Raw genomic sequence first — 57671 nt, 5'->3', positions numbered from 1 at the left:
GCTGAACCAGAAGGTCGGCACGGTCGAGCCGGAATACCTGGGCGAACACGTGATCAACTACGTGGGCGAATACAACATCCAGGGCGATCAGGAGGTGATGATCGACTATTTCAACCGCATGGGCATTCAGGTGCTGTCGACCTTCACCGGCAATGGCAGCTATGACAGCCTGCGGATGATGCACCGCGCGCATCTGAACGTGCTCGAATGCGCGCGTTCGGCCGAATATATCTGCGACGAGCTGCGCGTGCGCTACGGCATCCCGCGTCTCGACATCGACGGCTTCGGCTTTGAGCCCTTGGCCAATTCGCTGCGCAAGGTCGCGCTCTTCTTCGGCATCGAGGACAAGGCCGAGGCGATCATCGCCGAGGAATATGCGAAATGGAAACCGCAGCTGGACTGGTACAAGGAACGGCTGAAGGGCAAGCGCGTCTGCCTCTGGCCGGGCGGGTCCAAGCTGTGGCACTGGGCGCATGTGCTTGAAGAGGAAATGGGCGTCAAGATCGTCTCGGTCTACACCAAGTTCGGCCATCAGGGCGACATGGAAAAGGGCGTCTCGCGCTGCGGCGAAGGTGCGCTGGCGATCGATGATCCAAACGAGCTGGAATCGGTCGAAGCCATCGAAATGCTCAAGCCCGACATCATCTTCACCGGCAAGCGCCCGGGCGAATTCGTGAAAAAACACGGCGTGCCCTATCTGAACGCCCATGCCTATCACAACGGCCCCTACAAGGGCTTCGAGGGCTGGGTCCGTTTCGCCCGCGACATCTACAACGCGATCTATGCGCCGATGCGGCAACTGGCGGCGCTTGATATTTCCGCCCCGGATGCCGCGATCACCTCGGGCTTCCGCACCGCCAGGATGAACGCCGATCTGACCGTCTCCGACGCGGTGAAGTTCAGCGAGGTGCTGCACGAATATACCGGCAAATACGACTCGATTGCCGAAGTGCGCGCCCGCAATCAGGCCTATGCCGCCGAGCAAAAAGCGCTCCGCGACGCCGTTCAACCTGCCGCCGAGTGAGGGACAGATGACCGATATCAGCGAAAAACTCGACCCGCTCGTCGATTACATCATGAAGAACTGCCTGTGGCAGTTCAATTCGCGCGGCTGGGACCGGCTGAAGCAGAATGCGGGCATCCTGTCGCAGACCTGCGAGATTCTCTGCGGCGAGGAGCCGGTGCATGAAACCGCGATGGACCGCTGCTACTGGGTCGATGCGGTGATCCTGTCGCGCGCCTACAAGGCCCGCTTCCCCTGGCTGATGGCGATGACCAAGCCCGAGATCAAAAGCCTGTTCAAGGCGTTGCACGAAAAGATCGACCATCTCACCGTTCACGGCTCGCTCAATACCGAGCTGACCGTCCCGCATTATTGAAAGGAAGACCCCAATGACTTGCCAGGTCACCCAGAAGGCGCGGGAAGGCACGATCAACCCGATCTTCACCTGCCAGCCCGCCGGGGCGCAATTCGCCTCGATCGGGATCAAGGATTGCATCGGCATCGTTCACGGCGGCCAGGGCTGCGTGATGTTCGTGCGGCTGCTGATCTCTCAGCACATGAAGGAAAGCTTCGAGATCGCCTCGTCGTCGGTTCATGAAGATGGCGCGGTCTTCGGCGCGCTCGACCGTGTCGAAACCGCGGTCGAGGTGCTGCTGACGCGCTACCCCGATGTGAAGGTGGTGCCGATCATCACCACCTGCTCGACCGAAATCATCGGCGATGACGTCGACGGGCTGCTCTCGAAACTTGAAGACGAGCTTCTGCCGACCAAGTTCCCGGGCCGCGAAGTGCATCTGCTGACCGTGCATTGCCCCAGCTTCGTCGGCTCGATGATCACCGGCTATGACAAGGCGGTGCATGATTTCGTAAAGAAATTCGCGACGAAGGACGAACCCAGCGACAAGATCAACCTGATCACCGGCTGGGTGAATCCGGGCGATGTGAAGGAGCTCAAGCACCTTCTCGAGGTGATGGAGGTCAAGGCCAATGTGCTCTTCGAGGTCGAAAGCTTTGACAGCCCCCTGATGCCCGATCTGGAGCATCACTCGCACGGCTCGACCACGATCGAGGATCTGCGCGATACGGCGAATGCGAAAGGCACCATCGCGCTCAATCGCTACGAGGGGATGAAGGCCGCCGAATATCTGCGCAAGAAGTTCAAGGTGCCCTCGGTGATCGGCCCGACCCCGGTCGGCATCCGCAACACCGATGCCTTCCTGAAAGCGGTGTCCGAGATGACCGGCCAGCCGATCCCGGCGAGGCTCGTCAGGGAACGCGGTCTGGCGCTCGATGCCATCGCCGACATCGGCCACATGTTCCTGGCCGACAAGCGGGTGGCGATCTATGCCAACCCCGATCTGGCCATCGGCCTGACCGAGTTCTGCCTTGACCTCGAAATGAAGCCGAAACTGCTGCTGCTGGGCGATGACAACTCGGGCTATGTGAAAGACCCCCGCGTGCTGGCGCTGCAGGAAAACGCGCCGGATCTGGAAATCGTGACGAACGCCGATTTCTGGGATCTGGAAAGCCGCATCCAGCAGGGGCTCGAACTCGATCTGATCCTCGGCCATTCCAAGGGCCGGTTCATCTCGATCGACTACAAGGTGCCGATGGTCCGCGTGGGCTTCCCGACCTACGACCGGGCGGGGATGTATCGCCATCCGGTGCTGGGCTACGGCGGGGCGATGTTCCTGGCCGAAACCATGGCCAACACGCTTTTCGCCGACATGGAGGCGAAGAAACACAAGGAATGGATCCTCAACGTGTGGTGACGGCATCGCCGCGCAACCTGCCGGGCCGCCCCGTGGCCCGGCCTTTTCCCTTTCGCGTCAGGAGCTTCCCATGCAGATCGCGGTTTTTCTGGACGACACCGGCCAGCCCGTCAGCCTGAACGCCCCGGGTCGGCTGGTCCTTTACGAGGGCAGCGGCGATGACTGGCGGCTTGTCGAGGACTGGCCGCTGGAATTGCCGCGCGCGGGCGGCATCGCGGCCCTGCGCGCCGCCGTCGAACGCATGGTCTTCGCGCTTGCCCCCTGCACCGTGCTGATCTCGGCCGAGGTGCGCGGCTATGTCTATTCGCTCTTGCAGGAACAATACGGGTTCAGCGTCTGGCGCTCGACCGGGCCCGTCGAGGCGATGCTGGCCTCGGTCTGCGCGGGCGAGGAGGAACGGGCCAATCAGGCCGCCTGCTGCGACGCGAAACCCGAAGCGGGCTGCGGCAGCTGCGGCAGCAGGGTGACGGCGCTTTCCCCGCCGCCCGAGGTGCGCCCCGAAGACCGCCCCGACGGCACCCGGTTCATCGATCTGGCCGCGACGCTCGCCGCCGACGCCCGGCACAATTCGCGTTCGGTTCTGGGTCCGATCCTTGCCGCGGAACCGTTTCGCCCGCTTCTCATCCGCATGGACCATCAACCGCGCTGGTTCGCCCGCACCCTTCGCGCGATGGGCCTGCGCTTCACCGAAGACCGCCGCGAGGGCGCGCTTTTCATCACCGTCGCACGGCAAAAGGAACACGCGCAATGAAACAGGTTCTCGTCTTTGCCTATGGGCTTGATCTGCACCCCGAGGAGATCGGCAAGCTCTGCCCCTCGGCGAAACCGCTGGCGCGGGCCAGCGCCAAGGGCTGGCGGATCGGCTTCTTCGGCCATTCGCGGGTCTGGGACGGGGCCGAGGAAAGTCTGATCCCCGATCCCGACGCCCATGTGCCGGGCGTGCTTTACGCCCTTGCGCCGTCCGAGGCCGAGAGGCTGGAAGCCGCCCGCGGCGTGAAGCTGAACGGCACCGGGCGTTATTTCCACACCCCGCTCGACGTGACGACCGAGGATGGCCTATCCTTGGGGGCGGTGGCGCTGATCAAGACCGAACGGCGCGCGGAAAAACCGCCCAGCCGCCCCTATCGCGACCGCATCGTCGAAGGGGCGCGGCTGCACGGCCTGCCCGCCGATTACATCGCGGCGCTCGCGGCGCTGCCCGCCACCGACCCGGCCTATCCGGTGCCGATGGCGATTACCCTGCCGATCTTCGCCGGCTCCTGCTGCTGAAAGGAAAGACCATGACCGAGACCCCCGTTCCCGCGCCGACCGACCGCACCCGCGTGAAGCGCTTCCACTGGCTGGCCGCCTATGACCGCCCGACCATCGACGCGATCATCGACGCGGCGCTGGTGTGCCAGATCGGTTATGTGGTGGACGGCGCGCCGATCGTGACGCCGACCTGCCATTGGCGGATCGGCGATCACGTCTATTGGCACGGGTCTTCCGCCAGCCGGATGCTGCGCAATCAGGAAAGCGGCGTGCCGGTCTGTTTCTCGGTCACGCATCTGGACGGCGTGGCGTTTTCCCGGGCGGCCTTTGATCACAATATCCTCTATCGCTCGGTCATGGCCTTTGGCAAAACCGAACTGGTCGAGGGCGACGACAAGAAGACCGCGCTCGAGGCCTTTGTCACCCGTCTGGCGCCGGGGCTGTGGGATTATGCCCGCCCACCGACCGAACAGGAATGGAAGGCGTCAAAGGTGATCCGGATGAAACTTGACGAGGTTTCGGCCAAGGTCGCCGCCGGTCTGCCCGACGAGGATGCGGCCGATCTGGCGCTCGATCTCTGGGCCGGGCATGTGCCGGTGCGGATGGTGACGGACGCCCCGGTGCCCGATCCGAACCTGCGCCCCGGCATCGCCATGCCCGATTTCGTCCGCACCTTCGGGCTCTGAACGGGCATTTCCGCAGAAAGGCGGGAGGCGTGCCTCCCGCCTTCCGCTTCAAGCACAGGCTGATGTCGTGACGGGCGAACTCCAGAAATTGGACGAGCGCTACAAGTGCCGCAACCGCAAACCCTGGTATAATGTGCCCCTGAATGCCTCGACAGTTGGGGAGGTGGAGACGACGTCACCTCGTAGCGAGCCGTTTCAGCCGCCCAATCGCAGTATTTACGCCCGTTTCTGGCAAGAGGCCAAACGCTGCCTGACGAAAGGCCAAACATTGGGTGCCAAAAGGACAAATTTAGACGGGCAGGACAGCGAGTTTTGCGGCGAATGGCAAGTTTGTCCCGCGCCGCAACCATTAGGCGCCCAGTCCAGCGTGACAAAAGTCCGCAAATCCACCAGACGCGCAAACCATTGATATAAAAAGAGACCACCGACGGGGCTGCCGCCGGTGGTCATTAATGCTGTGCCGGAATGGTCACATCATCCCGGAAATGGACATTTTATAGTGGGTCCAACAAGAGGCTCCCAAAGCTCTTCAACCCGAACACTTGGAATGGCCGCAGTCGGCGCAGGTCAGGCACCCCTCCACCTTGCGCAGCGCGTAGCTGCCGCAGGACGGACAGGCCTCTCCTCTCGGCGCCTCGCCCACCACCATCGCCTCGGCGCGGGGGTCGCTTTTCAGGCCCATCCCCTCGCCCGCGATGAAGCCCGTCGCCACCAGATGCCGCTCGATCACGCCGCCGATCGCCGCCAGGATCGAGGGGATGTATTGCCCCGCCATCCAGGCGCCGCCGCGCGGATCGAAGACCGCCTTGAGTTCCCCCACCACGAAGCTCACATCGCCACCACGCCGGAACACCGCCGAGATCATCCGCGTCAGCGCCACCGTCCAGGCGTAATGCTCCATGTTCTTGGAATTTATGAAAACCTCGAAAGGTCGGCGATGCCCGCCCTGCACGATGTCGTTCACCGTGATGTAGATCGCATGTTCCGACCCCGGCCATTTCAGCTTGTAGGTCGCCCCCTCCAGCGACGGCGGCCGGTCCAGCGGTTCGGTCAGATAGACCACTTCGGCGCCGGTCTCGGTCTCGGGGGTCTTTTCCGAAGTTTCGGAAACTGTCAAAACCGATCCCGTCACCTCGTTCGGGCGGTAGGTGGTGCAGCCCTTGCAGCCGCTTTCAAAGGCCGCCATGTAGACATCCTTGAAATCGTCAAAGCTGATGTCCACCGGGCAGTTGATCGTTTTCGAGATGCTCGAGTCGATCCATTTCTGCGCCGCCGCCTGCATCTTGACGTGATCCATCGGCGCCAGCGTCTGGGCGTTGACGAAATACTCGGGCAGGGCAACGTCGCCTTTCATGTCCCGCCACAGCTTCACCGCGTAATCGACCACCTCTTCCTCGGTCCGGCTCCCGTCCTTTTGCAGCACCTTGCGGGTATAGGCATAGGCAAAGACCGGCTCGATGCCCGAAGACACGTTGCCCGCATAAAGCGAGATCGTCCCGGTGGGGGCGATCGAGGTCAAAAGCGCATTGCGGATCCCATGCGTGGCGATCGCCTGACGGACATCGTCGTCCATCTGCACCATGTTGCCGCTGCTCAGATATTTCTCGGCATCGAACAGCGGGAAAGCACCCTTTTCCCGGGCCAGATCGACCGAGGCCAGATAGGCCGCCCGGGCAATCGCCTTCATCCAGGCTTCGGTCTGCGCCGCCGCCCGGTCGTCGCCATAGCGCAGGCCCAGCATCAAAAGCGCATCGGCAAGCCCCGTCACCCCAAGCCCGATCCGGCGCTTGTTTGCGGCCTCGGCCTCCTGTTGCGGCAGCGGGAAGCGGCTGGCATCGACGACATTGTCCATCATCCGCACCGAGGTGCGAACGAGTTCGTCCAGCGCCGCCAGATCCAGCCGGGCCTGATCGGTGAAGGGCGCCGTGACCAGCCGGGCGAGGTTGACCGAGCCGAGCAGACAGGCGCCATAGGGCGGCAGCGGCTGCTCGCCGCAGGGGTTCGTCGCCGCGATCTGCTCCAGATAGGCCAGGTTGTTCATCGCATTGATCCGGTCGATGAAGATCACCCCGGGTTCCGCGAAATCATAGGTCGCGCGCATGATCTTGTTCCACAGATCGCGGGCGTTCAGCGTGTGATAGACCTTGCCGTCAAAGACCAGCTCCCACGGCCCGTCGGCCTTCACCGCTTCCATGAAGGCATCGGTGATCAGCACCGAGAGGTTGAACATCCGCAGCCGGGCCGAATCCTGTTTCGCGGTGATGAAGGCCTCGATATCGGGGTGATCGCAGCGCATCGTCGCCATCATCGCGCCCCTGCGCGAGCCGGCCGACATGATCGTGCGGCACATCGCATCCCAGACATCCATGAACGAGAGCGGCCCCGAGGCATCGGCCGCCACCCCCTTCACCGCCGCGCCGCGCGGCCGGATCGTCGAGAAATCATAGCCGATGCCGCCGCCCTGCTGCATCGTCAGCGCGGCTTCCTTCAGCATGTCGAAGATGCCGCCCATCGAATCGGGGATCGTGCCCATGACGAAGCAGTTGAACAAGGTCACCGCCCGGCCGGTGCCCGCGCCCGCCAGAATCCGCCCCGCGGGCAGGAATTTGAAATCTTCCAGCGCGGCGTAGAATTTCGGCTCCCAGAGCGCCGGATCGGCCTCGACCGAGGCCAGATCGCGGGCCACCCGGCGCCAGCTGTCTTCGACCGACACATCCAGCGGCAGGCCATCGGCATCCTTCAGCCGGTATTTCATGTCCCAGATCTGTTCGGCGATGGGGGCGGCAAAACGGGTCATGAGGCATCCTTTGGCAGCGACCGGCGGGCGGAAAGAGGGTTAAAGATACGTTGACGAGGGCAGGGGGTCAACGTCGGGGTGAACCGCGTTGCCCTCGGGCGACGCACTCTATATTGTGGTGTGACGGGAAACGGAAGACCACTTGTAGCGTTTTTGACCGAATGGTCTGGGCGCTTGCGACAGGAAAGAAGGCAATGACACAACCGCTGCATATCCTCAAGCTTTGTGTTGGCGCAGAGGGCGTCGAGGATCTGATCGCCTGGCAGCGGGCGCATTTCGGCACCGGCCCGGCGCGGCATGTGACGCGGATGTGGCCCAAGCGCGCCGAGGAAGTTTTGGCGGGCGGCTCGCTTTACTGGGTGATCAAGGGGCAGATCCTGGCGCGGCAGCCGATTCTCGATCTGCAGCCGGTGACCGGCGCCGATGGCATCGCCCGCTGTGCGCTGGTGCTCGACCCGGCGGTGATCCGCACCGATGCCGTGCCGCGGCGGCCGTTTCAGGGCTGGCGCTACTTTTCCGCGACCGAGGCGCCGCGCGATCTTGCGGCCGGGCGCGGGCAGGAGGAGCCCTTGCCCGGCGATCTGCAGGCGGCTCTGGCCGAGATCGGGCTGCGCTGATGCAGACGCGGCTGAGCAATTCCGATGTGATCGAGTTGACCGCCTGGCGCCACGCGCTGCACCGCGCCCCCGAGGTCTCGGGCGAGGAGGCCGGGACCGCGCGGGCGGTGGTGGCGGAGCTGACGCGGTCCCGGCCCGACCGGCTTCTGACCGGGCTGGGCGGCCATGGCGTCGCGGCTGTGTGGGAAGGCTCTGCGCCCGGGCCGACGGTGCTGATCCGCTGCGAACTGGATGCCTTGCCGATCCTTGAAACCGGCACCGTCGCGCATCGTTCGCAGGTGCCGGGCAAGGCGCATCTGTGCGGGCATGATGGCCATATGGCGATTGTCGCGGGCGTTGCCCGGGGGCTGGCGCGGCAGCGGCCGAAACGCGGCCGCGCCGTGCTGCTGTTCCAACCCGCCGAGGAAGACGGCTCGGGCGCGGCGGCGGTGATCGCCGATCCGCGCTTTGCCGAAATTCGCCCCGATCTGGCGCTGTCCTTGCACAATTACCCCGGGCTGGCGCTGGGGCAGGGCGTCGTGCGTCCCGGGCCCGCCAATTGCGCTTCGCGCGGGGTGAAGATCCGTCTCGCGGGCCGCACTGCCCATGCCGCGCAGCCCGAGACGGGGCTGTCGCCGGGCCCGGCACTGGCGCGGCTGATCGACCGCCTGCCCGCTTTGGGCCGGGGCGGTCCGGTCACCGACCCGGCGTTTTCGCTGGTCACCGTCACCCATGCCCGGCTGGGCGAGCCCGCCTTCGGCATCGCCCCGGCGGTGGCCGAGCTTTGGGCCACGCTGCGCACCCAGACCGATGCGGGGATGGCGGCGCTTGTGGCCGCGACCGAGGCCGCGGTGGCCGGGGCCGCAGGCTCTTTGGGCGTGGCCATCAGCTATCATGACATTTTCACCGCCTGCACCAATGCGCCCGAGGCGGTGGCCGTTCTGCGCGCGGCGATGGCGGTCGAGGCGATCCCCGAGGGCGAGGCCGAAGTGCCGATGCGCGCCTCCGAGGATTTCGGTCGTTTCGGCGCGCTGGCCCCCGCGGCGATGCTGCTTCTGGGCGCGGGCGAGGCCAGCCCCAGCCTGCACAATTCCGATTACGATTTCCCCGACAGTCTCATTCCGGTGGGCGCATCGCTCTTCCTGCGCTGCCTGGCCGATCAGTTGGGCTGATCGCCCCGCCGCCGCCCCTCGATCAGCCAGGCGGCGACGGCCAGCGCCGCGACAAGGGCCAGCCAGGCCCAGCCCGGCAAAAGCGCCCTCAGCCGGATGTCGGTCGTGGCCGTGACCTCGCGCGGGGTGACGCCGATCCAGCCACGCCCGGCGGCGACGCGGCCCGGCCGCACCTGCCGCAGGTCGGGGATACCGTTTTCCAGCGCCACCTCGGACCCGCCCGAAGCCGCGATCAGGGGCGCCAGCGCCGCGCCCGAGGCGACCGGGGTTTCATATTCGCGCGCACTGGCCGGACCCAGCGCCACGACGCGCTCAAGATCATCCTGCTTCAGCCGGTAAAGCCCCTCGGCGGGCGCGGTCCAGCCCTGCGCGAACCGGCCCGGTTCGACCTGCGGCAGGGTCACGGTTTCGACCGTGCCATCGGGCCGGGTGATCTGCACCGGGCTTGCCCTGTCCTGCATCGTGCGGCGGGTGATCGTCACCGACAGGCTGCCCGGCTCGACCTCGGCCTGCAGCGCTTCTTCTTCAAGGTCCGGTTCCTTCATCGCCCAATGCGCGATGCGGCGCAGAAGTTCCAGTTGCGGCCCGCCGCCCTCGTAGCCGCGATCCCAAAGCCAGGCGTGATCGGAGGCCAGAAGCGCCACCCGCCCCTTGCCCGCCCGGTCCAGAACCAGCAGCGGCGCCTCCTGCGCGCCCTGCATCACCACCTCGCCGCGCGCGCCGGTCAGCTCGATCTGCCGCAGCCAGCGGCCCCAATGGTTGGCGCCCGGATCGCCCGCAGGCGGCGGCGCCCCCGTCAGCCCCGCCGTCACCGGATGGCGCAACCCAAGCACGGTCGGGCGCGGCAGGAAGGCGGTTGAGAGCACCCGACCGGTCGGCCGCGCGGGCAGGATGTCGCCCAGGGGCGTCTGCCACAGGCTTTCAACGGTGGCAAACTCTGGTCCTGCCGAAACCAGCACCGCGCCGCCGCGCTCGACATAGGCGCGGATATTCTCGAAATAGGCGGCGGGCAGGATGCCGCGCTCGGCATAGCGGTCAAAGATGATCAGGTCGAATTCGTCGATCTTGTCGAGGAACAGCTCCTGCGTCGGAAAGGCGATCAGCGAGAGTTCGGAAACCGGCGTGCCGTCCTGCTTTTCCGGCGGGCGCAGGATGGTGAAATGCACCAGATCCACCCCGGCATCGGATTTCAGAAGGTTGCGCCAGGTCCGTTCGCCCGCATGCGGCTGGCCCGAGACCAGAAGCACCCGCAGCCGGTCGCGCACGCCGTTGATGCTGACCACGGCGCTGTCATTCTGCGCCGTCAGCTGCCCCGGCGCGGCATCAAGACTGAACTGCACCACATTCTGCCCGGCATGCTCGAGCTGCAAGGGCAGTTCCAGATCCTGCCCCACCATCACCGGATAGTCCTGCGGCGCGGCGCCATCGATCGAGATCGTCAGCCGCGCCGTCGCCCCTGCCGCGGGCGGCACGGCGCCGCTGTCTTCAACCTTCAGACGGATCACCGTTTCCTCGCCGATGATGCCGAAAGCCGGGGCGGTTTCGATCACCAGCCTGCGGTCCCAGTCGCTGGCGTGACCGGTGCGCAGAAGATGCAGCGGCGCGGGCAGATCGGGCAGCGCCTCGGGGTCATGCAGGCGCCCGTCGGAAAGCACGACCACCCCGGCCACCCGCCCGCGCGGCTCGGCCGCGAGCGCCTCGGAGAGCACCGCGCCAAGCTGCGTGCCCGCGTTCTGCGCGCCGTCCCGCACGGTGGCGCGGCGCAATTCGGTATTGGGCAGCGCGGTGATGGCGGCCGAGAGCTGCGCCAGCGCCGCATCGGTCTGCGCCCCGCGGTCGGACAGCATTTGCGAGGCGGAGCGGTCATCGACCAGAAGCACGATGTCGGACAGCGCGGTCTTGTCCTCATGCTGGACCGAGGGCTGCGCCAGCCCGCCCAAAAGCGCGAGCAATGCCAGACCGCGCAAGGCCCAGCCCTTCAGCCCGCGCCAGAGCGCGACGGCCAGCAACAGCACGGCCAAGGCCGAAAGCCCGGCCAGCACCGGCCAGGGCACAAGCGGCGCAAAAACGACCGAAACCCCGTTCATTGCCCGAGCCTTTCCAAAAGCGCAGGCACATGCACCTGATCGGATTTGTAATTCCCGGTCAGCACATGCATGACCAGATTGACCCCGAACCGCGCGGCGATCTCGCGCTGACGCTCGCCCGCCTGACCGCGGCCCACCGGGAACATCGGCTGGCCGACCTCATCGACCGCCCAGGCACTGGCCCAGTCGTTGCCGCCGATCACCACCGGCGTTACCCCGTCGTTGAGGTTGCGAAACGGCATCCCCTCGGCCTGTTCGGCATCCGCGGGCGCGGCCTCGACCCAGATCGGGCCGTCATGGCGGCCGGGCATCGTCTGCAGCAGATAAAAGCTGCGCGTCAGCACATGATCGGCGGGCAGGGGTTCAAGCGGCGGAATGTCCAGCGGCGCGGCCAAGGCCTGCAGCCGCCGCCCGGCCCCGGTCGCCGCCCCCATCCCCGCCAGATCGGCATCGCGGGTGTCGAACAGGATCATCCCGCCGCCGCGCAGATAGCGGTTGAGTTTCGTATAGGCCGCGGGCGAGGGCGTCGGCGCGGTCTCGGTCACCGGCCAATAGATCAGCGTGAACAACGCCAGATCATCGGTCTCAAGGTCAAGCTGCATCGGTGCCGAGGGCTCGACGGTGGTGCGCCGCGTCAGCGTCTGGCCCAGCCCGCGCAGCCCCGCCATCGAGACCGCATCAATCGTCGCGTCGCCCGTCGGCACAGAGGCAAAAACCACGTTCGCGGCGGCTTCGATGGCGCGCGACTCGGGCATTGTCTGCGCTTGCGGCGGCGAGGGCAGCAGCAGCACGGCCAGCGCCGCCACCGCCGCCGCGCGCGGGCCGCGCAGCCGCCCCGACAGCGCCAGCGTCGCCAGAATGTCGAGCAAAAGTGCCACCAGCGCGAGGGCCAGCGCCAGCCCGGCCAGCGGCCGCTGTTTCGGCGCGGTCTCGCCCTCGAGCGTCACGCCCGCGGGCCAGAGCGCCGGGGCCAGCTGGCGCCCGCGCGGCAGGGCGTTCAGCGCCAGAACCTGATCCGTGGTCGCGTAAAGCCCGGGCGGCAGATCGGGGCCGGGGGGGCCCTCGGCCAGATCCGCGCCCTTGACCCCCGCCGCGGCCTCGCTCGCGGTCAGAAGCCCGAACCCGTCCAGCCGCTTGCGCGGGGTGAAGGTCTGCCCGGCCAGATCCTCGGCCGAGGGGGCGGCGGGCCGGGCAGAGACGGAAAGCCGGTCCAGCATCTGCGGAAACAGCCCTGAAAGCGGCAGGTTCGACCATTCCGCATTCGCGGTGACGTGAAACAGCACCACCGCCCCCTGACCCAGCGCCTTGCGGGTGACCAGCGGCGTGCCATCGGCCAGCGCGGCAATGCTGCGCGCGCCCAGATCCGGGTCGGGCTCGGCCAGAACCTGTTCGCGCACGGTGACCTCGTCGGGCAGGATAAGCCCGGCAAAGGGCGAGGTCTCGGCAAAGGGGGCAAGCTTGCGCGGCGCGCCCCAGCTCATCGTGCCGCCGACCGACCGGCCGCCCTGGCGCAGCCGCACCGGCAAGAGCGGATCATCACCGGTCCCGGCCGCGGCCAGCCGTGGCCCGGCAAAGCGGATCAGCATGCCGCCCCTTTCGACCCAGGCCAGAAGATCCGCCGTTTCCGCGACCTCGCCGACATCGGCCAGAATGATCACATCGGGCTTCACCGGCAGCGCATCGGCGAGCGTCGCCTCGATCAGATCGGCCGAAGGGGCCAGCGCCTGATGCAGATAATGGGTGGGGGAAAGCAGTTCGAGCCCCTCGCGCGCGGAGCCGGGCGCGATCAGCGCCACCTTGCGCCGCTTTTGCGCATCATCGGTCAGGCTGACCGCCCCGGCCGAGCGCAGGCCGGAAATCTCGAAGCGGGTGATGCGGTTGCGCAATTCGGGCGGCAGATCGAAGACCGCCTCGGCCTGCGCCTGATCGCGCAGCGTCACCGGCTGGCGGGCCAGCTCCCGTTCGAGGCCGGAGGGATCGGCCCCCAGCGCCGCCACCTCGACCACGCGATTGACCGGGGCCGAGGCGTGAAGCGGCAGGTTCAGCCTGGCGCCATCGACCGTCGCCGCGTCCAGCGCCAGCACCGGGCCTGCGGGCTGCCAGACCTTCAGCCTGCCATGCGCCTGCACGGCCCTTGCCAAGGCCGCGCGGCTGGTGCGGTCAAGCCCGTCCGAGAGCCAGAGCGTGTCATAGCTTCCATCGGGCAGGAGGCGCGCCGGATCGAGGTCGATCGAGGGCTCCCAGGCCTGCGGCTGCAGCCCGGGCAGGGAGGCCAGCAGATCGCGGGCCTCGGTGAAGGGCGGCGGGGCCGGGGGTGGATCGGCAAGCGAGATCAGCGCCACCGGCCGGCCCGCGGCCGCGGCCTCGGTCAGGGCGCGGGTCAGCCGCTCGATCCGGCGCGGCCAGCTGGCGGCCGAGGCCCAGCTGCCGTCTTCAAGGATCAAGAGCGGCCCGCGGGCGGGATCAAGCTTTGCCGGGTGCAGCACTGGCCCGGCAAAGCCGATGATCGCCGCGGCCAGTGCCAGCATCCGCAGCGCCAGAAGCCACCACGGCGTGCGCTCGGCCTGCACCGTTGCATCGGTCAGACCCAGCAGCAGCGCCACGCCCGGAAAGCGGCGCCGGATCGGCGCGGGGGGCGTGGCGCGCAGAAGCCACCACAGCAGCGGCAGCGCGATCAGCCCGGCCAGAAGCCAGGGCGCGGTGAAGCCAAGCGGACCGAGCACCATCATCGCCAGCCCCCGCCAAGCGCGCCATGCAGCCACAAGAGCGCCGCCTGCGCCGGGGCGCCGGTGTGATGGCTGGCAAAGGCCCAGCCCGATTGCCGGGCGATGCGGGCAAGGTGGTCCCGCCGTTCGGCCAGCCGGGCGCGATAGCGCGCGCGCAGATCGCCCGCCTCGCGGGTCTCGAACCGCAGCCCGCCCGCCATCGAGGTGAAGACGGTGCGGCCGTCATAGGGGAACTCTTCCTCGGCCGGGTCGAGCACCTGCAGCAGCACGCCACTCACGCCGCGCCCGGCCGCGCCCGAGAGCACGGTTTCAAGCCCCGCCGGATCGGTGAAGAAATCCGACAGCACCACCACCCGCGCCTGCGGGGCCACGGCGGACAGATCGGGGGCGGCATAATCCAGCGCCGAGGTCTCGGCCAGAAGCGCCTGTGCCAGCGTCAGAAGCTGCGCCTTGCCCGGGCGCGGCGGGGCAAGCGGGCTGGTCAGCCCCACCCGTTCCCCCGCCCGCAGCGCGGAAATCGCCAGCGCCAGCGCCAGCAGCCGGGCGCGGGACAGTTTTTCGGGCCGGGCCTTGCGGCCGGTCTCGGCGCCGGTAAAGCGCATCGAGGCGGCCGGATCGACCCAAAGGCACAAAGATTGTGCCAGCTGCGCCTCGCGCTCGCGGATGAATTGCGTGTCCGACCGCGCCGAGCGGCGCCAGTCGACAAAGCGGGCGGCATCGCCGGAATGCGCCGGGCGGTATTGCCAGAATTCCTCGCCCGCCCCGGCGCGTCGGCGGCCATGACCGCCCATCTGCATGGTATTGGCCAGATGTTCGGCGGCGATCAGCAGCGCGGGCAGGGCGGCGGCTTCCGCTTCGGCCGCCCGGCGCAGATCGCGTGCCGCCGCGTCGGGAAGCGGATCGCTCACGCGGCGGCCTCGGCACCGGTGCCCAGAACCTCGGTCACGGCACGGGCGATGATCGCCGACAGCGTCTCGCCGCGGGCGCGGGCGGCGAAGGTCAGCGCCATGCGGTGGCTGAGCACCGGACGGGCGAGCGCCGCCACATCGTCGAGCCCGGGCGCCAGGCGGCCATTGAGCAGCGCGCGCGCGCGCACCGTCAGCATCAGCGCCTGCGCCGCGCGCGGGCCGGGGCCCCAGGAAAGGCTGTCGCGGATGACGGGCAGCGCCTCGGGCTCGCCGGGGCGGCAGGCGCGGACCAGATCGAGGATCGCCTCGACCACGCGATCGCCGACCGGCATGCGGCGGACAAGCTGCTGCGCCGCGATCAGCTCGGCGGGGGTGAAGACGGCGATGGCGCTGGCGGCCTCGACCCCGGTCGTGGCCAGAAGAATGTCGCGTTCGGTGGCGCGGGTCGGATACTCGACATCGACCTGCACAAGGAAGCGGTCCAGCTGCGCCTCGGGCAGGGGATAGGTGCCCTCCTGTTCGATCGGGTTTTGCGTGGCGAGAACGTGAAAGGGCGGCCCGAGCGGCCGATGCACGCCCGCCACCGTCACCTCGCGCTCCTGCATCGCCTGAAGCAGCGCCGATTGCGTGCGGGGGCTGGCGCGGTTGATTTCATCGGCCATCAGAAGCTGGCAGAAGATCGGCCCTTCGAGGAAGCGAAACGCGCGGCTGCCATCGGCGGCGGTTTCCAGCACCTCGGAGCCGAGGATATCGGCGGGCATCAGATCGGGAGTGAACTGGATGCGCGCAGGCGCAAGGCCCATCACCGTGGCCAGCGTATCGACCAGCATCGTCTTGCCCAGCCCCGGCAGGCCGACCAAAAGCGCATGCCCGCCCGAAAGCAGCGCGGCAAGCGTCAGCTCCACCACGCGTTCCTGGCCGATGAAGCGGCGGTTCACCGAGGCACGGGCGGCGCCCAGTTTGCTGCCCAGAGCCTCGATCTCGGCCAGAAGGGTGTCGGTCTCGGTCATGACAGGGCTCCGGTTGCGCGTTATACGGGTAGAGAAACAGATAAACCGTCGCAGCCCAACCGCAAAGAGAAGATGACCGAGAAAGCCGCGCCACAATTCGCCGTGAAGCCGCCGAGCGCGGAGGGGATCGCCGCAGCCCTGACGAAAGCCGGGGCCAAGGGGCCGCCGCCGGTGCATCTGTGGGATCCGCCCTTTTGCGGCGATCTGGACATCGAGATCCGTCGCGACGGGACCTGGTTCTATCTGGGCACGCCGATCGGGCGCGAGGCTCTGGTGCGGCTTTTCGCTTCGGTGCTGAAGCTGGAAGACGGCAAGTTCTATCTGGTGACCCCGGTCGAAAAGGTCGGCATCCGGGTGCAGGATGCGCCCTTCCTGGCCGTCGATTGCACCGCCGAGGCGGGGGATCTGCGCTTTGTGACGAATGTGGGGGATACGGTCGTGGCGGGGCCCGCGCATCCGATCCGGGTGGTGATCGCGGCGGATGGCGCACCGCGGCCCTATCTGCATGTGCGCCGCGGCCTTGAAGCCCTGATCGACCGCAAGACCTTTTACCGGCTGGTCGATCTGGCCGCGCCCGGCACGCAGGACGGCGAGGACTGGCTTGGGCTGACCTCGGGCGGGATGTTCTTTCCGATCCAGCGGATGGCGGAGATGTGATGGTGAAACTGGCCGCCGATCTGACCACGCTGTTTCAGGAACTGCCCTTTGCGGCGCGGTTCTCGGCGGCGCAGGCGGCGGGCTTTGCGGGGGTGAGCCTGGCGTCCCCCTATGACGGGCCGGTGCAGGAGCTGCGCGACCGGCTGGTGATGTCGGGGCTGCTCTTCGCGGCGATGGTGGCGCCGCCGCCGAATTACACCGGTGCGGCGCAGGGCTTTGCCGCGACGCCGGGGGGCGAAGAGCGGTTTCAGCGCGATTTCAAGCGGATGCTGCGTTACGCCGAGGTGCTGAGGCCCGGGGCGATCGAGATCCTGCCGGGCCCCGAGGGCGAGACCGGGACGCTTCTGCGCAATCTGCGCTGGGCGACGGGGGCGGCGCCCAAGCGCGTCTTCACCCTGGCGCCGCGGCCCGGGGGCAGTTTTCTGCAAGGCTATGATCAGCTGGCCGAGGTGCTGGCAGGGGTGGGCGCGGACAATCTGGGCCTCTGTCTCGATACCGCGACCGCGGCGGCTCTGGGCGCGTCGCCCGAGGCTTTGGCCGAACGCTTCGGCGCCGATCTGCGCCATGTTGCGCTGGCCTCGGCGCCCGACCGGGCCGAGCCGGGATCGGACGGGTTCGATGTGGCCGGGTTCCTGAACCGGCTTGCGGCGGCGGGTTACAAGGGCTGGGTGAGCGCCGATTACACGCCGAAGCTGACAACGGCGGCGGGGCTGGGCTGGATGCCGTCCGCGCCGGTGGCGGCGCCGAAGAGGCGCAAGAAACAGGCCGGGTGAGGATTTCGCCTCGGCTGAGGCCGAGGCGACCCGTGGGGGGCTCTGCCCCCCACACCCCCCGGGATATTTGGACCAAGGTGAAAGGGATCAGGAGAGGAAGGGCATTTCGATGCCGAAGGCGCCGAGCAGCAGGACCATGTTGAGCGACAGGACGACACAGGCGCCCAGGGCCGCCGCCGCCTGAACCTTGCGCGTGGGGACGAAGGCGCCCATCACCTCGGGTTTGCGGATCAGCCACAGCAGGGCGAGCATCGGCACCGGCAGCGCGATCGAGAGCACGACCTGGCTCATCACCAGCGCATCGGTGGCATTGGCGCCCGAGGCGACGACGACGAAAGCGGGCACCATCGTCACCGCCCGACGCAGCCAGAGCGGCAGACTGATCCGCAGGAAGCCCTGCATGATCATCTGCCCCGCCATCGTGCCGACGACCGAGGATGAAATCCCCGAGGCGATCAGCGACAAAAGGAAGGCCGCCGCCGCGAAGCCGCCCAGAAGCGGGGTCAGCGTGTGATAGGCGGTCTCGATTTCCGCCACTTCGGCATGGCCATTGTGGAAGGCCGAGGCCGCCATCATCACCATCGCCATGTTGATCAGACCGGCGCCCGCCAGCGCCACGATCACCTCGATGTTGGAGATCCGCACCATCCGGCGCCGGTCGCTGTCGCTGCCCAGAATGGCGCGGTTCTGTGTCAGTCCCGAATGCAGGAAGATCGCATGCGGCATCACCGTGGCGCCGATGATGCCCACCGCAATGGTCAGCGCGCCCGCATCGGGCAGGCTCGGTGTGGTGAGGCCGCCCACCGCCTGACCCCAGTCGATCGGCGCGATCAGCACCTCGGCCAGATAGCTCAGCCCGATCACCCCCACCATCGACCCGATCGCCAGTTCCATCGGCCGGAAACCCTGCGCCTCGAACATCAGGATCGCATAGGTGATCACCGCGGTCAGCGCCATGCCCCACAAAAGCGGAATGCCCAGCAGCAGCGAAAAGCCGATGGCGCCGCCAAGGAATTCGGCCAGATCGGTGGCCATCGCGGCGACCTCGCTGACCGCCCACATGCACAGCACCAGTGGGCGGGGCAGGTGATCGCGGCTCAGTTCCGCCAGATTGCGCCCGGTGACGATGCCAAGCCGGGCCGAAAGCGCCTGAAACAGCATCGCGATCAGGTTGGCCATCAGCACCACCCAGAGCAGCGCATAGCCGTAGCCCGCCCCCGCCTGGATGTTCGTCGCGTAATTGCCGGGATCCATATAGGCGACCGAGGCGATCACCGCCGGGCCGACAAAGGCCAGCATCGCCAGCGGGCCGCGCCGTTCGCCACCGATCACCGCGGACATCGTCGCCCGCGCCCGCCCGGACATGGAGTTTTCCTGGATCATCCTGGCCCCCGGAACCTGTTGCTGCAAGGTGTAGCCTTGGCTACACTTCTGTCAAGCGGCTTCCCGGCACGGGCAGGCAGAAACCCGGTGCGGCTCCGGGGGGCGTTTCCAAATCCGGGGCAAGGCGATAAAATGGTGCGAAAAGGACCCAAGATGCCCGAAGATACCGCCCCTGCCGATCTGACGACGATGCGCTTTTCCCGGGCCCGGGAGGCGCAGGCCATGGCTGTCCTGGAAGATTACGCCGAGATGATCGATGATCTGGCGCGGCAGATGGGCGAGGCGCGGATCACCGACATCGCGGCGCGGATGGGGGTGACGCATCCGACGGCGACGAAGGCGGTGGCGCGGCTCAAGCGCGAGGGGCTGGCGGTGTCGCGGCCCTATCGCGGCGTGTTCCTGACCGAACTGGGGACGGAGCTGGCAGCGCGGGTGCGGATGCGGCATCGGGTGGTTGTCGATCTGCTGATCGCGGTGGGGGTGCCCGCCGAGACCGCCGAGATCGACGCCGAGGGGCTGGAGCATCATGTGTCGGAGGCGACGCTGCGGGCGTTCGAGGCCTATCTGGCGCAGCGCGGCTGACATCCAGCGTTTGTTCGGGCGGAGAAGGAAAGGCATCGCCTTTCCCCGCCCGTCACGATCCGGTGTTGCCAGGACCGTTTCCGCAAGCGTGACAGAGGGCGGCGCCTGCCCCGGCGGGCGAGAAGCGCCCGCCATGGGCGGGGCGGGCGCTGGCCGAGTGCCTGATGCACTCGGCGTCCATGGGGCATCTGGCGCACGTGGCTTCGGCGATGGCCCCGGCCAAGGGATGCGTCACGGGCTGAACAGCGGGAAGCAGACGCCCAGCACCCAGGCAAGACAAAGACCAAGCCCCAGCCCCGCCACCGTCGCCCCGGAGCGGCGCGCGATCCAGCGGCCCATCAGCCCGTGCACGCAGAAGAACAGCAGCAAAAGCGGCAGCGCGATCAGGAGGAACATCAGCCGGTCGAAATCCAGCGCCGCGGCGAGGGCGAACGAGCCGAAGAGGAACACCCGCCCGACGATCCGGCGCCAAAGCGCTGCATGCCCGGCCTCGGTCAGCTGCGCATCGGCAATCAGCGCGGGCACGGTGCCAAAGGCCAGAACCGCGATCAGCAACAGCCGCTCGGGCGAGGGCCAGTAGCTGGCGGCGTAGCGATCCAGCGCGAGGCCGAAGGCGCCAAGCCCCCAGATCAGGAACAGCCCCACCGGCAGCAGCGAGAGCCCGGCGCGCAGGCCCTGCCAGCCGCGCAGCAGCGTGATCTGCAAAAGCCCGTAACAGGCCAGATGCACCATCAGGTAATCGGCGACCAGCACCGGCAGGAAATCGATGTGAAACCGGGTCAGCACCACGGGCACGATCAGCGCGGGCAGGATCGAGGCGAGCAGGAACCGCCGCACCGGCACCGGCGCGGGATCGGCGCGTTTGGGCTGCAGCACCGCCAGCGGATGCACCGCCAGCACGAGGCCGATCAGCAGCACGACAATCCAGAGCCCCATCGAAGAGACATCGCCGCCCGAAACGCGGGCATAGGTGGCATCGAACCAGTCGCGCGCCGCCACGACCGCGGTCGGGCTGTAAAGCACGCCGACATGTTCCACATGCGGTGCCACGACGGCCATCCGCACCACCGGACCGGCGCTGGCCAGTTCGCCCTCGCCCTTCGTCGGATCGACCTGATGGACGTAATCGAGGGCAAAGCCGCGCAGGCCGCCTTCCCATTCGCCCGAGATCACCAGCAGCCGCGGCGGCTCGGTGGCCGTGACCGCCTGCGAGAACATCGAGATCGCCACCACGGCATCGACGGGACGCCCGGCCGCGGCCTCCTGTTCGGCGGCGCGCACCAGAATGTCGGTGGCCATCGAATGACCCAGAAGCGACACGCCGGGCGCGCCGGGCAGGGCACGGGCGGCCGCGATCACCCGGCGGACCTCGGCCACCAGAAACACCGTCGTGCCGTCGATCTTCGTCACATCGCCGCGCATCGGCTGCGGATTGCGGCCGTGACCCTCGCTGTCGAAGGCCAGCACACGATAGCCCGCCTGCGCCAGCCGCAGGGAATAGGCCTGCATGATCTGCCGCGATCCTGCGAAACCATGCGCGATGACCACGGCGGGGCCGGTCGCGCCGGGCTGTTCGTAAAGCGTCACCGGGGTCGCGCCGACCTTGAAATCGGCGATGGCAAGCCCGGCCCGGTCACGCTCCAGCATGAAGACCGAAGTCAGGATCAGCAGCAGGGCAAGGGCGAAGGTGGCAAGATGGCGGAGGGGGTGACGCAACGGGAACCTCGGGAAAACGGATGTCTCTCTATGTGCGGCAAAGCCCGGGCCGATCAAGGCGGCGGATGGCCCCGAAAGTGCGATGCCCCGACCGGAGGATCGGGGCACCGCGTTCGCAGTTTTGGAGGATTGACGGGGACGTCGTCATTCAGCCGGATGAGCCGGCCCTCTCGCTGTGCCCGTCTTCCACAGCGAGAAAAGGATGCCTGCGGCAAGGATCGCGAAGGTGATGCCAAGCGACCAGGCCGGAGGGAATTTTTCCCAACCCAGCGCCTCGGCCACGAAGACCTTGGAGCCGATGAACACCAGAAGCACCGAGAGCGCGTATTTCAGATAGGCGAAGCGGGCGAGGATCGCGGAGAGCGCGAAGTAAAGCGCCCGCAGGCCGAGGATCGCGAAGATGTTCGAAGTGTAGACGATGTAGGGATCGGTGGTGATGGTGAAGACCGCAGGCACCGAGTCGACCGCGAAGACGAGGTCGGCCAGTTCGATCATCACGAGGGCAAGGAAGAGCGGCGTCGCATGGCGGACTAGACGGCCGGTTTTCGTGTCGGGTTCGGTGACGAAGAAGGCATGGCCGCGGGGGCCGTCGGTGACGCGCAGGCGGCGGCGCAGGAAGCGGATCAGCCCGTTTTCGGTGATCTCGTGCTCTTTGTCGGCCGAAAACAGCATCTTGATCCCGGTCAGGATCAGGAAGGCGGCGAAGACGTAAAGCAGCCAGTGGTATTCGGCGACGAGCGTTGCGCCCAGGCCGATCATCAGCCCGCGCAGCACGATCACGCCCAGGATGCCCCAGAACAGCACCCTGCGCTGATATTGCCGCGGCACGGCGAAGAAGCCGAAGATCAGCGCGATGACGAAGATGTTGTCGATCGAAAGCGATTTCTCGACGACGAAGGCGGTCAGATATTGCGCCGAGGCGGTGGCGCCCATCTGCCAGAAGACGAATCCGGCGAAGCCGAGGCCAAGCGCGATATACATTGCCGAAAGCTTCAGGCTTTCCGCGATGCCGATCTCGTGATCGTCCTTGTTGAGCACGCCCAGATCAAGCGCGAGAAGGGTCAGGACAAGGCTGACGAAAGCCAGCCACATCCACAGCGGCTGGCCAAGAAAAGGCAGAAGAATGAGTTCCACGGGGGCGACCTCTTGCGGTTTGCCGCCGTCTGGTCGCCCGGCTGATGACAGACCATCTGCCGGGCACGACCATCTAGCGGGTGTCGATGCGGTCCGACATCACGTGGAAGCTTGGAGGAACTTCCGACGCCAGAGGGGCCCGGTCCGCTCCTCATATTTTGGGCAGGGCAAACGGGAGTTCAACCCCCCGGGTGCGACATTTTTTCCATTTTTTCGCCTGCCGGTTTCGGGCCGCTCTCGGGCGGGGTACGAATCCGGTGGCGCATGTCGCCGTACATCGTTAAGAAGCCAAGGCCGGAGATCACGTTCCGGTGACCCGAGTCACAACTGCATGACCAAAAACGAATCCGAGATCCCCGAGCAGGGAGATCGCAGCCAGAGCCACGCCAAGACGGGACTCGCGCTGACCTCCCTCGCCGCGATCGGTGTCGTCTATGGCGATATCGGCACCTCTCCGCTTTACGCCTATCGCGAAGCGATGGTGGCGTCGGGCGCGCATGGCGGCGGCGTCGACCCCGAACATGTTCTGGGCGTCCTTTCCGTGATCACCTGGGCGCTGATCATCGTCGTCACGATCAAATATGTCATCATCCTGATGATGGCCGACAATGACGGCGAGGGCGGGACCTTCTCGCTTCTGGCGCTGGTGCAACGCGCGATGGGGCGGCCGACGCCGATCGTGCTGGCGCTGGGCATGCTTGGCGCGGGGCTGTTTTACGGCGATGCCGCGGTGACGCCCGCGGTCTCGGTTCTGGGCGCGATCGAGGGGCTGAAGCTTGTCACCCCCGCCTTCGAGCCTTTCATCGTGCCATTGGCCGTCGTCATCATCGTGTTGCTGTTCGTGTTCCAGAGCAAGGGCACCTCGGCGGTGGCGAAATTCTTCGGCCCGGTGATGATGGTCTGGTTCGCCGCGCTGGCGGTGGGCGGGGTCATGAACCTCATTCAGGCGCCGGTGGTGTTCGAGGCGCTCAACCCGATCCGCGCGGCGGAACTGGTGACCTCGAACGGTCCGCTGGGCCTTGCCATCCTGGGCGCGGCCTTTCTGGCGGTGACCGGGGCCGAGGCGCTTTATGCCGACCTTGGCCATTTCGGCCGCCGTCCGATCCAGGTGTCCTGGCTCTTTGTCGTCATGCCTTCGCTGCTTTTGAACTACTACGGGCAGGGCGCGCTGCTGATGACCAATCCCGGCGCGATCGAGAACCCGTTCTTCCGGCTTTATCCCGATTGGGCGCTTCTGCCGATGATCGTTCTGGCGGCGGCGGCGACGGTGATCGCCAGCCAGGCGGTGATTTCGGGCGCCTATTCGCTGACCCAGCAGGGGGTGCAGCTGAAGCTGATCCCGCGGCTGCGGATCCGGCAGACCTCGGAAACGCAGCAGGGGCAGATCTACATGCCCGAGGTGAACTTCTGGCTGATGCTTGGCGTTCTGATGCTGATCGTCGTCTTCGGCTCCTCCTCGGCGCTGGCGGCGGCCTACGGGATCTCGGTCACCGGCGAGATGTGCATCACCTCGATTCTCGTGATGGTGGTGGCGCGCAAGCTGTGGAAGCTGCCGCTGGTGCTGGCCATCGGCATGATGGTGCCGTTCCTCGCGCTCGATCTGGTGTTCTTCGGCGCCAATTCGATGAAGATCTTCTCGGGGGGCTATGTGTCGCTGGCGATCGCCGGGGGGATGATCCTCCTGATGTGGACCTGGCGGCGCGGCGCGGCGATCATCCTCAAGCTGGAACGCGAAAACGACGTGCCGCTCGACATGATCTTCCGGCAGATGGATTCGAAATCGATCTCGACGGTGCCGGGCACGGCGATCTATCTGACCGGCACGCCCGACATGGTGCCCGCGGCGATGCTGCACAGCCTCAAGCACTTCAAGGCGCTGCACGAGCATATCGTGATCCTGACCATCGTCACCGAGGATGTGCCGCGCGTCGCCCCGGAGGACCGGGTGAACATGGAAGAGCTGAACGAGCGCTTCCGCCGCGTCGAGCTGCGCTTCGGCTATGCCGAGGAACCCGACGTGCCGAAGGCGCTTCTGCAATGCCGCAAGCTGGGCTGGAAGTTCGACATCATGGCGACCTCGTTCATCCTGTCGCAACGCTCGCTGAAACTGTCGGGGCAGCGCCGGATGCCCGCCTGGCAAAGCCTGTTCTTCTTCTATCTCGCCCGCAACGCCACCCGGTCGTCGGATTACTTCCGCATCCCGGCCTCGCGCGTGGTGGAGCTGGGCACGCTCGTGAACGTGTGATGCGACCGCCCCCCGGCCCGGCAGATCGCGGGTTGACGGGGGCGGTCAAATCCATTCTAACGCCCGCGGTCGATGGCGCGCCTCGCGCCAGTGCGACCTGCCCGGTGCACCGCCTCTGGAGAGATTCCCGTGACCTCGCGTCTTGCGCTTGCCCTGATCACCGTCACCGCGCTGTCCGCCTGCGGGTCGAACAGCTCGTTCCGGCTTTATCCGCTGAGCGGGCCGATCGCCGAGCAGAACCCCTCGACGGCGATTCCGATCTCGATCACCGAGGACAGCGAGACCTCGGGGCAGATCTGGTTCAAGCTGCCGAAGCCGAACAAGACCAAATGCAGCGGCACCTGGTCGAGCGTGCAGCCGCGGGTGAAGACGCATGAGCGCGGCCTGTCGCTGAAGCTCAAGGATCTGGGCGGCAGCTACAAGAATTCGACCGAGGATGTCGGCGGCGTCAATACCGGCGAGGTCTATGCCGTGTGCAAGGACGGCACCCGGCTGCAGGGCACCTTCATCATGGGCTCGGGCACGCAAAGCGGCACCGGCACCGTGACCGACACGCTCGGCAACAGCTACAAGCTGCTGTTCTGAGCCGACCGTCGGGGGAAACCGCGATTTTGCCGTCGCCGCAGGATTGTTTTGAAAACCCGAAACGAATCAGTGCAAAACCTGCAAACTCTGGTATCCAGAGGACAGCGAAGTTTTTCTGACCGCACCCTGTCTCCTTCATCGGCTTCAGTCTGCTTTTAGTTCTGACCAAGCCGAGCTGCCGCATTCCGTGGGCAGCATTCCCATGAAGGAGTGATCACGATGGCCAATGGCACCGTGAAGTTTTTCAACCAGAACAAAGGTTTCGGGTTCATCGAGCCGGAAGGTGGCGCGCAGGACGTGTTCGTGCACATCTCGGCCGTTGAACGCGCCGGGATCTCGCGTCTCGTCGATGGCGCCAAGGTGACCTTCCAGATCGAATCCGGCCGCGATGGCCGCAAGTCGGCCTGCGACCTGGCTCTGGCCTGATCCGCGACACGCGCGGACGACAGCCATGTCCCCTCCACGCAAGTCTTCATCTCCCGGCCTGTTCCGGGAGATGCCTCTTGCGCCGCAAACGCCGCATGACAAGACGGCGGCCGCGGCGAAACTGATCATCGAGACGGAAGCCACCAAGCGCGCGGATCGTACCGCGGCGCTCAAGGCGGCCCGTCTGGCGCGCGATGCGGCGGCCCTGCCGGACGCTCCGCCCGCCCGATGACCCCCTTGCCGTCCCGGGAAGCCTCGGCGCGGCGGAAAGATCTGAATGACGCATTCCCAATCTGCCCTGGGCCCCGCGCCCATGGCCTCGTTCCCGCGCAGCCACCCGGCCCAGTCCGGTCTGGGCTGGCGGGACTTTTTCGAACGCCTGGGTCAGGGCACGCTGCCGCAAGGCACGCGGCGGTCCGACCGTCCGGCGCAGGACCCGATCCGGTCCTTCAACGGACAGGCGATCCGACCCGTTTCCCGGTGACGGTATCGAGGCGGGACGGCGGCGCTGCCGCGGGTCCGCTTCTGCCGGGTTTCTCACCGGGAGGGGAAGCGGCGCAGTCCTCTGCGCCGCTTCCGCCCTTTTATCGCAAGGAGCCAGAACATGGGCTATTCCACGCCGAAGAAGCAACTGGATCTGAAGGAATTTCTGGCGCAGCCGGCAAAGAAGCCGCCATATCGCAACGGTCTTTCCTTCCGCAAGGTCGGCACGCAGGCACGCGGCAGCACCGTGCCCGCCGCGACGACGCCGAAGACCTCTGACGGCGCGCAGGACAGCTGACCTGCCGCCCGCTCCGGGCAACCGGAGCGACAGACCGGCCCCTGCCATGGGCCGGGGGCGCTTGTGCCTGCGGCCCGGCCATGCAAGGCTTGCCGCAGGAGGGCCCCATGCAGCGCATCACCATCACCATCGAAGACGATCTTCTGGCCGCGCTTGACGGGTTCATGGCGCGGTCGGGGGCCTCGAACCGCTCCGAGGCGCTGCGCGATCTGGTCCGCCGCGGCCTTGCCGACGACACCCCCGAGACCGCCGAATGCGTCGGCGTGATCACCTATGCGCTCGATCCCTCGCAGCGCGATCTGGGCCGCGCGGTGCCCGAAAGCCGCCAGCGCCATCACGACACCACGATCGCTGCGCTGTCGGTGCCGCTTGACCATCACGCCGCGGTCGAAGTGGCGGTGATGCGCGGCACGGTCGGCTCGGTGCAGGCCTATGCCAATTCGCTGTTCTTGCAACGCGGCGTGCAGCACGGGCAGACCGCGCTGATCCCGGTCAAGACCGAGATCGAGTTCCATCTGCACGGCACCCGCGCCCATACCCATGAACATCTGCGCGTGCAGGAACGCTGGAAGCCCTGAGCCTCAGCGGGGGATCTGGCGCAGCACGCGTTCGAGCGCATCCAGAAACCGCGTCCGGTCCGCCTTGGTGAAGCCGCCGCCGCGGCCCTGCAGGAACGGATCGGCGGCGCGCAGATCGGCCATCAGATCGCGGGTGGCCAGCACGTTGCCGATATTGTCCGCCGTCAGCGGCGCACCGGTCGGGCGCAGCACCTGCGCCCCGGCCGCCACGCATTTCGCCGCCAGCGGAATGTCCGAGGTCACCACGACATCGCCCGGCCCGGCCCGTTCGGCGATCCATTTGTCGGCCTCGTCCGGGCCCTGCGCGACGATCACCGTCTCGATCAGCGGATGGGGCGAGGGCCGGATCCCGCCATTCGACACCACCACCATCCGCGTGCCGTGCCTGGTGCCGACCCGTTCGATCTCGGCCTTCACCGGGCAGGCGTCGGCATCCACATAAATCGTCATGCCTCGGTCCTTTCGGGAGTGGGCCTTTCGGGAGTGGGTCTTTCGGGGGCGGGCTTGCGCCGCATCGAACCGATCAGATGGTTCAGCAGCTTCGTGCCGGTCTTGTGCAGCGAAAACGCCTGACCCGAGCGGTGCCATTCGCCGATCAGCCCGTTCATGAACACCATCTGCGCGACGGCCGCCTCTTGCGGGGTCAGATCCGCATTCATCCGCCCCTCGTCGCGGGCGCGCTCCATCAGCCGCAAGAGCAGCCGGTAGATTTCGGCATTCTTCGATTCGCGCCAGGCCGCGGCATCGTCGCCGGGCGTCCCCGAGATCAGGATCAGATGCAGCCGCTGCTGTACCGGATCGCTTTCGACCATCGCCAGATATTCGGCGCCGGTCATCGCCAGGACCTCCAGCGGATCATCGGGCAATTCGCCCGCGGCGGCGGTCTCGATCCGGCACAGCTGGGGCGTCTCGTAGCGCTGATAAATCGCGCTCAGAACATCCGACTTGTCCTTGAAATACCAGTAGAAAGCGCCCCGCGTCGCGCCCGCCTCGCGGGCGATCTGCTCCAGCGTCGTCTGCGCGATGCCGCGCGTGCAGAACAACCGTTCCGCCGCGTCGAGAATGTTCAGTCGCGTCTGTTCCGCGTCCGCCTTGCTGCGCCGCATCCGTGCTGTCTCCCCGATGGGCCCGCCCACCGCTCCTGCCGCCTTGTTTCGCCTTGGGCGAGCTCGGTCAAGCCTTGCATCTGACCTCTTTACAAACATACGCGCATGTATGTAAATCCGCAACAAGCGGTCCGGTCGGTCGGACCCGAATGCGAAGGACAGGGCATGGCGCGGATCGGGCGGCGGGGATTTCTTCTGGGGGCGACGGCGGTGCTTGCGGGCTGTGCGCAGGTCGACTATGCGGCGCCGGTGGCCAAGGGCGCGGCCCGTTTCGATGCCGCGGCGCCGGGGCGGCAGGCCGCAGGGCCGTGGTGGTCGGCCTTCCGCGATCCGACGCTCGATCAGCTGATCGCGGCGGGGCAGGCGCGCAACCTCGATGTGCTGCAGGCGATCGCGGCGATCGAGGAAGCCCGGGCGAGTGTTTCGGGCAGTGACGCGGCCGATCTGCCGCAGCTCTCGGGTACGCTGAAGGGCACGCGCGGCAACACCAGCGGCGCGGGCGTGACGGAGACCCGCTCGGGTGCGCTTTCGGTGGGCTGGACGGCGGATCTGTTCGGAGCGAACCGCGCCAACCGCGCTGCGGCCTCGGCGCGGCTGGATGCGGCCTATGCCTCGGCCGATGTGGCGCGGCTGGTGATGGAAGGTGCCATCGCCCAGGCCTATGCGGAGCTGCGCTATCAGCAGGCCTCGATCGCGCTGACGCGCAAATCCTTGGAAAGCCGCCGCAAAAGTCTGGAATTGACGCGGGCGCAGGTGGAGAGTGGCTCCGCGGGGCGGCTGGAACTGCTGCAGGCCGAACAGCTGGTGGCCGAGGGCGAAGCGCAATTGCCGGGCTATGAGACCGGCTTCGATCAGGCGCTGGTGAGCCTTGCGACGCTGACGGCGCAGCCGGTTTCGGCGCTGCGCCCGCAGCTGACGAAGGGCGCGGGCCAGCCGCGGCCGCGGTTCAAGGCCAGCGTCGGCGTGCCTGCCGATGTGCTGCGCGCCCGCCCCGACGTGCGTCTGGCCGAGCGCAACTATGCCGCCGCGGTTTATGAGATCGGCGTTGCCAAGGCGGCCTTCTATCCCTCGGTGACGCTGTCGGGTTCGGTCACGCCGACCCATGTGCGCGACGCCAGCACCATCCGCTATTGGGCGGTCGGGCCTGCGATCAACTTGCCGATCTTCACCGGCGGCGCCAATCAGGCGAACCTGCGTGGCGCCGAGGCGCGGGCGGTGCAGGCGAAACTGGCCTGGGAAAAGGCCGTGCTGACCGCCATCGACGAGGTGGAAAGCGCGCTGGCCGCCTATAACCGCGACGGCCGCAACATCGCCGCGCAGACGCATCTGGTCGAGACCAGCGCCGAGACGCTGGACCTGTCGCGCACCAATTATTCTTTGGGCGAGGGCGATTTCATGACTGTACTGGATGCCGAACGCAGTTATCTTTCGGCGCAACAAAGCCGGGCTACCGCCGAACGGAGCCGTGCCGCCAATTTCATCACCCTGAGCATCGCCGCCGCGGGCGGTGTCCGTTGACCCTTCCCCCTGCAGACAGGTTTGCCATGTCGTTTCCGAAATCCCTTGGGCTTTTGCTGCTGCTTCTGCCCGCGCCCGTCCTTGCGCAGCAGGCGCAGGGCCCGGCCCCCGTCACCACCGTCATCGCCCATGCGCAGGATCTGACGCTGAACGCCCGTCTGCCCGGCCGGATCAAGGCCTCGACCGAGGCGGAGGTGCGCCCGCAGGTCTCGGGCATCCTGCGCGGGCGGCTGTTCGAGGAAGGCACCCCGGTGACTGAGGGCCAGCCGCTCTACAAGATCGAGGATGACAGCTATCTGGCCGCCGTGGCCGCCGCGAAAGCCGCGGTGGCGCAGGCGAAAGCCTCGCGCGATCTGGCGGTGCTGGAAGAAAAACGCGCGGTCGAGCTTTTCGCCTCGCGCGCGGGCTCGGCGCAGAACCGCGATAGCGCGGTGGCGAAGCGGGCGGCGGCCGATGCCGAGGTGCAGGCGGCCGAGGCGAAGCTGCAAAGCGCCACGATCGAGCTGGACCGCACCACGATCCGCGCCCCCATCGCCGGGGTGATCGGCCTGACCCAAGCCACGCCCGGCGCGCTGGTCGCGGCGCAACAGGCAAGCCCCTTGACGACGATCCGGGCGCTTGACCCGGTCCATGTCGACGTGACGCAATCGGCGACCGACATCCTGCGCCTGACCTCGACCGCCGAGGGCCGGGCGATGCGGGCGCTCGGCGAGGCCGGGCTGATCCTGGCCGATGGCACGGCCTATCCGATCAAGGGCAAGCTCGAGGCCGCCGAGCCGCGGGTGGAGCCGACGACCGGCATGGTAACCTTGCGGATGAGCTTCCCGAACCCCGATCACGTGCTTCTGCCCGGGATGTATGTCGAGGTGGACCTGCCGCAGGCGCTGGCCCGCGGCGCCTTTGCGCTGCCGCAGAATGTGGTGATGCGCGAGCCCTCGGGCGGGGCCTATGTCTGGGTCGTCGAGGAAGGCAAGGTGGCGCAAAAGCCGGTCACGGTGGCGACCGCCCGCGGCTCGGACTGGATCGTGACCGGGGGGCTGAAAGACGGCGATCAGGTGATTTCCTCTGGCTTCCAGAAGACCGGACCCGGCGCGCCGGTGACCGTCGTTCCGGCGGAGGCGCAGTAACATGGCGCGTTTCTTCATCGACCGGCCGATCTTCGCCTGGGTCATCGCGCTGGTGATCATGGGGGTGGGGGCGCTTTCGATCCTGCGCCTGCCGGTGTCGCAATATCCCTCGATCGCCTCGCCCGCCGTCGTCATTTCCGCCGCCTATCCGGGGGCTTCGGCGGAAACCGTCACCGATACCGTGGTGCAGGTGATCGAAAAGCAGATGACCGGCCTTGACGGGCTGCGCTATCTGAAATCCGACACCACCGCGACAGGCCGGGCGAAGATCACGCTCACCTTCGCGCTGGGCACCGATCCCGACATCGCGCAGGTGCAGGTGCAAAACAAGCTGGCGCAGGCCGAGGCGAGCCTGCCCGAAGCCGTTACCCGGCAAGGCGTGACGGTCGAGAAATCGACGACCGGCTTTTTGATGGTGGCGGCGCTGATCTCGCCTGACAAGTCGCGGTCTTCGGTCGAGCTGTCCGATTACATGAACGCCTCGATGGTCGAGAGTTTCTCGCGGCTCAAGGGCGTCGGCGCGGTCACCGTCTTCGGCTCGGAACATGCGATGCGGATCTGGCTCGATCCGAGCAAGCTGAAGGCCTATGACATGGCCCCGGCCACGGTGATCGCCGCGGTGAAGGGGCAGAACGCGCAGATCTCGGCCGGGTCGTTCGGGGCGTTGCCCGCGCCCGAGGGGCAGATGCTGAACGCGACGATCACCGCGCAATCGCTGCTCAAGACCCCCGCGGATTTCGAGCGCATCGTGCTGCGCGCCGATACCGATGGCGGGCTGGTGCTGCTGCGCGATGTGGCGCGGGTGGAGCTTGGCGCGGAAACCTATGACATCAATGCGTTTTACAACGGCACCCCCTCGGCCGGGATGGCGATTCAGCTGGCGTCGGGGGCGAATGCGCTCGATACGGCGAAGCTGGTCAAGGATAAGCTGGCGGAACTGGCGCCCTATTTCCCCTCGGGGATGGAATATGTCATCCCCTATGACACGACGCCCTTCGTGACGCTGTCGATCGAAGAGGTGATCAAGACCCTTTTCGAGGCGATCGTGCTGGTCGTGCTGGTCATGCTTGTCTTCCTGCACAATCTGCGCGCGACGCTGATCCCGACGCTTGCAGTGCCGGTGGTGCTTCTGGGCACCTTTGGCGTCATGGCGGCCTTCGGGTTTTCGATCAACACGCTGACGATGCTGGCCATGGTTCTGGCCATCGGGCTTCTGGTCGATGACGCCATCGTCGTCGTCGAGAACGTCGAACGGATCATGGCCGAGGAGCACCTTTCCCCGCGCGAGGCGACGCGGAAATCGATGGGGGAAATCTCGGGCGCGCTGGTCGGCATCGCGCTGGTGCTGTCTGCCGTCTTCGTGCCGATGGCCTTCTTTGGCGGCTCGACGGGCGAGATCTACAAGCAGTTCTCGGTCACCATCGTCTCGGCCATGGTGCTCTCGGTTCTGGTCGCGCTGGTCTTCACGCCGGCACTTTGCGCCACGATCCTCAAACCCCATGCCGAGGCGAAGGGCGGTTTCGCGAACTGGTTCGGCACCCGGTTCGAGACCCGTTTCGGGCGGCTGACGAACGGCTATGGCGGCATCACCCGCTGGGTCGTCGCCAATCCGCTCAAGGGTCTGGTCGTCTATGCCTGTCTGGTGGCGGCGATGGGGGCGCTTTATGTCCGCACCCCCACCGCCTTCCTGCCCGACGAGGATCAGGGCGTCTTGATGACGCTCATCCAGACCCCCTCCGGCACCACCGCGGCCCAGACGAAAAAGGTCGTCGAGCAGGTCGAAGGCTACTGGCGCGCGGCCGAGGCCGAGAATGTCGACGCGCTGTTTTCGGTCGTCGGCTTCTCTTTCGCGGGCCAGGGTCAGAACATGGCGATGATGTTCATCAAGCTGAAGGACTGGGAGGAGCGGCCGGGTCCGCAAAACGGCGCGCAGGCGATTGCGGGCCGGGCCTTCGGGCCGCTGATGGGCGGCATCAAGGAGGCCATCGTGATCCCGATCGTGCCGCCGCCGGTCTTGGAACTGGGCAATTCGAACGGCTTCACCGCCTTCCTGCAGGCGCGCTCGGGCCAGACCCATGAAGAGCTTCTGGCCGCCCGCAACCAGCTTCTGGGCATGGCGAAGCAAAGCCCGAAACTGATGGCCGTGCGCCCGAACGGGGTCGAGGATGCGGCGCAGTTCCGGCTGGATATCGACTGGGCCAAGGCGGGGGCGGTGGGGCTGACCGCGGCGGATGTGGGCAGTTTCCTGAACACGATCTGGTCCTCGGCCTATGTGAACGACTTCCTGCACGAAGGCCGCGTCAAGCGCGTCTATGTGCAGGGCGAGCCCTGGGCCCGCGCGACGCCCGCCGATTTCGCGCTCTGGCGGGTGCCGAATGCGAATGGCGATTTCGTCTCGCTCTCGACCTTCGCCACCGAGAAATGGGTCTATGGCCCGCAACAGATCGTGCGCTATGACGCGCTGCCCGCGATGGAGATCCAGGGCTCGCCGGTGCCGGGCCTGTCCTCGGGCGCGGCGATGACGGAGATGGAGACGCTGGCCAGGCAACTGCCGCCCGGCTTCGCCCTGCAATGGTCGGGCCTGTCGCTCGAGGAAAAAGAGGCGGGCAGCGGCGCGATGGCGCTTTATGCGCTCTCGCTCGCCGCGGTCTTCCTGTGCCTTGCGGCGCTTTACGAAAGCTGGGTCATTCCGGTGGCGGTCATTCTGGCGATGCCCGTGGGCATCATCGGGGCGCTGGTCGGCGCCTGGCTCGGTGGTCAGGCGAACGGGGTCTATTTCCAGGTCGGGCTGCTGACCGTCGTCGGTCTGACCGGCAAGAACGGGATCATGATCGTGGAATTCGCCCGCGAGCGGATGCGCAGCCTTGGCGAAGATGCGCTGACCGCCGCGGTCGAGGCCGCCCGGCTGCGCTTCCGTCCGATCCTGATGACCTCGCTCGCCTTTACCCTGGGCGTCGTGCCGCTGATCCTGTCGACCGGCGCCGGGGCGGGGGCGCGCGAGGCGATCGGCTACACCACGCTCTTTGGCACGCTGACGGGCACCGGGCTGGCGATCTTCTTCGTGCCGCTGTTCTTCCGGCTCACAAACGCGGCCTTTGCCCGCCGCAGCCGGGCGCAGACAGTCTGAGAAACCGGGGCGGGGCGGCAACGTCCCGCCCCTTTGCTTCACGCGCTTGCGATGCCATCGCGGCTTGACGCGGGCGCCTGTTAGGTGAACCATCCGGTTCAGACTTCGGATCATCACGGAGGCCCTGATGTCCTTGCGCAGTATCGCTGTCGTCTCTCTGGCCGGGCTTGTGGCCCTTGGCCTGCCGGTGCAGGCGCAATCGCCCTTTGCCGGGCTTTTGGCGCGGATCGAGGGGGCGGGGGATCAGACCGGCGTCACCGCCTCGAACGGGCGGCTTGAGACGCAAAGCGTCGATGTGGCCGGAAAATATGCCGGGCGGCTGACCGAGGTCACGGCGTCAGAGGGGCAGATGGTCGAGGCGGGGGCGGTGCTGGCGCGGATTGATGACCGCGACGCGCAGGCGAAACTGCTGGCGGCCGAGGCGGCGGTGCTGCAGGCCGAGGCGGCCAAGGCGGGCGCCGAAGCGGCGGTGATGCAGGCGCAAAGCGCGCTCGACGTGGCGGTGACGACCCGGACCCGGGTCACCACGCTGCATGCCGAGGGCCACGCGGCGCAGGCGACCTTGGACGATGCGGTGAACGGGGCGACGGCGGCGACGGCCTCGCTCGCCTCGGCGCGGGCGCAGGTGCAAAACGCCACCGCGCTGATCGCCGCGGCCGAAGCCAGCCGCGAACAGGCGAAGATCGCGCTCGAAGATCTGGTGATCCGCGCGCCGATCCGCGGCCGGGTGCTCTACCGGCTGCACGAGCCGGGCGAGGTGATCGCGGCGGGCACGCCCGTGGTGACGCTGCTGGATCTGACCGATGTTTACATGGTGCTTTACCTGCCCGCCGCGGTCGTGGGCACCTTGGCGCTGAATGACGAGGCGCGGCTGGTTCTGGACCCGGTGCCGCAATATGTGGTGCCCGCGCGGGTCAGTTTCGTCGCCCCGCAGGCGCAATTCACCCCGAAATCGGTCGAAACCAGCACCGAGCGCGCCGATCTTGTGTTCCGCGTCAAGCTGGCGATCCCGCGCGATCTGCTGTTGCGCTTTGCCGACAGCGTCAAGGTCGGCGTGCGCGGCATCGGTTTCGTGCGCGCGACGCCCGACACGCCCTGGCCCGCCGATCTGGCGGTGAAGCTGCCCGAGTAGGCCGATGCAGCCCGTTGCCCGGCTGAACGGCGTTTCCCATCGCTACGGCGCGGTGACCGCGCTGGAGGCGGTGACGCTGGATATTCCCGCAGGCGTGATGGCCGGGCTGATCGGCCCCGATGGCGTCGGCAAATCGACGCTGATGGCGCTGGTGGCCGGGGTGCGGCGGGTGCAGACCGGCCGGGTCGAAAGCCTGGGCGGGTCGATGGCCGAGCGCGCCCATCGCGCCGCCGTCGCCCCGCGCATCGCCTATATGCCGCAAGGCCTGGGGCGGAACCTGTATCCGACGCTGACGGTGGTGGAAAACCTGCAGTTCTTCGGCAGGCTCTTCGGTCAGGGCGCGGCCGAACGGGCCGAGCGCATCGCGATGCTGCTCGACGCCACCGGCCTTGCGCCCTTTCCCGACCGTCCGGCGGGCAAGCTTTCGGGCGGGATGAAGCAGAAGCTGGGTCTTTGCGCCGCGCTGATCCATGACCCGGATCTTCTGATCCTGGACGAGCCCACGACCGGCGTCGATCCCTTGTCGCGGCGGCAGTTCTGGGAGCTGATCGCCCGCGTCCGCGCCACCCGGCCCGGCATGAGCGTGCTGACCGCGACGGCTTACATGGAAGAGGCCGACCGTTTCGACTGGATCGCCGCGATGGACGGGGGCAGGGTCATCGCCACCGGCGCGCCCGCCGATCTGCGCGCCAGCACCGGGGCGGCCAGCCTTGAAGAGGCCTTCGTCGCGCTTCTGCCCGCGGAGATCCGCGCCCGGCACGCCCCGGTGCCGGTGCTGCCCCGCCCCGCAAATCAAGGCCGCATCGCCATCGCGGCCGAGGGGCTGGTGAAACGCTTCGGCGGCTTCACCGCCGTCGATCACGTCGGCTTTTCGATCCCCGAGGGCGAGATCTTCGGCTTTCTCGGCTCGAACGGCTGCGGCAAGACGACGACGATGAAGATGCTGACCGGGCTTCTGGACCCGACCGAGGGCACGACGAAGCTCTTCGGCCGCGAACTGGGGCGCTCCGACATGACGGCGCGGCTGGGCATCGGCTACATGTCGCAGGCGTTCTCGCTTTATGGCGAGCTGACGGTGCGGCAAAACCTGATCCTGCATGCGCGGCTTTACGGCGTCGCGCCCGAGCGGCGCCTGGCCCGCGTGGCCGAGGTGATGGCCGAATTCGATCTGGCCGAGGTGGCCGGGGCGATGCCCGAAAGCCTGCCGCTGGGGCAGCGTCAGCGGCTGCAACTGGCCGTCGCGATGATCCACGAACCGCCGATCCTGATTTTGGACGAGCCCACCTCGGGCGTCGATCCGGTGGCGCGCGACGGGTTCTGGACGGTGCTGATGCGGCTCTCGCGCGAGAAGGGCGTGACGATCTTCATCTCGACCCATTTCATGAACGAGGCGGCGCGCTGCGACCGGATCTCGCTGATGCATGCGGGCCGGGTGCTGGAGCTGGGCACCCCCGCCGAGATCGTCGCCCGGCGCGGGGCCGACACTCTGGAAACCGCCTTCATTTCCGTGCTGGAGGCCGAGGCCGAGACCGACGAGGCCGCGCCCGAGACCCGGATGCCCGCGCCCGCTGCGGCGCCGAAGGGCCGGGGGCTCGCCGCGCTGACGCGGCTTTACGCCTATTCCTGGCGCGAGACGCTGGAACTGGCCCGCGATCCGATCCGGCTGTTCTTCGCGCTGCTGGGCCCGGTCATCCTGATGCTGGCGATGGGGTTCGGGATTTCCTTTGACGTTGACCGGCTGTCCTTCGCGGTGATGGATCAGGATCAAAGCGCCGAAAGCCGCCGCCTGACCGAGGGCTTCACCTCGATCCCGCAATTCGCCGAAGCCCCGCCCTTTGCCAGCCCGAGCGAGCTGCCGGGCCGGATGGGGCTGGGGGGCGTGACGCTCGCGCTGGATATCCCCGAGGGCTTCGGGCGCGATCTGCACCGCGGCGCCGTGCCGGAAATCGGCCTGACCTTTGACGGGGCGATGCCGTTTCGCGCCCAGACCGCGCAGGGCTATGCCCTTGGCGTGTTGCAGGATTTCAGCGACAAGATCGCCGCCGAGGAGGGCATCGGCCGCACGGCCAAGGTGGGCTTCGAGACCCGCTATCTCTTCAATCAGGCGTTTGAAAGCGCCAATGCCATGGTGCCCTCGGTGCTCATGCTGATCCTGATGCTGGTGCCCGCGGTGATGGCGGCGGTCAGCGTCGTGCGCGAAAAGGAAACCGGCACGATCGCGAATTTCCAGTCCACCCCGGTCAGCCGGATCGAGTTTCTGGTCGGCAAGCAGCTGCCCTATCTGGCGCTGGCCTGGGTCAGCTTCTGGGTGCTGGTGACGCTTGGGGTGACGGTTTTTGGCGTGCCGCTTTCGGGCAGCCTGCCCGCGCTGGCCTTTGTGGCGCTGGTCTATGTGACGGCCACGACCGGCTTTGGCCAGCTGATCTCGGCTTTCACCCGCACGCAGGTGGCGGCGGTCTTTGCCACCGCCGTCGTGTCGATCATTCCCACGGTGAACTTTTCCGGGCTGATCGTGCCGGTTTCCTCGCTGGGCGAGGGCGGGCGGATCTTCGGTCTGGCCTTTCCGGGCGCATGGTTCCAGCCGGTCTCGGTGGGCGCGTTCCTCAAGGGCTTCGGCTGGCCCGAGGCGATGACCGCCGCCGCCGTCCTTGGCCTTTTCGCGGCGGTCTATCTGGCGCTGGCGATCCTGTCCCTTCCCAAGCAGGAGCGGTGAATGCGCAGCCTTCGCAACATTCTGTGGCTGACCGGCAAGGAGCTGCGGGCGATCCGCACCGACCGGGTGATGCTGGTGCTGATCGCCTATGTCTTCACCCTGGCGGTCTGGCTGGTGTCCGACGCCGCCAGCACCGAGGTGGATCATCTGGCCACCGCCGTGGTGGACGAGGACCGCAGTCCGCTGTCCGCCCGGCTGTCCGATGCGATCCGCCCGCCGCTTTTCGCCGCGCCGGTGCCGATGACCGCCGAGCAGGCCGCCGCCGCCCAACGCGCGGGCGAGGCGATCCTGGTGCTGACGATCCCGCCCGATTTCGAGCGCGACCTGCATGCGGGCCGCGCGACGACGCTGCAGATCCTTGTCGATGCGACGGCGGTGGCGCAGGCGGGCAATGGCGCCAGTTTCCTGCGCCAGACCCTGTCGCAGGAGCTTTCCGCCGCGCTGTCCCCCGGCGCGGCCAGCGCCGATCCGGTTCGGGTGGTGTTTCGCAACGCCTTCAACCCGAACCTGACCTCCAGCTGGTTCAGCGCGGTGATGCAGCTGATGAACAATGTCACCATCCTGATGCTGATCCTGTCGGGCGCCTCGATGATCCGCGAGCGCGAACATGGCACGATCGAACATGTGCTGGTGATGCCCGTGCGCCCGCACGAGATCGTCGCGGCAAAGATCCTCGCCTCGGGGGCGGTGATCCTGTTGGCGTCGCTGTTCAGCCTTGTGGTGGTGGTCGAGGGCGCGATGGGCGTGCCGGTGGCGGGCTCGCTTTGGCTTTATGCCAGCGGCGCGGCGATCTATGTGGTGGCGGTGGCGAGCCTCGGGCTGCTTTTGGCCTCCTTCACCCGGACGATGGGGCAGTTCGGGCTTCTGGTCATTCCGGTGATCGTGCTGATGATCCTGCTTTCCGGGGGGATGACGCCGCTGGAATCGATGCCCGACTGGCTGCAGGGGACGATGCGGGCGATTTCCCCCGCGACGCATTTCGTCATCTTCGCGCAGGCGGTGCTGTATCGCGGCGCGGGGCTGGCGCTGGTCTGGCCGGAAATGGCGGTGATGGCGGGCATGGCGGCGGTGGCGGTGACGATCGTTCTGGCGCGGTTTCGCAAGGTTCTGGCGGGCTGACGGTCGTCCTTGACCGGGCAAACCGATCCTTAACGACTTGCGGCTAGTCTCGGCCCAAATCTCCGGGAGGACCGCATGTCCATTCTCGTCATTGATGACGAAGCCGCCGTTCGCGACGCCTATCGCCTTTTGTTTTCCAGCCCCGCCCCCTCCCGTTCCCTGTCCCGCGCCGATGCGCTGGCCGAGGAACTCTTCGGCGCCGCGCTTCCGCCGCCGGTGTCCCGGGAGGCCCCGGCCTTCGAGGTCAGCTTTGCCGCGCAGGGGCTGGAGGGTATCGAGCTGGCGGCGCGGGCCCTGCAGGAGGGCACGCCCTTCAAGGTCGCCTTTGTCGACGTGCGGATGCCGCCGGGGATCGACGGCAAGGAAACCGCGCGCCGCTTGCGCGCGATCGACCCCGATCTGCAGATCGTCATCGTGTCGGCCTGGTCGGACCATTCGGTGACCGACATCACCGCCGTGGCCGGTCCGGCCGACAGGATCTTTTACATCTGCAAGCCCTTCGAGCCCGACGAGGTGCGGCAGATGGCCCGGGCCCTGTGCGAAAGATGGGACAATGACACCCGCCAGCTGATGGTCCTGCGCGCCAAGATCGCCGAACTCGCCGCCAGCGAGGCCCGCGCCCAGCACATCGCCAGCCATGATTTCCTGACCGGCGCGGCGAACCGGATGGCGTTCCAGAACCGGCTGGTCGAACGGCTTGAGGCCGGGCCGAACGATCTTTTCGTCGCTTTCCTTGATCTCGACCATTTCAAGCATGTGAACGACACCTTCGGCCATGACGCCGGCGACGAAGTCATCCGCATGGCCTGTGCCGCCTTTTGCGCCCGCGCCCCCGAGGGGACGATGGTGGCGCGTCTGGGGGGCGACGAATTCGGCGTGTTGCTGACCGGGACGGACCGGGAGACGGCGGTGGCCACCTGTCAGGGGCTTTTGGAAACCTGTTCGGGGGATTTCTCGGTTTTCGGCAATTCGGTCTTCATCGGCGCCTCCTGCGGGCTGGTTGACGGGTCGTGCCATCCCGATTGCGACGCCGCCGATCTGATGCGCTTTGCCGATCTGGCGCTGTTTGCCGCGAAACAGGATGGCGGCCAGACGGTGCGGGTGTTCGACAAGCAGCTCGACGCCAGCCAGCAGTTTCGCCAGCGCATCGAGGCGGGGCTGTTCTACGCGCTCGCCAGCGCGGAATTGTCGATCCATTACCAGCCCATCGTCGCCTCGGACACGCTGGAGGTGGTGGGCTACGAGGCGCTGTTGCGCTGGAACAGCCGCGATTACGGCACCGTGCCGCCCGGCGTCTTCATGCCGATCGCCGAGGAAAGCCCGGTGACGCTGCTTCTGGGCGACTGGGTGGTGGAACGGGTGCTGTGCGATGCCCGCGGCTGGCCTGGAAAGTTCACCGCGATCAACTTCTCGCCGCGGCAGTTCCAGCGTCAGGATTTCGTTGCCCGCCTCGCCGCCGAGGCGCGGCAGAACGGCCTTGCCCCGGCGCTGATCCAGATCGAGGTCACCGAAAGCACGCTGCGCGCCCATGCCCGGCAAAGCCGCAAGATCGTCGACGAGCTGCGCGCCCAGGGTTTCCGGGTGGCGATCGACGATTTCGGCACCGGCGCTTCCAGCATCACCCATCTGCAGGATCTTGCCGTCGATGCGATCAAGATCGACCGCAGTTTCATCGAGGGAATGGACCGCGATCGCCCCTCGGCCGCCATCGTCACCGCGCTGTCGCATCTGGCCGCGGGGCTGGGCCTTGACATCGTCGCCGAGGGGGTGGAACGGATCAGCCAACGCGACGTGTTGCGCCAACTCGGCTGCACCCATCTGCAGGGCTTCCTGTTCGGCCAGGGTCAGGCGGTGGAGCGGGTTCTCTCCGCCTCCGGGGGCGAACCCAGCCGCAGCGCCGCAGGGTAAGGCGACGCGATGCGCCTGCGCCTGCCCGTCCCGCGCGCCAAAAGCCTGCGCGCCGCCCTGATCTTCGAACTGACGGCGATCGGCATCAGCGCGGCGGCGCTGTTTGCGATGGTGCTTGGCGTGATGATCCACAGCAGTTTCGGCGCACTGGAAAATGCCGAGATCGGCCGGGACGTCGACCGCGCCCGGGCGGCGCTGAGCGCCGGTCTTGTCGCCAACGAGGCGCATGTGCTTGACTGGGGGCTTTGGGACGAGACCTTCTTCTACCTGCGCGCTTTTGATCGCGCTTATGAAGACCGCAACATCAACGCGATCTCCTTCGTCAATGCCGAAATCTCTTGCGCCGCCTTCCTGCGGCTGGACCGGTCCGCGCAACGCGCCTTCTGTTTCGACCCCGAGACCGGGGCGCCCGACCCCGATCTGGCCACCGCCGTCCTGGCCGATGTCGATGCCATGGCGTTGCAGCCCTCTCGCGATGGCAAGACCGCCTCGGCGGGCTATTGGCAGCAGGGCGGGCGCCTTTACGCCGTGGCCAGCGCCCCGGTGCGGCGCAGCAACGGGGCGGGCACGCCCGAGGGGGTTCTGGTCTTCCTGCATCTGATCGAGGCGGCGAGCCTGTCCCAATCCCTGCAGGTTCCGGTGCGGCTCGACTTTTCGGATTTTTCGACGGTGCCGGTGGTGGTCGGCGCGGATGATCTTGTGGATGTCGCGGTTCCGGTGGCGATGGGCGCGGGGCCCCCGGTGGCGATGCTGCGCTTTCAGTTGCCGCGCCTTGTGCTGGCGGCGGGCGAACGGCTGCGCGATCTGACTGTCGTGGCGCTGCTGGGCCTGCTGGCGGCGCTGATGGCGCTGCTCGGGCGGCGGCTCTCCACGCAGGTTCTGGCGCCGATCCTCGCCTTTCGCGAACATGTGGTGCGGATCCGGCATGCGGGCGAGCTGGTGCCGTTCGAGGGCCCGCCGCGGGCCGATGAAATCGGCGCCCTGCACCGGGATTTCAACGAGATGGCGGCGGAACTCGAGGCTTTGCGCCTGTCTCATGCCGCGCAATCCTTCGCGCTTGGCCGCGAGCAGAATGCGACCGGGCTTTTGCACAATCTGCGCAACAGTCTCAGCCCGGTGCGGGTGATCCTGGCCGATCTGAACCGCCATCTGCTCCCCGACCTGCCGCCCGAGGCGGGCCGGGCGCGGCAGGAACTGGCCGATCCGCAGACCGCCGCGGACCGCCGAGAGCGCCTGGTCGCCTATCTTGACGCGCTTGACGCCGAGCGGGACCAGCGCGGGGCCGAGGCGCGTGCACTGCTGCAGGAGGCGGGACGCTGCCTGACCGAGGCGCTCGAGGCGATGCGGGCGCCGCGCGATCCCGCCCGGGTGAACCGCGACGAGGCCTGCGATCTGACCCGGGCGCTGGGCCGGGCCGCGACGGCGGCGCGCTTCGTGGAAGGGCCGAAGATCGATCTGTCGATCGACTGTCCGCCGGGGCTGCAGGTGCGCGGCAACCGGGTTCTGCTGGCGCAGATCCTGGAAAATCTGGTCGTCAACGCCACCGAGGCGATCGCCGCCAGCGGCCGGGCGCAGGGCCGGATCGCGATCGGCGTGACGCTTTCCGAAGACGGCCAGCGCTGCCGCGTCACGCTGGCCGATGATGGCGACGGCTTCGATGCCGCCACCGGGGCGCGGCTGTTCGAGCGCGGCTTTTCCACCCGCACCGACAAGCACGGCGGGCTGGGGCTGCATTGGTGCGCCAACACGCTCTCGGCGCTGGGGGGCAGGGTGACGCTGACCAGCCCCGGCAAGGGGCTGGGGGCGGTGGCCTGCCTCGATTTGCCGCTGAATCTGCCGCTGACCGGGGCCTCGGCCGGGCGGTTGCGCCCGGCGGGCTGAGCGCTCAGCGGTTTCCGGCCTCGAAAGGCTGCCAGCAGATCGGCGTGCCGACGCCGACCCGGGTGGTCTCCGCCGACACGAAGCCCAGACCATCCGCCTCGGCGAGCGGAAAGAGCGTGGCCGAGGTGCCCTCGCCCAGACGCTGCACCACCGGCAGGCCGTCGATTTCCCGGTTTCCAAGCCGGATCGGGAAGATCTCGGCCCGGCCCGGCTTGCGGATCCAGTCGAACCCGGCCCGTCCGGCACAATGGAAGAGCGGCGCCGGAACCGCGCCCTTCAGCCGGGCGATCTGCGCCGAGACGAAGAGCGTGAAGCCGACCATCGCCGAGAACGGATTGCCGGGCAGGCCGGTCACCGCCGCAGTGCCCAGACGGCCGAACATCACCGGCTTGCCGGGCTTGAGCGCCACTTTCCAGCCGTCGATCTGCCCGCCCGCCGCAAGCAGCGCCGGGCGCAGGTGATCGCGCCCGCCCATCGACACCGCGCCGGTGGTCACGATCAGATCATAACGCCCCTGCAGGCTGGCGAATTTCGCCACCGTCGCCTCGGCCTCGTCGGGCAGGATGCCGTGATCGTCGACCTCGGCGCCCGCGCCTTGCGCCAGCGCGATCAGCATGGGCCGGTTCACATCCGGCATCGTGTCCCGCGACGATCCTGCGGCCTCCGGCCGGTGCAGCTCGTCGCCGGTCGACAGGATCGCCAGCCGCGGACGGCGCACGACCTCGACCCGGGCCACGCCGTTCGAGGCCAGAAGGCCGATGTGATGCGCCCGAAGGCGGGTGCCGCGGCGCAGCAAAAGCCCGCCCGCAGGCTGTTCCGAGCCCACGGCGCGGATATGCGACCCCGGCGCGGGGACGGCGGTCAGCTGCACCTCGGCGCCGGTCTCGGTCACCTCTTCGACCGGCACGACGGCATCGGCGCCCGCGGGGATCTGCGCGCCGGTGAAGATGCGCAGCGCGGCGCCTTCGGGCAGGGGGGGCGCCTGCATCCCGGCCGCGACCGTGCCCGCGACGGGCAGCGTCAGAGCCGCGGCCAGATCGGCGGTGCGCAGGGCAAAACCGTCCATCGCCGCGCGGGCGGTGCGGGGCAGGGCGATCTCGGCGCGCAGGCTGCTGGCCGAGGTGCGGCCCGTGGCCTGCGCCAGATCGAGACTTTCGCTGTCGCCGATCGGCGCGACCAGACCGCAGGCCAGACGGCGGGCGGAATCGAGGTCGAGCATCGCGGATGCCGGGTGATCGAGTGCGGGCATCTGCCGTTCCTTTCGTGTCGGACCGGGCGCCGCTTGCGGGCGGCGGGCCGGAAAAAGCGGGGTGGAAACCATCCCGGTCGGGGCTTGCGGCGGGATCGGACGCGAGGGGCTCCGCGCCGCGGCCCGGGGCGAGCATCGGACCCGCGCGGCGGAAGGTCAACCTGCTCCGCTTGCGATATTTTCCCTCGTCCTGCGTCGGAAATCGGGTTTCGCAGGCGGCGCCCGTTTGCGCGCCGCTGCCTGCAATCGCGGCACAGGCCGTGCCGGACCGCGATTTTTCCGCCCTGGTCCCGGCTTGGCGCTTGCAAGATAAATGCAACCGAAGTCTTTGTGACAGAAAGCTGACATTGATTCGCGGAGCCGATCCTGACCGAGACCGACCAACAGCCCCTGCGCGCGCGGCTTGCCCTGGCCGCCGAGACCGGCTCGCCGTCGATGCGGGCGATTGCGCATTTCATGCTGGCGCAGTTTCAGGACCTGCCCTTCGAGACGGCGGCGACGCTGGCGGCCAGGGTTCAGGTTAGCGAGGTCAGCATCGGCCGGTTCTGCCGCGCCATCGGCTATGCGAATTTCAAGGATCTCAAGGACCATCTGCGCGATGACATCGGCGATCAGCCCTGGCTGATCAAGGACCGGCTGGACGCGCTGCGCCGCGCCTCGGATCAGCGCGACGAACGGCTGTCGCAGGGGCTGAAAGCCGAGATCGCCGGGCTGGTGGGGGTTTACGAACTGGCCCGGACCGAGGATTGGCAGCGGGTGGCCTTGCGGTTTGCCCGGGCCCGGCGGGTGCTGGTGGCGGGCTTCCAGACCGAGCGCGGTCTGGCGCAGTACTTCGCCGCGCAGATGCAATATGTCCGCCCCGGGGTGCAAGGCGTCGATCTTTCGACGGGCAATTTCGCGGAAGTGCTGGCCGAATCTGACGCGCCCGAAGACACCTGTCTGGCGATTTTCGAGGCGCGTCGTTACGCCCGGCAGGCGCTGGTTCTGGCGCGCGAGGCGCGGGCGCGGGGCATTGCGGTGACGCTTTTCACCGACCGCTATTGCAGCTGGGGCGCCGATCACGCCTCCGAGGTCTTCAGCGTGGCGACCGAGGTGAACCAGTTCTGGGATTCCACCGCGCATCTGGCGCTTTTGGGCAACCTCCTGATCAACGACATCTTTCTGGCGCTGGGCGAGGGCGCCGAAACCCGTCTGAATGAAATCGCGCGGCTTTACGGCGCGTTCAGCGGCCATGTCGGCAACCCGCTGACACCGGTCGCGCAATGACCACCACCAACAGGGGAAAGACACCATGACACTGCGTTCGAAACTTCTGGCCTGCACGCTGGCCCTTGTCGCGATGACGGGCGCCGCGCAGGCCGAGAAACTGCGGCTGGGCACCGAGGGCGCCTATCCGCCCTTCAACTTCGTGCAGCCCGACGGCACGATCGCGGGCTTCGATCTCGATATCGGGCTGGAACTGTGCAAGCGCATCGGCGCCGACTGCGAGGTGGTGGCGCAGGATTGGGACGGCATCATCCCCGGCCTGATCGCGCAGAAATACGATTTCGTCATCGCCTCGATGTTCATCACCGAGGAACGCAAGCAGCAGGTCGCCTTCACCAACCCCTATTACATGGCGGCGATGACCCATGTCGTGCCGAAAGACTCCGAAATTTCCGAATTTTCGAACGAGACCCTGGCGGGCAAGGTCGTCGGCGCGCAATCGGGCACGACGCAGGCCGATTATGCGGTGAAGATGTACCCCGATGCCGATGTGCGGCTCTATCCGACCCAGGACGAGGCGAGCCTCGACATGGCTTCGGGGCGGCTTGACGTGATGGTGGGCGACATGCTGCCGCTGCTTGATTTCGTCGAGAAATCCGAAGACGGCACATGCTGCAAGCTGGCGGGCGCGCCGATCACCGATCCGGCCTTTGTCGGCGAGGGCGTGGGCATTGCCGTGCGGCAGGAGGACAACGCGCTGCGCGAGCGGCTGAACAAGGCCCTGGCCGAGATCCGCGCCGACGGCACCTACAAGAAAATCAACGACAAATACTTCTCGATCGACATCTATTCGATGAAGTGATCACGGCCCCGGCCGAGGCGGCAGATGATGGAAACGCTGTTCTCATATGGCCCCCAAGGCTGGGGCGACGAACTCCTCGCGGGGCTCGGGGTGACGCTGCAACTTGCAGCGGCCACCCTTCCCTTGGGGCTTTTGCTGGGCTTTTTCGTGGCGGCGCTCTCGCTCTCGCGCCGCCCCGGGCTGCGGGCGATGGGCTGGGGCTATACGACGGTGATGCGCGGGATGCCGGAAATCCTGACGCTGTTCATCGTCTACAACGGGCTGGGGCTGGGGCTGAACCGGCTTTTGGACGCCTTTGCCCCGCAGCTCGGCGCGGTCGATTTCCCGCCCTTCGCGGCGGGCGTCATCGCGCTCGCCCTCGTCTTTGCCGCCTTCGCCGCCGAGGTGCTGCGCGGCGCCTTTCAATCCGTGCCCGAGGGGCAGGTGCTGGCGGGCCTTGCCATCGGCATGACCGGGCGACAGGTGTTCTGGCGCATCAAGCTGCCGCAATTGTGGCGCTTTGCCCTGCCGGGCATGGGGAACCTCTGGCTCAACCTGTTGAAAGATACGGCGCTCGTCTCGGTCATCGCGCTCGATGATCTGATGCGGGCCACCAAGGTCGCGGTCGGCGTGACGAAACAGCCCTTCACCTTTTATCTGGCCGCCTGCCTGATCTATTGGGCGCTTTGCCTTGGCTCGGAACTGGTGCTGGCGCGGCTTGAAGCGCGGGCGAACCGCGGCCTGCGGAGGGTCTGAGATGAGCCTGATCGAGAGCCTCTCCGCCAATCTGCCGAAACTGCTCGACGGCCTGGAAACGACGCTGCTGCTGACCGGCCTTGGCGCCGCGCTGGCCGCCGTCTTCTCGCCCGGTCTGGCGCTGATCCGTCTGGGCGGCCCCACCCCGGCCAAGGTGCTGTTGCGGATCTACATCTCCTTCATGCGCGGCACGCCCTTGCTGGCGCAGCTGTTTCTGGTCTTCTACGGCTCGGGGCAATTCCGCGCCGAGCTGACCGCGCTGGGCCTGTGGTCGTTCTTCCGCGATCCGTTCAACTGCGCCGTGCTGGTCTTCGTGCTGAATTCCTGCGCCTATCAGACCGAAATCCTGCGCGGCGGGTTGCAGGCGGTGCCGCCCGGAGAGATCGAGGCCGCCCGCGCCATCGGCATGACCCGGGCGCAGGTTCTGGCCCGCGTCACCTTTCCCCATGCCTATCGCATCGCCTGGCCGGCTTTGGGCAATGAGGTGATCTTGCTGATGAAAGCCTCGGCGCTCGCCTCGATCGTCACCGTCTTCGACCTGATGGGACGAACGCGGCAGATCTTCTCGCGCAGTTTCGAGTTTTCCGTCTATTTCGAAGCCGCGGCACTTTATCTGCTGATCACCGTCGTCTTCGTCTTTTTGTGGCGGCAGATCGAACGCCGCCTGACCCGCCCGATGCGCCGCACGCAAGGAAACTGAGCCATGCCCCCGAAAACCGCAACCGATCTGGTGCTGAGCGCGCAGGACATCCACAAGAGCTTCGGCGCGCAGGAGGTGCTCAAGGGCATCACCCTTGGTGCGCGCAACCATGACGTGATCTCGATCCTCGGCACCTCGGGGTCGGGCAAATCGACCTTTCTGCGTTGCCTGAACTGTCTGGAAATTCCGAATTCGGGTTCCGTCGCCGTGCATGGCGAGGAGATCGTCTTTCGCAACGGCCGCATCGGCGATCAGCGCCAGATCGAGCGGATGCGCCGCCATCTGGGCATGGTGTTTCAGCAGTTCAACCTCTGGACCCATCGCACCGCGCTGGAAAACGTCATGGAAGGCCCGGTGCAGGTCAAGCGCATGGCCAAGCCCGAAGCCCGCGATCTGGCCGAGGCGCTTCTGGCCCGCGTCGGTCTGGCCGACCGGATGCACCATTACCCGGCGATGCTCTCGGGCGGGCAGCAGCAGCGCGTGGCGATTGCCCGCGCGCTGGCGATGGAACCCGACGTGATCCTGTTCGACGAGCCGACTTCGGCGCTCGACCCGGAACTGGTGGGCGAGGTGCTGAAGGTGATGCAGGATCTCGCCGCCGAGGGGCGCACGATGATCGTTGTCACCCACGAGATGGCCTTTGCCCGCGACGTCTCGACCGAGGTCGTGTTCCTGAACGAAGGCCGGATCGCCGAACAGGGCCCGCCCGACAAGCTTTTCGATCACCCCGAAACCGAGGTGTTCGCCCGTTTCATCTCCAAAACCCGCCGAGATATCGCATGACCCAAGCCTTTGCCGGGGTGACGATCGACAGCGCCGAGCTGCGCGTCGTCAACCTGCCCCTGATCACCCCTTTCACCGTCTCGAACCAGACCCTGACCGACAAGACCTTTCCGCTGCTCACGCTGCGGGCGGACGGGGTCGAGGGTTATGGCGAGGGGGTGATGGACCCCTATCCCGATTATCTGGAGGAGACCCTTCCCGGGGCGCTCGCCTTCCTGCGCGAGCTGATCCTGCCGCAGATCGTCGGCAAGCGGATCGGCAATCCGGCCGAGCTGACGGCGCTGCTCGCCCCCTGGCGCGGTCACAAGATGAGCAAGGCGCTGGTGGAACTGGCGTTCTGGGATCTGTGGACGAAGGCCTTGAACCTGCCGCTTTGTGCGGCTTTGGGCGGCGTTCGCGACGCCGTTCCGGTGGGGGTGTCGCTCGGCATCACGCCGATCGACCGCACGCTTGAGCGCATCGCCGAGGCCGAGGCCGCGGGCTACAAGCGCATCAAGCTGAAGGTGGCGCAGGGCCATGACCTGAAGCTGCTCGATGCGGTGCGGCGCGATTTCCCCGCCGTCAAGCTGACGGTCGATGCGAACACGGCTTACGGTCTGGCCGATCTGGCGACGCTGCGGGCGATGGATCGCTTCGATCTCGATTACATCGAGCAGCCCTTGGCCGTCGATGACATCCACGATCATGCGCTGGTGCAACGCGAGATCGCCACCGCGATCTGTCTGGATGAATCGATCCGCACGCCCGCCGATTGCCGCAAGGCGCTGGCGGCGGGGGCGGCGCGGGTGATCAACATCAAGGTCGGCCGGGTCGGCGGCTACACGGCGGCGAAGGCGATCCATGACGTGTCCGAGGCCTTCGGCGCCCCGGTCTGGTGCGGTGGCATGCTGGAAAGCGGGATCGGCCGGGCCCACAACATCCATCTGGCGACGTTGCCGAATTTCACCAAACCGGGCGACACCTCCTCGGCCAGCCGCTATTTCCACCGCGACATCATCGCCGAACCGCTGGAAGCCACTGATGGGCTGATGCCGGTGCCGGGGACCGGCGCGGGGATCGGGGTGACGCTGGATCGGCCGTTCCTGAACAGTGTCACCCGCTCGACCGAGGAGATCCGCCCATGACCGCCGCGGTGATCCTGCGCGAGCTTGCGGGCGTCGCCGAGCTGCAACAGGCCGAGCGCTTTCAGGTCGAGGTCTGGGGCGAGGGCGAGCGGCCCGACAACAGCGACATCATGCTGGCGCTTCAGCACGAAGGCGCGCTGGTGGCCGGGGCCTTTGCGGGCGATCAGATGCTGGGGTTTCTCTTCGGTTTCCCCAGCGCCACGCCCGGGGTGCAGCATTCGCACCGGCTGGCGGTGTCGCAAAAGGCGCGCGGTCTGGGGCTGGGGGCGCGGCTGAAATGGTTCCAGCGCGACTGGTGTCTGGCGCGCGGCATCCGGCTGGTGCGCTGGACCTATGATCCCCTGCGCGCGATCAATGCCGGGCTGAACATCGCGGTGCTGGGGGCGAGGGCGCAGGAGTATCTGCCCGATTATTACGGGCCGATGCCGGGGATCAATGCGGGCCTGCCCTCGGACCGGGTGATGGCGGTCTGGCAGCTCGATGCGCCGTGGGTCGTCGCCCGGGCCGCGGGCCAGCCGTCGCCCGCGCCGCAGACCGCGGCCACAGCCGGGATCCCCGCCGATATCGACGCGCTCCTGCAGGCCGATCCGGCCCGCGCCCTGGCCGAACGGATGCGCCTGCGCGCCGCCCTGCAAGAGGCCTTTGCCGCGGGTCTGGCGATCACCGGCTTCGACCGCCAGAGCTGCCGCTATCTGCTCGACCGGCCCGCGGCGGCCGCTTAAAGCGACAGCGCCGCGATCTGCGCCGCCGTCATCGCGTCGCGCTGCGTCTCGGTAAAGGCGGCGACCTGAATTCCGGTCAGCGCCCGGATGTCGGCGGTTTCCAGCGCGACGATCTGATCCAGCGTGAAGGCCGCGATCTGCGCGGTGGTCCAGCCGCCCATCTGCGTCGTGCGCAGGGCGCGGATCGCCGCCGTCGACAGCGCCGTGACGGCGGCGGTGCTCAGCGCATGGATCTGCGCCGTGGTCAGGCTGGCGACCTGCGCGGTCATCAGCGCTGCCGCCTGCGCGCTGGCCAGGCTGCCGATCTGCGCCGTGCCAAGGCCGACGATCGCCGCGGCGCTGATCCGGGCCAGATCCTGCGCCTCCAGCGCCCGCACCTGCGCCGTGCTCAGCGCCGCCACCTGGCTCAACGTCAGGCTTGCGGCCTGCGTCGTGGTCAGCGCGCGCACATCATCGGTGCCAAGCCCGCGCAGCGCCGTGGTCGAGAGCGCGGCCAGCGCCGCGGTGCCGATTGCGGCGATCTGATCGGTCGAGAGCGCGGCGACCTGCGTCGAGCCGAGCGCACGGATCGCGCTGGCCGAAATGCCGCGCACCTGATCGGTCGAGAGCGCCGCCGCCTGCGCCGTGGTCAGGCCGGTGATCGCCGTGGCGGTCAGCCGGGCGATCTGTGTCGCGGAAATCGCGGCGATCTGCGTGGTGTCAAGGCTGGCAAGCTGACCCGACCCGAGGCCGCCAAAGGCCGTCGCCGAGAGCCGCGCCAGATCTTCGGCCTCAAGGGCGGCGATCTGCGCGGTGCTCAGCGCGGCGATTTGCGTCGAACTCAGAACCGGTGCCTGCGCCGTGGTCAGGGCCGCGATCTGCGCCGTCGAGAGGCCGCGCAGCGCTGCCGTGCCCAGGCCCGCCAGCGCGCCGGTGCCCAGCGCGGCGATCTGCCCGGTCTCGAAGGCCGCAAGCTGCGCCGAGCCGAAAGCGGCGGCCGCGGCGGCGGCGATGGCGCGGATCTGCGCGGTCGTCATCGCCGCGATCTGCGGCACGCCGAGGCCCGCGATCGCCGCCGAGCCAAGCCGCGCCATCTGCATTTCCGTCAGCGCGGCGATCTGCGCGGTGTCAAAGGCCGCCATCTGCGCCGCGCCGATCCCCGCCATCGCCACGGGCGCAAGCTGCGCCACATCCGCGGCGTCAAGGGCGGCGATCTGCGCCGCCGACAGCGCCCGGATCTGCGCCGAGCCGAGCCGGGCGACCTGCGCCCCGGTCAGGGCGGCGACATCGGCGGTTTCCATCCCGCGCAGCGCCGCCGTGGTCAGCGCCGGAATGACCGCGCTGCCCAGCGCCGCGATCTGCGCCGTGCCGAAAGCCGCCAGCTGCGCCGAGCCAAGCGCGGTGACCGCCGCGCTCGACAGCGCCGCGACCTGCGCCGTGCTCAGCGCCGCGATCTGCCGCGTCGTCAGCCCGGCAATCGCCGCGCCGGTCAGCCGCGCGATCTGCGCCGTGGTCAGGGCGCGGATCTGCGCCGTGCTCAGGCCTGGCATCAGCGCGGTCCCGAACCCCGCCATGGCCGAGACCGAAAGCTGGGCGATATCCGCGGTTTCCAGCGCCGCGATCTGCGCCGTGCTCAGCGCTGCGATCTGCGCCGCGCTCAGCCGTGCCGCCTGCGCCGTGGTCAGGGCGACGATGTCATTCGTGCCGAGCCCCTTCAGCGCGGCCGTGCTCAGCGCGCCGATCGCCCCGGTCGACAGCGCCGCCACCTGCCGCGTCGAGAAGGCGGCAAGCTGCGCCGAGCCCAACGCCCGCAACGACGAGGGGGCGATCTGCGCCAGATCCTCGGTCTCGAAGGCGGCGACCTGCGTCGTGGTGAGCGCGCCGATCTGCGCCGAGGTCAGACGCGCCGCCTGCGCCGTGGTCAGCGCCACGATATCCTCGCTTGCCAGCCCGGCCAACGCCGCCGTGCCCAGCGCCGCCACCGCCGCCGTGCTCAGCGCCTCGATCTGCTCGGTGGTGAAGGCGGCCACCTGTGCGGCGCTGAAGCCGCGCGCCGCGCCGCCGGAAATCGCCCGCGCCTGAGCGGTGGACAGGGCGGCGATCTGCCCGGTCGAAAAGGCCGCGATCGCCGCCGTGCCCAGCTGCCCGATCCGCGTCGCCCCCAGCGCGACGATCTGCGCCGTGCCCAGCCCGGCCACCTGCGCCGCGCCAAAGCCCGCCATCGCCGCGCTGGAGAGGCGGCCGAAATCGTCGATCTCGAGCGCGCCGACCTGGCGCGAGGTCAGGGCCGCCAGCTGCCCCGAGGTCAGCGCCGCCACCGCCGCATCGTTCAGCGCCGCCATGTCCGCCGTGTCCAGCCCCGCCAGCGCCGTCGTCGTCAGCGCCGCCACCGCCGCCGTGCCCAACGCCGCGATCTGCGCCGTGTCGAAACCCGCCACCTGCGTCGCGCTCAGCGTCCGGGCCGCGGTGGCCGAAAACGCGCCGATCTGCTCGACCGTGAACCCCGCCAGCTGCGCCGTGCCGAGGCCAAGAACCGCCGCCGTGCTCAGCCGCGCCACCTGCGCAAGGCTCAGTGCCGCGATCTGCGCCGTGCTCAGCCCGACGATCTGATCCGAGCTCAGGCCCTGCAACGCCAGCGTGCCCAGCTGGCCCAGATCCGCGGTGTCGATGGCGCGGATCTGCGCCGTGCTGAAAGCCGCGATCTGGGTCGAGGTCAGCGCCGCCACCGCCTCGCCCTCCAGCGCGGCGATGTCATTTGTGCCCAGCCCGGCCAGCGCGGCGGTGCCCAGCCCGCCGACCGCCGCCGTCGACAGCGCCGCGACCTGCGCCGTGCCCAGCGCCGTCAGCTGCGCCGCGCTCAGCCCGCGCGCGGCGGTGGCCGAGAGCGCGCCCAGCTGCTCCAGCGAGAGGCTGGCGATCTGCGCCGTGCTCAACCCCGACAGCGCGCCGCTGGACAGCGCGGTGACCTGATCGGCCGAAAGGCTGGCCAGTTGCGCCGTCGAGAGCACCCGCGCCTGCGCCGAGGTCAGGCCCCGGATCGCGGTGGTGGCCACCTGCGCCAGATCCTCGGTCTGGAAGGCGGCGATCTGCGTCGTCGTCAGGGCGGCGATCTGGCGCGACATCAGCGCCGCCGCCGCCTCGGCGGTCAGCGCGACGATGTCATTCGTGCCAAGGCCCGCCAGCGCCGAGGGGCTCAGCGCCGAAAGCGCCGCCGTCGACAGCGCGGCGATCTGCGCGGTGGAAAGGGCGGCGATCTGCGCCGAGCCCATCCCGGCGCCGCCGCCCGCCGAAAGCGCCGCCAGCTGATCGCCCGCCAGCGCCGCCACCTGCGCCGTCGACAGCGCGCCCAGCGCCGTGCTGCTCAGGCAGGCCACCTGTTCGGTGCCAAGCGCCGCCATCTGCGTCAGGCTCAGGCCCTTGACCTGATTGGAGCCCAGCCCCGGCATCGCGGTGGTGGTCAGCCGCGCCAGATCGCCCGCTTCCAGCGCCGCGATCTGCTGCGAACTCAGCGCCGCGACCTGCGTCGAGGTCATCGCGCCGACCTGATCGCCGCTCAGCGCCGCCACCGCCGCGCCGCTCAGCCCCTTGAGCGCCGCCGTGCCCAGCGTCGCCATCGCCGCCGTGCTGAAAGCCGCGATCTGCGCCGTGTCCAGCGCCGCGATCTGCGACGAACTCAGCGCCCCGGCGGCGCTGCTCGACAGCGCGGCGATCTGATCGGCGGTCAGCCCGGCGATCTGGCCGGTGGTCAGACCGGCAATCGCCGCGCTCGACAGGCTGGCGATCAGATCGGCGCCAAGGACGCCGATCTGCGCGCCGCTCAGGCATTTGATCTGCGCCGAGCCGAGCCCGGCCAGCGCCGTCGTCGAAAGCCGGGTCAGATCCTCGACCTCGATCGCGGCAAGCTGCGCCGTGCTCAGCGCCGCCACCTGTTGCGAGGTCATCGCCGCCATCTGATCGCCGGTCAGCGCGACGATGTCGCCGGTCGCAAGCCCTTTCAGCGCGCCACTGGCCAGCGCGGCAAAGCTGTCGGTGGCGATCGCGGCGATCTGCGCCGTGGTCAGCGCCGCGATCTGCGCCGAGCCGAGCCCGCCGACCGCGGTGCTGGCCAGCGCCGCGACCTGATCGGTGCCAAGGCTGGCCAGCTGTGCCGTGCCCAGCGCCGTCACCGCCTCCTGCGACAGGGCGGCGACCTGATCGGCCAGCAGGGCCGCGATCTGCCGCGTCGACAGCCCCTTGATCTGGGTCGAACCGAAGCCCGCCAACGCCTCGACCCCGAGCCGCACCAGATCGGCGGTCTCCAGCGCCGCCACCTGCGTGCTGGACAGCGCCAGAAGCTGCGTCGAACCCAGCGCCGCCGCCTGCGCCGTCGTCAGCGCCACGATGTCATCGGTGCCGAGGCCCTTGATCGCATTGGCACTCAGCGCCGTCAGGCTGGCCGTGTTCAGCGCCGCCAGCTGCGTCGTGCTCAACGCCGCCATCTGCGCCGAGGTCAGCCCGCGCACTGCACTGCTGGAAAGCGCGCGGATCTGCGCGGTGCCGAAGGCGCCGATCTGCGTCGCGCTCAGACCCGGGATCGCGGTGTTCGTCAGACCCGCGATCTGCCGCGTCGAAAGCCCCCCGATCTGCGCGCCCGACAGCCCGGCAATCGTGGCCGAGCCGAGCCCGGCCAGTGCCGTCGCGCTGATCTGCGCCAGATCGCCCGCCTCGAAGGCCGCGATCTGCGTGCTGGTCAGCGCGCCGATCTGCACCGAGCCCAGACGCGCCGCCTGCGCCGTCGTCAGCGCCACGATGTCATCGGTCCCAAGGCCGCGGATCGCCGCCGTGCCCAGCGCCGCCACCGTCGCCGAGGCCAGCGCCGCGACCTGCGCCGTGCTCAGCGCCGCCGCCTGCGCCGAACCGAGCCCGGCCACCGCAAGGCTGGAGAGCGCGCCGATCTGTGCGGTGCTCAGCCTGCCGATCTGTGTCGCGCTCAGCCCCGAAACCGCCGCGCTGCCCAGCCCCGCGATCTGCGCCGTGCCCAGCGTCGCGATCTGCGCCGTGCTCAGCGCCCGCGCCTGCGCCGAGCCCAGCCCGGACAGCGCGGCCGACCCGAGCACCGCCATGTCCTCGGTCTCGAAGGCGGCGATCTGCGCCGTCGTCAGCGCCGCGACCTGCGCCGATTTCAGCGCCCGCGCCTGCGCCGTCGTCAGCGCCGCGATATCCTCGGCCGAAAGCCCGCGCAGCCCCGCCGTCGACAGCCCGGCGATCGCCGCCGTGGCCAGCGCCGCGATCTGCCCGGTCTCCAGCGCCGCCAGCTGCGCCGAACTCAGGCCCGCCGCGCCGCTCGCGCTGATCGCCGCCAGCTGCGCCGTGCCAAGCGCGCCGATCTGCGCCGTGCCGAACCCCGCCACCGCCGCACTGCCCAGACCCGCCAGGATCGCCGTGCCCATCGCCGCCAGATGCGCCTCTTTCAGCGCCGCGATCTGCGCCGCGCCCAGCCCGGCCGCCGCCTCGCCCGAGAGCCGGGCGAAATCCTCGACTTCGAGCGCCGCGATCTGTTCGGTGCTCAGCGCCGCCACCTGCGTCTCGGTCATCGCCGCCGCCTGCGCCTGGGTCAGCGCCACGATATCCTCGGTCGTCAGCGCCCGCAGCGCCGCCGTGCCCAGCGCCGCAAAGGCAGAACTGCCCAAAGCCGCGATCTGCGCGGTGGAGAAAGCGTCGATCTGCGCCGAACTCAGCGCCTCGGCGGCCGCCTCGGACAGCGCGGCGATCTGCGCCGTGCCCAGCGCCCCCAGCTGCGCGGTGCTCAGCGCCGTCATCTGCGCCCCGGTCAGCGCCGCAAGTTCGACCGTGCTCAGGCCGGCCATGTCCTCGGTCGAAAGTCCCTTCAGCGCGGCGGTGCCGATCGCCGCGAAGGCCGCGCCGGAAAAGGCGCCGATCTGCGCGGCCGAGAGCGCCGAGAGCTGCGCCGAACTCAGCGCCGTCGCCGCCCGGCTGGCCAGCGCGCGGATCTGCGCCGTCGAAAAGGCGCCGATCTGATCGGTGCCCAGACCCTGGATCATGCTGCTCGTGAGCCCCGCCATCTGCTCGCTCGCCAGCGCCGCCAGCTTGTCGGTGGACAGGCTGCGGATCTGCGCCGAGCCCAGCCCGGCCAGAGCCGCGGTGCTCAGATGCGCGAAATCGACGGTCTCGAAAGCCGCCAGCTGCTCGGTGCTCAGCGCGGCGATCTGCGTTGCGGTCAAGGCCGCGGCGGCATCGGCGCTCAGCGCCACGATGTCCTCTGTCGCCAACCCGCGCAGCGCCGCCGTGCCCAGCGCGGTCACCGCAGGCTCGTTCAGCGCGGCGATCTGCGCCGTGCTCAGGGCCGAAAGCTGCGCCGAACTGACGGCCGCGGCCGCGGTCGCGGTCAGCACATTGAGCTGATCAAGGGTGAGCGCCGCGACCTGCCGCGTGGCCAGCGCCCGCATCTGCGTCGCGGTCAGGCCAAGCATCGCATCCGCGCCCAGCATCGCCAGATCGGCGGTTTCAAAGGCGCTGATCTGCAGCGTCGAGAGCGCCGCGACCTGCGCCGAGGTCAGCGCGGCCGCCTGTTCCGTGGTCAGCGCGACGATCGCCTCGGTCGAAAGGCCGCGCAGCGCGACGGTGTTCAGCACCGCGATCTGCGGAAACAGCAGCGCGGCGAACTGGTCGGTGGTCAGCATCTGCATCTGCAGCGGCGTCAGCCCCGAGACGAAAGCAGTCGACAGCGCCTGGATCTGCGCCGCGCCCAGGGCCCGCATCTGCTCCGGGCTGACGCCGACGATATCGCCCGTCGTCAGACCGGACATGACCGAGGTCGACAGCGCCGCGATTTCGGCCGTCGTCATCGTGCTGAGAAGGGACATTCTGCCACTCACCCTGAAGGGGCCCCTGCGGGCCCGGATCTGTTTCTGGCACCGCCGTTCTGGAATGCCGCGCGCCGATCATCGGTCAGGGGAGTGAAAGAAGCCTTAAATCTGTTGCGCTTGCGCCGATGTCCGGGCGGAAAATGCCGCCTTGCCGATCGGCGCGGGCGCGACAGGCGCGGTCGGGTCGCGATCCTCCGGGGCGGCTTCAGAACGCCCCGGTGCGTGCGTTCACCCAGGCCTCGAGCTGCGCCAGCTCGGCCTCGGTCAGCAACCGGTTGAGGCCCACCGACGGATAGCGGGCGCCGTTCAGATACACCCCCGTTCCGGCCCGCGCCCCGGCGTAAAGCGGATAGGTGCCGTAGCTGCCCAGGCCCTGATCCGCGGCAGATTGCGCGTCCGGAACGCCGTTGATACGCAGCCGGATGATGTCCGCCGAGATCTTGCCGATGCCCGTCACGACGACCGTTTTCGGCGCGGCCTGCCCGGCACTGGTCGCGGCAGAAATCTGCGATCCCTTGAAATTCACTCCGAAATCGGCCGCGGTCCGCGGCGCCAGCAGCGCGAACACGCCGCTCTCCGCCCCGCCGCCGCCAGAGTTTGTGCCCGTCTCGAACACGACGCCCTGGGCCGCATCCGACAGCTTGCGCACCCCCGCGCAGATCGTGGCCTCGTCCGACCCCCAGGCGATCGCGGCCGCCGCCATCCACTGGTTGAGCCCGTTATGGGCCAGACAGCCGCGGCCCTGCGCATCGAGCTGATAGATCGGGCGATTGGCCGCCGTCGCCTGCACGAAACCGATCTGCCCGCCCGCGGTGAATTTCGACAGCCCCACCGGCTGCCCCGCCGCGGTGACCGGGATCGTCCCGGCCGCATCCTGAAACAGCGTCACGCCGGGGATCATCGGCTCGACCCAGCCGATTTCGCCCGAGGCGAACAGGCCGGACGG

Annotated in this window: 46 protein-coding genes (1 of these 46 running past the window's edge); 33 read left to right on the top strand and 13 right to left on the bottom strand. The window is 68.1% G+C overall.

All coding sequences use genetic code 11. The annotated features are described in order from the left end of the window. The 6 genes from anfD to LY44_RS16405 all read left to right on the top strand — a co-directional run. Positions 1–1024: the 3' portion of a nitrogenase iron-iron protein, alpha chain gene (anfD, locus tag LY44_RS16430; RefSeq protein WP_055209668.1), read on the top strand. It extends 560 nt beyond the left edge of the window; the window shows 1024 of its 1584 coding nt (coding positions 561–1584); its start codon lies beyond the left edge, outside the window; the stop codon is at positions 1022–1024. Between the two features lie 7 nt (positions 1025–1031). Beyond that, the gene (gene anfG / locus LY44_RS16425) at positions 1032–1379 is read left to right on the top strand and encodes a Fe-only nitrogenase subunit delta (protein ID WP_013066331.1); all 348 of its coding nucleotides are present in this window, start codon (positions 1032–1034) and stop codon (positions 1377–1379) included. 13 nt (positions 1380–1392) lie between these two features. Then, complete coding sequence (gene anfK / locus LY44_RS16420) at positions 1393–2775, top strand: Fe-only nitrogenase subunit beta (protein ID WP_055209669.1); 1383 nt, start codon at positions 1393–1395, stop codon at positions 2773–2775. Positions 2776–2845: 70 nt separating this feature from the next. Beyond that, positions 2846–3526: a Fe-only nitrogenase accessory protein AnfO gene (gene anfO, locus LY44_RS16415; protein WP_055209670.1), complete on the top strand. Its 681-nt coding sequence runs from the start codon at positions 2846–2848 to the stop codon at positions 3524–3526. Beyond that, positions 3523–4044, top strand: a complete 522-nt coding sequence (locus LY44_RS16410) for a gamma-glutamylcyclotransferase family protein (RefSeq protein WP_055209671.1) — start codon at positions 3523–3525, stop codon at positions 4042–4044. Before anfO ends, LY44_RS16410 begins: the two co-directional genes overlap by 4 nt. Positions 4045–4055: 11 nt before the next feature. Next, entirely contained in the window at positions 4056–4712 is a 657-nt protein-coding gene (locus LY44_RS16405; protein ID WP_055209672.1) for a pyridoxamine 5'-phosphate oxidase family protein, read from the top strand. 529 nt (positions 4713–5241) lie between these two features. Here LY44_RS16405 and LY44_RS16400 read toward each other — a convergent pair. Next, on the bottom strand, positions 5242–7509 hold the full coding sequence (locus LY44_RS16400) for an adenosylcobalamin-dependent ribonucleoside-diphosphate reductase (RefSeq protein WP_055209673.1): 2268 nt from the start codon (positions 7507–7509) through the stop codon (positions 5242–5244). Positions 7510–7703: 194 nt separating this feature from the next. Here LY44_RS16400 and LY44_RS16395 point away from each other — a divergent pair, with 194 nt between their 5' ends. Both LY44_RS16395 and LY44_RS16390 read left to right on the top strand, forming a co-directional pair. Further along, complete coding sequence (locus tag LY44_RS16395; RefSeq protein WP_055209703.1) at positions 7704–8126, top strand: DUF1489 family protein; 423 nt, start codon at positions 7704–7706, stop codon at positions 8124–8126. Further along, positions 8126–9277 carry an amidohydrolase gene (locus LY44_RS16390; RefSeq protein ID WP_055209674.1) on the top strand — a complete coding sequence of 384 codons (1152 nt, stop codon included), beginning with the start codon at positions 8126–8128 and terminating at the stop codon, positions 9275–9277. Before LY44_RS16395 ends, LY44_RS16390 begins: the two co-directional genes overlap by 1 nt. On the opposite strand, the gene LY44_RS16385 is transcribed toward LY44_RS16390, so the two are convergent. From LY44_RS16385 to LY44_RS16370, 4 genes are read right to left on the bottom strand one after another with little or no spacing between them, the layout of a single operon-like run. Then, a complete protein-coding gene (locus LY44_RS16385) occupies positions 9265–11364 on the bottom strand; it encodes a hypothetical protein (protein WP_055209675.1) in 2100 nt (699 codons plus the stop codon). The two genes, LY44_RS16390 and LY44_RS16385, sit on opposite strands and share 13 nt — an antisense overlap. Further along, entirely contained in the window at positions 11361–14093 is a 2733-nt protein-coding gene (locus tag LY44_RS16380) for a DUF4159 domain-containing protein (RefSeq protein ID WP_055209676.1), read from the bottom strand. Before LY44_RS16380 ends, LY44_RS16385 begins: the two co-directional genes overlap by 4 nt. Next, positions 14090–14998 carry a DUF58 domain-containing protein gene (locus LY44_RS16375; RefSeq protein ID WP_055209677.1) on the bottom strand — a complete coding sequence of 303 codons (909 nt, stop codon included), beginning with the start codon at positions 14996–14998 and terminating at the stop codon, positions 14090–14092. Before LY44_RS16375 ends, LY44_RS16380 begins: the two co-directional genes overlap by 4 nt. Continuing rightward, positions 14995–16008, bottom strand: a complete 1014-nt coding sequence (locus tag LY44_RS16370; RefSeq protein ID WP_055209678.1) for an AAA family ATPase — start codon at positions 16006–16008, stop codon at positions 14995–14997. The genes LY44_RS16375 and LY44_RS16370 overlap by 4 nt, the downstream gene beginning before the upstream one ends. 72 nt (positions 16009–16080) lie before the next feature. Between LY44_RS16370 and LY44_RS16365 the strand changes: the two genes are divergently transcribed. Together LY44_RS16365 and LY44_RS16360 are read left to right on the top strand one after the other, a co-directional pair. Next, positions 16081–16665 (top strand): DUF1285 domain-containing protein, encoded by a 585-nt coding sequence (locus tag LY44_RS16365; RefSeq protein WP_055209679.1) that lies wholly within the window; start codon positions 16081–16083, stop codon positions 16663–16665. Then, the gene (locus tag LY44_RS16360; RefSeq protein ID WP_055209680.1) at positions 16665–17438 is read left to right on the top strand and encodes a TIM barrel protein; all 774 of its coding nucleotides are present in this window, start codon (positions 16665–16667) and stop codon (positions 17436–17438) included. The genes LY44_RS16365 and LY44_RS16360 overlap by 1 nt, the downstream gene beginning before the upstream one ends. 87 nt (positions 17439–17525) lie before the next feature. On the opposite strand, the gene LY44_RS16355 is transcribed toward LY44_RS16360, so the two are convergent. After that, on the bottom strand, positions 17526–18803 hold the full coding sequence (locus tag LY44_RS16355) for an Nramp family divalent metal transporter (protein WP_236694900.1): 1278 nt from the start codon (positions 18801–18803) through the stop codon (positions 17526–17528). A 171-nt stretch (positions 18804–18974) separates the two neighbouring features. On the opposite strand from LY44_RS16355, the gene mntR reads away from it, so the two are divergent. Beyond that, positions 18975–19403 (top strand): manganese-binding transcriptional regulator MntR, encoded by a 429-nt coding sequence (gene mntR / locus LY44_RS16350; RefSeq protein ID WP_055209704.1) that lies wholly within the window; start codon positions 18975–18977, stop codon positions 19401–19403. A gap of 231 nt (positions 19404–19634) precedes the next feature. On the opposite strand, the gene LY44_RS16345 is transcribed toward mntR, so the two are convergent. Then, entirely contained in the window at positions 19635–21119 is a 1485-nt protein-coding gene (locus LY44_RS16345; protein WP_055209682.1) for an alpha/beta hydrolase, read from the bottom strand. Between the two features lie 144 nt (positions 21120–21263). After that, positions 21264–22253 (bottom strand): TerC family protein, encoded by a 990-nt coding sequence (locus LY44_RS16340; RefSeq protein WP_055209683.1) that lies wholly within the window; start codon positions 22251–22253, stop codon positions 21264–21266. Positions 22254–22584: 331 nt separating this feature from the next. On the opposite strand from LY44_RS16340, the gene LY44_RS16335 reads away from it, so the two are divergent. The 7 genes from LY44_RS16335 (at position 22585) to nikR (ending at position 26868) form a co-directional block, all read left to right on the top strand. Next, on the top strand, positions 22585–24498 hold the full coding sequence (locus LY44_RS16335; protein WP_055209684.1) for a potassium transporter Kup: 1914 nt from the start codon (positions 22585–22587) through the stop codon (positions 24496–24498). A 129-nt stretch (positions 24499–24627) separates the two neighbouring features. Beyond that, positions 24628–25083: a hypothetical protein gene (locus tag LY44_RS16330; protein WP_013066350.1), complete on the top strand. Its 456-nt coding sequence runs from the start codon at positions 24628–24630 to the stop codon at positions 25081–25083. A gap of 219 nt (positions 25084–25302) precedes the next feature. After that, entirely contained in the window at positions 25303–25509 is a 207-nt protein-coding gene (locus LY44_RS16325) for a cold-shock protein (protein WP_055209705.1), read from the top strand. A gap of 70 nt (positions 25510–25579) precedes the next feature. Continuing rightward, positions 25580–25741, top strand: coding sequence for a hypothetical protein (locus tag LY44_RS16320; protein ID WP_223230725.1), 162 nt, complete (start codon positions 25580–25582; stop codon positions 25739–25741). Positions 25742–25786: 45 nt separating this feature from the next. After that, positions 25787–25993, top strand: coding sequence for a hypothetical protein (locus LY44_RS17735; RefSeq protein ID WP_074553159.1), 207 nt, complete (start codon positions 25787–25789; stop codon positions 25991–25993). A 120-nt stretch (positions 25994–26113) separates the two neighbouring features. Beyond that, positions 26114–26290, top strand: coding sequence for a hypothetical protein (locus tag LY44_RS18070; RefSeq protein ID WP_160320022.1), 177 nt, complete (start codon positions 26114–26116; stop codon positions 26288–26290). Between the two features lie 107 nt (positions 26291–26397). Beyond that, positions 26398–26868, top strand: a complete 471-nt coding sequence (gene nikR / locus LY44_RS16315) for a nickel-responsive transcriptional regulator NikR (protein ID WP_055209706.1) — start codon at positions 26398–26400, stop codon at positions 26866–26868. 3 nt (positions 26869–26871) lie between these two features. Here the strand turns inward: nikR and LY44_RS16310 are convergent, their stop codons facing one another. Further along, positions 26872–27318, bottom strand: a complete 447-nt coding sequence (locus LY44_RS16310; RefSeq protein WP_055209685.1) for a YaiI/YqxD family protein — start codon at positions 27316–27318, stop codon at positions 26872–26874. Then, positions 27315–27974 (bottom strand): TetR family transcriptional regulator, encoded by a 660-nt coding sequence (locus LY44_RS16305; RefSeq protein ID WP_055209686.1) that lies wholly within the window; start codon positions 27972–27974, stop codon positions 27315–27317. Before LY44_RS16305 ends, LY44_RS16310 begins: the two co-directional genes overlap by 4 nt. A gap of 165 nt (positions 27975–28139) precedes the next feature. On the opposite strand from LY44_RS16305, the gene LY44_RS16300 reads away from it, so the two are divergent. The 8 genes from LY44_RS16300 to LY44_RS16265 all read left to right on the top strand — a co-directional run bounded on the left by LY44_RS16300 (position 28140) and on the right by LY44_RS16265 (position 42499). Further along, entirely contained in the window at positions 28140–29492 is a 1353-nt protein-coding gene (locus LY44_RS16300; RefSeq protein ID WP_055209687.1) for an efflux transporter outer membrane subunit, read from the top strand. Between the two features lie 26 nt (positions 29493–29518). Further along, entirely contained in the window at positions 29519–30619 is a 1101-nt protein-coding gene (locus LY44_RS16295) for an efflux RND transporter periplasmic adaptor subunit (RefSeq protein ID WP_055209688.1), read from the top strand. A 1-nt stretch (position 30620) separates the two neighbouring features. Continuing rightward, positions 30621–33746, top strand: coding sequence for an efflux RND transporter permease subunit (locus LY44_RS16290; RefSeq protein WP_055209689.1), 3126 nt, complete (start codon positions 30621–30623; stop codon positions 33744–33746). 127 nt (positions 33747–33873) lie between these two features. Further along, entirely contained in the window at positions 33874–34878 is a 1005-nt protein-coding gene (locus LY44_RS16285) for an HlyD family secretion protein (RefSeq protein WP_055209690.1), read from the top strand. Between the two features lie 4 nt (positions 34879–34882). Next, the gene (gene rbbA / locus LY44_RS16280) at positions 34883–37591 is read left to right on the top strand and encodes a ribosome-associated ATPase/putative transporter RbbA (RefSeq protein ID WP_055209691.1); all 2709 of its coding nucleotides are present in this window, start codon (positions 34883–34885) and stop codon (positions 37589–37591) included. Further along, positions 37592–38710 (top strand): ABC transporter permease, encoded by a 1119-nt coding sequence (locus LY44_RS16275; RefSeq protein WP_055209692.1) that lies wholly within the window; start codon positions 37592–37594, stop codon positions 38708–38710. Between the two features lie 75 nt (positions 38711–38785). After that, the gene (locus LY44_RS16270) at positions 38786–40618 is read left to right on the top strand and encodes a putative bifunctional diguanylate cyclase/phosphodiesterase (RefSeq protein WP_055209693.1); all 1833 of its coding nucleotides are present in this window, start codon (positions 38786–38788) and stop codon (positions 40616–40618) included. A 9-nt stretch (positions 40619–40627) separates the two neighbouring features. Beyond that, complete coding sequence (locus LY44_RS16265; protein WP_055209694.1) at positions 40628–42499, top strand: CHASE4 domain-containing protein; 1872 nt, start codon at positions 40628–40630, stop codon at positions 42497–42499. Between the two features lie 4 nt (positions 42500–42503). Here LY44_RS16265 and LY44_RS16260 read toward each other — a convergent pair whose 3' ends face one another. Then, on the bottom strand, positions 42504–43748 hold the full coding sequence (locus LY44_RS16260; RefSeq protein ID WP_055209707.1) for a molybdopterin molybdotransferase MoeA: 1245 nt from the start codon (positions 43746–43748) through the stop codon (positions 42504–42506). 435 nt (positions 43749–44183) lie between these two features. Between LY44_RS16260 and LY44_RS16255 the strand changes: the two genes are divergently transcribed. From LY44_RS16255 to LY44_RS16225, 7 genes are read left to right on the top strand one after another with little or no spacing between them, the layout of a single operon-like run. Beyond that, a complete protein-coding gene (locus LY44_RS16255; RefSeq protein ID WP_055209695.1) occupies positions 44184–45014 on the top strand; it encodes a MurR/RpiR family transcriptional regulator in 831 nt (276 codons plus the stop codon). Positions 45015–45039: 25 nt separating this feature from the next. Continuing rightward, positions 45040–45816, top strand: a complete 777-nt coding sequence (locus tag LY44_RS16250; RefSeq protein WP_055209696.1) for an ABC transporter substrate-binding protein — start codon at positions 45040–45042, stop codon at positions 45814–45816. 24 nt (positions 45817–45840) lie between these two features. Continuing rightward, on the top strand, positions 45841–46551 hold the full coding sequence (locus LY44_RS16245) for an ABC transporter permease (RefSeq protein ID WP_201778580.1): 711 nt from the start codon (positions 45841–45843) through the stop codon (positions 46549–46551). Position 46552: 1 nt separating this feature from the next. After that, positions 46553–47251 carry an ABC transporter permease gene (locus tag LY44_RS16240; protein ID WP_065118363.1) on the top strand — a complete coding sequence of 233 codons (699 nt, stop codon included), beginning with the start codon at positions 46553–46555 and terminating at the stop codon, positions 47249–47251. A 3-nt stretch (positions 47252–47254) separates the two neighbouring features. Beyond that, positions 47255–48034: an ABC transporter ATP-binding protein gene (locus tag LY44_RS16235; RefSeq protein ID WP_055209697.1), complete on the top strand. Its 780-nt coding sequence runs from the start codon at positions 47255–47257 to the stop codon at positions 48032–48034. After that, positions 48031–49158, top strand: a complete 1128-nt coding sequence (menC, locus tag LY44_RS16230) for an o-succinylbenzoate synthase (protein WP_081024405.1) — start codon at positions 48031–48033, stop codon at positions 49156–49158. The genes LY44_RS16235 and menC overlap by 4 nt, the downstream gene beginning before the upstream one ends. Beyond that, positions 49155–49880, top strand: coding sequence for a GNAT family N-acetyltransferase (locus LY44_RS16225; protein ID WP_055209698.1), 726 nt, complete (start codon positions 49155–49157; stop codon positions 49878–49880). The genes menC and LY44_RS16225 overlap by 4 nt, the downstream gene beginning before the upstream one ends. On the opposite strand, the gene LY44_RS16220 is transcribed toward LY44_RS16225, so the two are convergent. Continuing rightward, positions 49877–56722 carry a hypothetical protein gene (locus tag LY44_RS16220; protein ID WP_055209699.1) on the bottom strand — a complete coding sequence of 2282 codons (6846 nt, stop codon included), beginning with the start codon at positions 56720–56722 and terminating at the stop codon, positions 49877–49879. The two genes, LY44_RS16225 and LY44_RS16220, sit on opposite strands and share 4 nt — an antisense overlap. A 208-nt stretch (positions 56723–56930) precedes the next feature. After that, a partial coding sequence (locus tag LY44_RS18065) for a LamG domain-containing protein (RefSeq protein ID WP_170126698.1) occupies positions 56931–57671 on the bottom strand: 741 nt, incomplete at its 5' end.

Source organism: Rhodobacter capsulatus (genome assembly GCF_003254295.1).
Taxonomy (GTDB): domain Bacteria; phylum Pseudomonadota; class Alphaproteobacteria; order Rhodobacterales; family Rhodobacteraceae; genus Rhodobacter; species Rhodobacter capsulatus.
This window is presented reverse-complemented; position numbering and strand designations above follow the sequence as displayed.

Excerpts from the sequence above, each read along its gene's own strand:
- LY44_RS16245 (WP_201778580.1), top strand. The coding sequence starts at position 45,841 with ATGATGGAAACGCTGTTCTCATATGGCCCCCAAGGCTGGGGCGACGAA.
- LY44_RS16220 (WP_055209699.1), bottom strand. The coding sequence starts at position 56,722 with ATGTCCCTTCTCAGCACGATGACGACGGCCGAAATCGCGGCGCTGTCG.
- LY44_RS16295 (WP_055209688.1), top strand. The coding sequence starts at position 29,519 with ATGTCGTTTCCGAAATCCCTTGGGCTTTTGCTGCTGCTTCTGCCCGCG.
- LY44_RS16250 (WP_055209696.1), top strand. The coding sequence starts at position 45,040 with ATGACACTGCGTTCGAAACTTCTGGCCTGCACGCTGGCCCTTGTCGCG.
- nikR (WP_055209706.1), top strand. The coding sequence starts at position 26,398 with ATGCAGCGCATCACCATCACCATCGAAGACGATCTTCTGGCCGCGCTT.
- anfG (WP_013066331.1), top strand. The coding sequence starts at position 1,032 with ATGACCGATATCAGCGAAAAACTCGACCCGCTCGTCGATTACATCATG.
- LY44_RS16285 (WP_055209690.1), top strand. The coding sequence starts at position 33,874 with ATGTCCTTGCGCAGTATCGCTGTCGTCTCTCTGGCCGGGCTTGTGGCC.
- LY44_RS17735 (WP_074553159.1), top strand. The coding sequence starts at position 25,787 with ATGACGCATTCCCAATCTGCCCTGGGCCCCGCGCCCATGGCCTCGTTC.
- LY44_RS16385 (WP_055209675.1), bottom strand. The coding sequence starts at position 11,364 with ATGAACGGGGTTTCGGTCGTTTTTGCGCCGCTTGTGCCCTGGCCGGTG.
- LY44_RS16325 (WP_055209705.1), top strand. The coding sequence starts at position 25,303 with ATGGCCAATGGCACCGTGAAGTTTTTCAACCAGAACAAAGGTTTCGGG.
- LY44_RS16360 (WP_055209680.1), top strand. The coding sequence starts at position 16,665 with ATGGTGAAACTGGCCGCCGATCTGACCACGCTGTTTCAGGAACTGCCC.
- LY44_RS16275 (WP_055209692.1), top strand. The coding sequence starts at position 37,592 with ATGCGCAGCCTTCGCAACATTCTGTGGCTGACCGGCAAGGAGCTGCGG.
- LY44_RS16335 (WP_055209684.1), top strand. The coding sequence starts at position 22,585 with ATGACCAAAAACGAATCCGAGATCCCCGAGCAGGGAGATCGCAGCCAG.
- LY44_RS16395 (WP_055209703.1), top strand. The coding sequence starts at position 7,704 with ATGACACAACCGCTGCATATCCTCAAGCTTTGTGTTGGCGCAGAGGGC.
- rbbA (WP_055209691.1), top strand. The coding sequence starts at position 34,883 with ATGCAGCCCGTTGCCCGGCTGAACGGCGTTTCCCATCGCTACGGCGCG.
- LY44_RS16370 (WP_055209678.1), bottom strand. The coding sequence starts at position 16,008 with ATGACCGAGACCGACACCCTTCTGGCCGAGATCGAGGCTCTGGGCAGC.
- LY44_RS16270 (WP_055209693.1), top strand. The coding sequence starts at position 38,786 with ATGTCCATTCTCGTCATTGATGACGAAGCCGCCGTTCGCGACGCCTAT.
- LY44_RS16300 (WP_055209687.1), top strand. The coding sequence starts at position 28,140 with ATGGCGCGGATCGGGCGGCGGGGATTTCTTCTGGGGGCGACGGCGGTG.
- LY44_RS16240 (WP_065118363.1), top strand. The coding sequence starts at position 46,553 with ATGAGCCTGATCGAGAGCCTCTCCGCCAATCTGCCGAAACTGCTCGAC.
- LY44_RS16260 (WP_055209707.1), bottom strand. The coding sequence starts at position 43,748 with ATGCCCGCACTCGATCACCCGGCATCCGCGATGCTCGACCTCGATTCC.
- anfO (WP_055209670.1), top strand. The coding sequence starts at position 2,846 with ATGCAGATCGCGGTTTTTCTGGACGACACCGGCCAGCCCGTCAGCCTG.
- mntR (WP_055209704.1), top strand. The coding sequence starts at position 18,975 with ATGCCCGAAGATACCGCCCCTGCCGATCTGACGACGATGCGCTTTTCC.
- LY44_RS18070 (WP_160320022.1), top strand. The coding sequence starts at position 26,114 with ATGGGCTATTCCACGCCGAAGAAGCAACTGGATCTGAAGGAATTTCTG.
- LY44_RS16400 (WP_055209673.1), bottom strand. The coding sequence starts at position 7,509 with ATGACCCGTTTTGCCGCCCCCATCGCCGAACAGATCTGGGACATGAAA.
- LY44_RS16290 (WP_055209689.1), top strand. The coding sequence starts at position 30,621 with ATGGCGCGTTTCTTCATCGACCGGCCGATCTTCGCCTGGGTCATCGCG.
- LY44_RS16225 (WP_055209698.1), top strand. The coding sequence starts at position 49,155 with ATGACCGCCGCGGTGATCCTGCGCGAGCTTGCGGGCGTCGCCGAGCTG.
- anfK (WP_055209669.1), top strand. The coding sequence starts at position 1,393 with ATGACTTGCCAGGTCACCCAGAAGGCGCGGGAAGGCACGATCAACCCG.
- LY44_RS16365 (WP_055209679.1), top strand. The coding sequence starts at position 16,081 with ATGACCGAGAAAGCCGCGCCACAATTCGCCGTGAAGCCGCCGAGCGCG.
- LY44_RS16235 (WP_055209697.1), top strand. The coding sequence starts at position 47,255 with ATGCCCCCGAAAACCGCAACCGATCTGGTGCTGAGCGCGCAGGACATC.
- LY44_RS16310 (WP_055209685.1), bottom strand. The coding sequence starts at position 27,318 with ATGACGATTTATGTGGATGCCGACGCCTGCCCGGTGAAGGCCGAGATC.
- LY44_RS16320 (WP_223230725.1), top strand. The coding sequence starts at position 25,580 with ATGCCTCTTGCGCCGCAAACGCCGCATGACAAGACGGCGGCCGCGGCG.
- LY44_RS16355 (WP_236694900.1), bottom strand. The coding sequence starts at position 18,803 with ATGTCCGGGCGGGCGCGGGCGACGATGTCCGCGGTGATCGGTGGCGAA.
- LY44_RS16380 (WP_055209676.1), bottom strand. The coding sequence starts at position 14,093 with ATGATGGTGCTCGGTCCGCTTGGCTTCACCGCGCCCTGGCTTCTGGCC.
- LY44_RS16305 (WP_055209686.1), bottom strand. The coding sequence starts at position 27,974 with ATGCGGCGCAGCAAGGCGGACGCGGAACAGACGCGACTGAACATTCTC.
- LY44_RS16405 (WP_055209672.1), top strand. The coding sequence starts at position 4,056 with ATGACCGAGACCCCCGTTCCCGCGCCGACCGACCGCACCCGCGTGAAG.
- LY44_RS16255 (WP_055209695.1), top strand. The coding sequence starts at position 44,184 with ATGCGGGCGATTGCGCATTTCATGCTGGCGCAGTTTCAGGACCTGCCC.
- LY44_RS16410 (WP_055209671.1), top strand. The coding sequence starts at position 3,523 with ATGAAACAGGTTCTCGTCTTTGCCTATGGGCTTGATCTGCACCCCGAG.
- LY44_RS16390 (WP_055209674.1), top strand. The coding sequence starts at position 8,126 with ATGCAGACGCGGCTGAGCAATTCCGATGTGATCGAGTTGACCGCCTGG.
- menC (WP_081024405.1), top strand. The coding sequence starts at position 48,031 with ATGACCCAAGCCTTTGCCGGGGTGACGATCGACAGCGCCGAGCTGCGC.
- LY44_RS16265 (WP_055209694.1), top strand. The coding sequence starts at position 40,628 with ATGCGCCTGCGCCTGCCCGTCCCGCGCGCCAAAAGCCTGCGCGCCGCC.